Raw genomic sequence first — 55,670 nt, 5'->3', positions numbered from 1 at the left:
TGTAAACCTTCCTGAAGGTGTAGAAATGTGTATGCCTGGCGATAACGTAACAATGGAAATCGAATTGATTACTCCAATCGCTATCGAAGAAGGTCTTCGCTTCGCGATCCGCGAAGGTGGCCATACAGTAGGCGCTGGCGTAGTAACAGAAATCGAAGGTTAATTTAACCTTTTATGCTCATCGTAGAATGCGTTGAGCACAATACATGCAGCACTCAGAGCGGCAGATAATGCCGCTCTCGTGTTGTGTTTTTAAACTATGAAGTAGAAGGTTGCCTCTGCGGAGGAGAATTTCTATGGAGCAGCCCATTCACGAAATGGACGACAGGAGGAATTATTAATAATGGCTAAACAGCAAAAAATCCGTATTCGCCTTAAGGCATACGACCACAAAGCTCTCGATCAAAGCGCTGCTAAGATCGTAGACACTGCAAAAAGAAATGGCGCTATGGTATCTGGTCCGATTCCATTGCCAACAGAAAAGAATATCTTCACAATTCTTCGTTCTGTACACGTAAACAAAGATTCTCGTGAACAATTCGAAATGCGTACACATAAACGCTTAATCGATATTCTTGAACCAAATTCGAAAACAGTAGATGCTATCACTCGTTTAGATTTACCAGCTGGTGTATCTATTGAAATAAAACTATAAGGAGGTGCGATAATGTCTAAAGCTATTTTGGGTAAAAAATTAGGAATGACACAAGTCTTCACAGCTGAAGGCCAATTAGTTCCTGTAACAGTAGTGGAAACTACCCCAAGCGTTGTAGTGCGCGTAAAGACTGTAGAAACAGACGGCTACGAAGCAGTACAAATTGGTTACGGTTCCATTAAAGAAAAACATTTAACAAAACCTGTAAAAGGTCAGTTCGACAAAGCTGGCGTAGCTCCAGTGAAATATCTTCGCGAAGTTCGCGTAGCTAATGCAGCTGACTACACAGTAGGCCAAACTCTGGCAGCTGATATCTTCGCAGAAGGTGAATTGGTGGACGTAGTGGGTACAGGTAAAGGTAAGGGTTTTGCTGGCACAATTAAACGCCATAACTTCTCCCGTGGTCCTGAAACTCATGGTTCTAAATCTCACCGTGAACCTGGTTCCATCGGTCCTATGATCTCCGGTGGCGGCGGTAAGGTATACAAAGGTAAAAAACTCCCTGGACAAATGGGTGGTTACAGAGTTACCGTACAACGCTTATCCGTTGTGAAAGTTGATGCTGAACGTAACCTTTTATTGGTTAAAGGTGGTATCCCAGGCGCTAAAGGTAGCTTGGTTATGGTTCGCAACACGGTTAAACCTGTTAAATAATCATTTGTCGAAAGGAGGATTATGTAATGCCTACAGTAGCAACATATAATCAATCCGGCGTTAAAGTCGGTGAAATACAGTTAAACGATGCAGTATTCGGCGTTGAAGTTAACGAAGCCGTAATGCATCAAGCCGTAGTTCGTCAATTGTCTAACGAACGTCTCGGCACACATGCAACAAAAACTAGAGGTATGGTTCGTGGCGGTGGCCGCAAACCTTGGAAACAAAAAGGTACTGGCCGTGCTCGTGCAGGCTCCAGCCGTTCCCCAATCTGGATCGGTGGTGGTACTACATTTGGTCCACAACCTCGCAGCTATTACAAAGCTATGCCTCGTAAGGCTAGACGTTTAGCAGTTAAATCTGCTCTTAGCGATAAAGTGAATAATAGCGAATTATACGTTTTGGAAGAAATCACATTAGCAGCTCCTAAAACAAAAGAAGTGTTGAACATTATTAACAGCTTCAACGTTGGTGATGCAAAAGTATTGTTCATCACTGAAGGTGATGTAAATGTTGAACGTTCCGCTCGTAATATCCAAGGTGTTAAAGCTTTGGCTTGCGAAGGTATGAACATTTTCGATCTTCTTCATTACGATAAGCTCTTCATTACTAAAGGCGCTGTCGCAAAAATCGAGGAGGTGCTCGGATAATGCAATTACATGATGTACTAATCCGCCCGGTTATTACCGAAAAATCCACTATGCTTATGGAAGAAGGCAAATACACTTTTCGTGTGCCTTTGACTGCAAATAAAGTGCAAATCCGTCAAGCAGTTGAAAAAATCTTCAATGTAAAAGTAGAAAAAGTAGCTACTATTCGTGTTTTAGGTAAGACTAAACGCATGGGTCGTACACAAGGTAAACGTAGCGATTATAAAAAAGCTATCGTAACCTTAAAAGCTGGCGAATCCATTGAATTCTTTGAAGGTGTCTAAGAGTCTAGTTGTAAGGAGGCCCACTAATGGCAATTAAATCATTTAAACCGTACTCCGCTGGTCGCCGGTTTATGACAGTATCCGCCTTCGACGAAATCACAGCAAGCAAACCAGAAAAATCCTTGCTCGCTAAGATTTCTCAAAAAGGTGGTCGTAACAATACTGGTAAAATGACAGTTCGTCACCAAGGTGGCGGTCACAAACGTCAATACCGTATTATTGACTTCAAACGTACTAAAGATAATATTCCAGCTAAAGTAGCAACAATTGAGTATGATCCTAACCGTTCTTCTCGTATCGCTTTGCTTAACTACGCTGATGGTGAAAAACGCTACATTTTAGCTCCTAACGGTCTAAAAGTTGGTGACGTTGTATTCTCCGGTCCTGAGTCCGATATTAAACCTGGTAACTGCTTACCATTGGCTAATATTCCAGACGGTACACAAATCCACAATATCGAATTGAAAATCGGTAAAGGTGGTCAAATCGTTCGTTCCGCTGGTACATCTGCTCAATTGATGGGTAAAGATAATGGCTACGCTATTCTTCGTTTACCATCTGGTGAAATGCGTCGTGTTCGTCAAGAGTGCCGTGCAACAATTGGTGTTGTTGGTAACGCTGACCACAGCAACCTTGTAATTGGTAAAGCTGGTCGTCATCGTTGGATGGGTGTTCGCCCTGGCAACCGTGGTGTTGTAATGAACCCTTGTGACCATCCACATGGTGGTGGTGAAGGTAAATCTCCTGTTGGTCGTAAACATCCTGTTACACCTTGGGGCAAACCAGCACATGGTGTTAAAACTCGCGACAAGAAAAAAGCTTCTAACAGCTTAATTATTAAACGTCGTACAAAATAGGATAAAGGAAAGGAGATAAAATAGTGTCCAGATCTATTAAAAAAGGCCCTTTCGTAGCAGATCATTTGCTTAAGAAAGTTGAAGCTTTAAACGAAACTAACGAAAAGAAAGTTGTAAAAACCTGGTCCCGTGCCTCTACTATTATCCCAAGTTTTGTAGGCCACACAATTGCTGTGCATGATGGTCGCAAACATGTACCTGTATTCATTACAGAAGATATGGTAGGTCATAAATTAGGTGAGTTCGCTCCTACACGTACTTATAGAGGTCATGGTAAGGACGAAAAATCTACAGGCAAAAAATAGGAGGAAATAATACATGGAAGCAAAAGCAATCGCTAGACATATCCGAATCGCGCCTCGTAAAATCCGTATCGTTGCAGATTTAGTGCGCGGTAAAAACATCGGCGAAGCATTTGCCATCTTGAAGTTCACTCCGAAAGTTGGCGCTGATGTAGTAGAAAAAGTTATGCGTTCTGCAATCGCAAACGCTGAACATAATTTCGATATGAATGTTGACAATCTTTACGTATCCGAGATCTTCGTTGATCAAGGCCCTACATTAAAACGCATTCATCCTCGTTCCCGTGGTCAAGCTTTCAAAATTTTGAAACGTACTAGCCACGTAACAGTAGTAGTTAAAGAAAGAGCTTAAGAAGGAGGGAAACAGAGTGGGTCAAAAAGTTAATCCACACGGTTTGCGTGTCGGTATCGTAAAAGATTGGGACGCAAAATGGTATGCAGATAAAGATTTCGCTGCTAATCTTCATGAAGACGTAAAAATTCGTAACTTCTTGAAAGAAACCCTTTTCATTGCTGGTATTTCCCGCATTGAAATCGAGCGTACAAATAAACGTATTAAATTGACTATCCACACTGCGAAACCAGGTATGGTTATCGGTCGTGGTGGTGCTGGTATCGAAGATATCAAAAAAGCAATGACTCGTTTCACTGATAAACAAGTGGACGTTAACATTGCAGAAATTAAACAAGCAGACATGGATGCAACATTAGTTGCTGAAAACATTGCGGGCCAATTGGAACGTCGTATCGGCTTCCGCCGTGCAATGAAACAAGCTGTAGGTCGTACAATGCGCTTAGGTGCAAAAGGTATTAAAATCATGGTAAGCGGTCGTCTTGGCGGTGCTGAAATCGCTCGTAGCGAATCCTATCGTGAAGGTTCTATTCCTTTGCATACACTTCGTGCAGACATCGACTACGGTACTGCTGAAGCTCATACAACATATGGTTGTATCGGCATTAAAGTATGGATTTACAAAGGTGAAGTTTTGCCAGAAGCAAAACAAGCACCTGCTAAGAAGGAAGAAGGTGGCAAGTAATGCTTATTCCAAAGCGCGTAAAACATCGTAAGCAATTCCGCGGCCGTATGAAAGGTCGTGCTATGCGCGGTAATACAGTGTCTCATGGTGAGTTCGGCTTGGTAGCATGCGAACCATCTTGGATCACTAACCGTCAAATCGAAGCTGCCCGTATTGCTATGACTCGTTATATCAAACGTGGTGGTAAAGTATGGATTAAAATTTTCCCTGACAAACCAATCACAGCTAAACCAGCTGGTACTCGTATGGGTTCCGGTAAAGGTTCTCCTGAATACTGGGTAGCAGTGGTTAAACCAGGTCGTGTAATGTTTGAAATGGACGGTGTGCCAGAAGCTACAGCTCGTGAAGCTATGCGTCTTGCAAGCCATAAACTTCCAATCAAATGCAAATTTGTTGTTAAGGGTAAAGAATTGGGTGGTGACGTAAATGAAGGTTAATGACATTCGCAATATGAGCGCTGCCGAAATGGAACAAAAAGTTTCCGGTCTTAAGGAAGAGTTATTTAACCTCCGTTTTCAGCTTGCAACAGGTCAATTAGAAAATCCTATGCGCATTCGTGAAGTTAAGAAGACAATCGCTCGTATTAAAACTGTACAACGTGAAGTTGAACTTAAATCTGAAAACGCATAATAACAGATTTGTTAAAGTTTGAAAAGGAGGCTTAAAATCGTGGCAGAAGAAAGAAACGTACGTAAAGTCCGCGTAGGTAAAGTTGTTAGCGACAAAATGGACAAAACTGTTGTTGTTGCTGTTGAACGTAAAGTACCTCACGCATTATATAACAAGCCAATGGTTAGCACAAAACGCTTCAAAGCTCATGATGAAAATAATGAGTGTCAAATTGGCGATACAGTTAAAATTGTAGAAACTCGTCCACTTTCTAAAGATAAATGTTGGAGAGTTGTTGAAATTCTTGAAAGACAAAAATAAGAGTGATGTAAGGAGGAATAGACGATGATCCAGCAACAAACAATTTTGAATGTTGCCGACAACACTGGTGCTAAACGTATTATGTGCATCCAAGTCATGGGCGGTTCTTATCGCAAATTCGGCAATATCGGTGACGTAATCGTTGCTTCTGTAAAAGATGCATCACCCGGTGGCGTTGTCAAGAAAGGCGACGTAGTTAAAGCTGTTATTGTTCGTTCTAAAAAAGGTATCCGCCGTCAAGACGGTTCCTATATTCGTTTCGATGAAAACGCAGCAGTAGTTATTAAAGATGACAAGACCCCTCGTGGTACTCGTATCTTTGGATCTGTAGCTAGAGAACTTCGTGAAAAAGATTTCATGAAAATCGTTTCTTTGGCTCCAGAAGTATTATAAGAAGGAGGAACGCAGCATATGGCTAAGCTACAAATCAAAAAAGGCGATACAGTTGTTGTTATCTCCGGTAAAGATAAAGGTAAGCAAGGTACAGTTATCGCAACTGAACCTAAAAAAGAACGCGTATTTGTTGAAGGCGTTAACACTGTAAAACGTCACACAAAACCTTCCCAAGCTAACCCACAAGGCGGCATCGTTACTAAAGAAGCTGGCATTCATGTTTCTAACGTAATGGTTGTTGACCCAGAAACTAAAACAGCTACTCGTATCAAAAAGGTAGAAGGCAAGGACGGTAAATTCGTTCGCGCTACTGTTAAATCCGGTACAGTACTTAAATAATCAGGAAAGGAGGAGCTACATAAATGTCTCGTTTGTTTGAACAATACAACTCTGAAATCAAAAAGAGTATGCAAGAAAAATTCCAATACGGCAATGTAATGGAAATTCCTAAATTGGAAAAAATCGTTATCAACATCGGCGTAGGTGATGCAGTGGGCAATGCAAAAGCATTGGAAGCAGCAGTTAATGATTTGACTATCATTGCTGGTCAAAAACCTGTCATCACAAAAGCTAAAAAATCCATTGCGAACTTCAAAGTTCGTGAAGGCATGGCGTTGGGTACAAAAGTTACTCTTCGTGGCGAACGCATGTATGAATTCCTTGATAGATTGATCAATGCGGCATTACCTCGTGTACGTGACTTCCGCGGTATCAGCGCTACTGCATTCGATGGCCGTGGTAACTACGCTTTGGGTCTTAAAGAACAGCTCATCTTCCCTGAAATCGAATATGATCAGGTAGAACGTGTTACTGGTATGGACATCATTATCGTAACAAGTGCTAAGACAGATGAAGAAGCTCGTGAATTGTTGACTCAATTCGGTATGCCTTTTGAAAAATAATAGGAGGAACATATAGATGGCTAAAAAATCTATGATTGAACGCGAAAAGAAACGCGCTAAAATCGTTGAAAAATATGCAGCTAAACGTGAAGCGTTAAAAGCAGCAGGTGATTATGAAGGCTTATCCAAATTACCAGCAAATGCATCCCCAACACGCTTGCACAACCGTTGCAACTTAACTGGTCGTCCTCACGGCTATATGCGTAAATTCGGTATCAGCCGTATTGCGTTCCGTGAATTGGCGTACAAAGGACAAATTCCTGGTGTTAAAAAAGCCAGCTGGTAATATTAGACGAGAGGAGGTTTTTAGATTATGGTAATGACCGATCCTATCGCGGATATGCTTACGCGCATCCGTAATGCAAACGCTGCACTTCATGAAACGGTAAACATTCCTGCATCTAGAATGAAAGCAGCCGTTCTTGACATCCTTTTACAAGAAGGCTTTGTAAAGAACGTTGAAAAAGAAGAAAACACTTTAAAAGTAACTTTGAAATATGGTTCCAATAACGAGAAAGTTATTACAGGAATTAAACGTATTTCCAAACCAGGTTTACGTGTTTACGCGAAAAAGGAAGAACTTCCTCGTGTACTTGGTGGTTTGGGTATCGCAGTTATTTCTACGTCCAAAGGCGTTATGAGCGACAAACAAGCTCGTAAAGAAGGTCTTGGTGGCGAAGTAATCGCATACGTTTGGTAATAGTAGCAATAGGAGGTAGAAATAATGTCACGTATCGGTAGAATGCCTATCGAGATCCCTGCAGGCGTTACTGTTACATATGATAACCATCATATGAACGTAAAAGGCCCTAAAGGTGAATTATCTCGCGATTTGCATCCAGATATGAATATCACTGTAGAAGGTAACACAATCACAGTAACTCGTCCTTCCGACGATAAAAACCATCGTTCCCTTCACGGTTTGACTCGCGCTCTTGTTGCTAATATGGTAACAGGCGTATCTGAAGGATTTACAAAAACTCTTGAAATCAACGGTGTTGGTTACAGAGCGGCTAAACAAGGCAATAAATTAGCTCTTACACTTGGCTTCTCTCATCCAGTAGAAATGGAAGCTCCAGCTGGTATTACAATCGACGTTCCAGCTCCTAACAAAATCGTTGTGTCTGGTGCAGACAAAGAAGTTGTAGGTGCAGTAGCAGCTGATATCCGTAAATGGAGAAAACCTGAACCTTACAAAGGTAAAGGTATCCGCTATGAAGGCGAAGTTGTTCGTCGCAAAGCTGGTAAAGCTGGTGCAAAAGGTAAATAGTAATATCATCTATATGAATGAAAGGAGTGAATATCTTGCCTCGTAAATCTAGTAGAAATATCGCTCGAGCAAAACGTCATCTTCGTATTCGCCGTCACATCTCTGGTACGGCAACTTGCCCACGTTTGAACGTTTACCGTTCTTTGAGCAACATTTACGCACAAGTAATCGATGACGTAGCAGGTACAACTTTGGTTGCTGCTAGCTCTTTAGATAAAGATTTGAACTTATCCTATGGTGGTAACGTAGCTGCTGCTAAAGCTGTTGGTGAAGCAGTTGCTAAAAAAGCTATCGCTAAAGGCATTGACACTGTAGTGTTTGACCGTGGTGGTTACATTTACCACGGCCGCGTAGCAGCCCTTGCAGAAGGTGCTCGTGAAGCAGGCTTAAAATTCTAAGAAGGAGGAACTATAGACATGGCGAGAATTGACTACACCAGTCTTGATCTTAAAGAAAGAGTAGTATTCATCAACCGCGTAGCCAAAGTAGTTAAAGGCGGTCGTCGTTTTTCCTTCAGCGCTCTTGTAGTTGTTGGTGATGGCAACGGTTATGTAGGCGTTGGCTTAGGTAAAGCAGCGGAAGTACCAGAAGCAATTCGCAAAGGTATCGATGATGCTAAGAAAAATATTGTAAACGTAGCTATTAAAAATGGTACAATCCCTCACAGCGTAACAGGCGTATTCGGTGCAGGCCGCGTATTCTTGAAACCAGCTGCTGAAGGTACTGGCGTTATCGCTGGTGGCCCTGTTCGTGCCGTATTGGAATTAGTAGGTGTTCGTAACATCTTGACTAAATCTTTGGGCTCTTCTAACCCTAATAATATGGTTCGCGCTACAATCGAAGGTTTGAAAGATTTGAAACGCGCTAGCGAAGTTGCAGAGCTTCGTGGTAAAACCGTTGAAGAAATCTATAACGCGTAATAAGGAGACAAGAAATGGCACAAGTTAAAGTAACATTAACAAGAAGCTTAATCGGTCGTCCTGAAGATCAACGCGCGACAGTTAAAGCTTTGGGCTTGAAAAAAACTAATTCTCAAGTCGTAAAAGAAGTAACACCTCAAATCGAAGGTATGCTTCATAAAGTTAGACATTTAGTAAAAGTTGAAGAAGTTTAATACTGATAAGGAGGTGCACTGAATGAAACTTCATGAATTACAACCAGCAGCTGGTTCTAAAAAAACTCGTACTCGTGTAGGCCGTGGTTTAGGTTCTGGCTTGGGTAAAACATCTGGTCGTGGTCAAAAAGGTCAAAACTCCCGTTCTGGCGGTGGCGTTCGCTCCGGTTTTGAAGGCGGCCAAATGCCTCTTTATCGTCGTTTACCAAAACGCGGTTTCAACAACAGCGTTTTTGCTAAACAATATGCTGAAGTTAACGTAGCACAATTAAATCGCTTTGAAGATGGTGCAACAGTTGATCCAGTAGCTCTTATTGAAGCTGGCATTTTGAAAAATGTACGCGATGGTATTCGTATTTTAGGTAACGGTACATTGGAAACTAAAAACTTGACTGTTATCGCTAATGGCTTCACTAAAGCTGCTGAAGAAAAAATCACAGCAGCAGGCGGAAAAGTTGAGGTGATCTAGGGTGCTAGATAGCCTCTCGAACATCTTTAAGATTACTGAGTTACGTAACAAGATCTTGTACACATTGATGATGTTTGCTGTGTTTAGAGCCGGCATTCACATCCCAGTACCAGGTGTAGATGCATCTGTTATCGAATCCTTGTTTACATCCGGTAACCTATTTGGTCTATTAGACTTGTTTGCTGGTGGTGCGCTAAGTAAGTTCTCTATCTTTGCGATGAGTATTACCCCTTACATTAATGCTTCCATCATCATGCAACTGCTTCAGTCTGTAGTTCCTCAGTTTGAAGCATGGAGTAAAGATGGTGAAGACGGGCGTAAGAAAATAGCGAAGGTAACTCGTTATGGCACCGTAGTCCTTGGCTTTGTACAAGCCGCTGGTATGGCATTTGCTCTTAGAGCAAACAACGCTTTGGTAAATAATGATTTCCTTAGCGTATTCGTTGTGGCCATCATCCTCACAGCAGGCACATGTTTGTTGATGTGGATTGGTGAGCAAATCACAGCATATGGTATAGGTAATGGTATTTCCTTGATCATCTTTGCTGGTATCGTAGCTCGATTGCCAGATGGTCTCGAAACTATTTATCAATATATCCAAAACGGAACCATTAACATGTTCCAAGCATTCTTATTTGCTGTAATTGCACTTGCGATGATCGCTGTCGTAGTGGCAGTTACACAAGGCCAACGTCGCATTCCTATCCAATACGCAAAACGCGTAGTAGGGCGTAAAATGTACGGTGGTCACTCTACATTCTTGCCGTTGAAAGTCAATCAGGCAGGTGTAATCCCAATTATCTTTGCGTCATCTGTGTTGATGTTCCCTGTAACAATTGCACAATTTATTGACAATGAATTTGTTCATAAAGCTGCTGATTTATTTACATGGGGGACGCCGTTACAAACGGCATTGTATGCGATATTGATCTTTATCTTTACGTATTTCTATACTGCAATCTCTATCAACATTACAGATATGGCAGATAATATGAAAAAATACGGTGGTTTTATCCCAGGTATTCGTGCGGGTAAACCAACTGCTGATTATGTGGATAACGTGATGACCAAGATCACTTTGGCTGGCGCTGTATTCTTAGCTGTCGTTGCTATTATACCGAATTTCCTCGGTAGTATAACCGGCGTCCAAGGCGTATACTTTGGTGGTACGGCTCTTCTTATCGTTGTAGGTGTAGCACTTGATACAATGCAACAAATTGAGTCGCTCATGGTAACACGCCACTATAAAGGCTTTGTGAAATAGGAGGGAAACGATATGTATATTTTATTAATGGGACCTCCTGGTGCAGGTAAAGGCACTCAGGCAGCTCGACTTATTGAAAAATACGGTATTCCCCAAATTTCAACAGGTGATATGTTCCGCGCTGCGATTAAGAACGAAACACCTCTTGGAGTTGAGGCTAAGAAATACATCGATGCTGGTCAATTGGTACCAGACAGTGTAACTGTTGGTATCGTACGTGATCGCTTGGTGAAAGATGACTGCAAATCTGGATTTATTCTTGATGGATTTCCAAGAACTACAGCGCAAGCTGTATCCTTGGATGCAATCCTTAAAGAATTAGGAATTTCTTTGGACGCTGTACTTAACTTAAACGTTCCTTCCGAGGAATTGGTTAAACGTATTAGCGAACGAGCTGTTCTAGAAAATCGTGCTGATGATAACCCTGAAACAGTACAGAAACGTCTAGCTGTGTACGAAGAATCTACTAAACCGTTAATTGATTACTATCGCAATAGCGGATTATATCAAGAAATTAATGGTTTACAAGATGTAGACGCAGTATTTGCTGACATCATTAAGGCGTTGGAGAAATAATCTATGATTATTTTAAAATCGCCCCATGAGATTGAATGTATCCGCAAGGCAAGTAAGCTTACAGCAGACACGTTGTCCTTGTTAGTAAAAAAGGCTAAACCTGGCATCACGACGCTTGAGTTAGATACAATTGCCGAAGAATATATTCGCAGCCACGGTGGTATACCAAGTTGTAAAGGGTACTATGGATTCCCCGCTACAATCTGTGCTTCTATTAACGAAGAAGTCGTTCATGGTATTCCGAGCGCTAAGCGTAAGCTTAAAAACGGCGATGTCCTCAGTATTGATCTCGTATCATCTATTGATGGATATCACGGCGATTCGGCTGTGACGATTCCTATCGGTCACGTCAAACCCGATGTGATGAAATTGTTAAAAGTTACAGAGGAAAGTCTGTTCAAGGGAATTGAACAAGTGAAAGTCGGTAACCGTATTGGTGCTATCGGTCACGCTGTTCAAACGTATTGTGAGAAACATGGTTACGGTGTCGTACGCGACTTCGTAGGTCATGGTTTAGGCCGCGAAATGCATGAAGATCCGCAAATACCAAACTATGGTAGTCCTGATCAAGGACCTCTTATGAAACCAGGTATGGTATTGTGTATTGAACCGATGATTACATTAGGTACTCACCGTGTTCGTGTATTAGGGGATGACTGGACAGCAGTTACAGTAGATGGTAAACCTGCTGCTCATTTCGAACATACAGTGGTTGTTACAGAAAACGGCCCTGAAATATTAACTATGCGGGAAGAACCGCGGTTAATTAAATAAACAGGTAACCGGAGGAAAAGATATGTCAAAAGAAGACGTTATTGAGGTGGAAGGTACGGTCGTTGAGGCATTACCGAATGCCATGTTCCAAGTTGAATTGGAAAATGGTCATATCGTATTGGCTCATGTGTCAGGTAAAATGCGTATGAATTTTATCCGTATTCTTCCTGGTGATAAAGTTACTATGGAACTGACACCGTATGACTTAAATCGTGGTCGCATCACCTATCGCTTTAAATAAGCATAGGGTCCACAAAGGAGGTACTAATGAAGGTTCAACCATCAGTTAAAAAGATATGCGAAAAATGTAAAATCATTAAACGCAAAGGCCGTGTAATGGTTATTTGCGAAAATCCAAAACATAAACAAAAACAAGGATAATCTGATAGGAGGTGGATGATTAGATGGCACGTATCGCCGGTGTAGATTTACCTCGTGATAAACGAGTGGAAATTGGTTTAACTTATATTTATGGTATTGGTCCGACTTTAGCATCTGAAATTATTGCTAAAACTGGCATCAATCCTGACACACGCGTTCGCGATCTTTCTGAAGATGAAGTAGCGAAAATCCGTGAATTGTTAGATGCTGATTACAAAGTAGAAGGTGACCTTCGTCGTGAAGAAGCTCTTAACATTAAACGCTTAATTGAAATCAACTCCTATCGAGGCAAACGTCATCGTATGGGTTTACCACTTCGTGGTCAACGTACTAAAACGAATGCACGTACTCGCAAAGGTCCTAGAAAAGCAATTGCTGGTAAAAAGAAATAAGATAAAGGAGGGATAAAGCGTGGCTAAAAAAGTTGTTAGAACTAAAAGAAAAGAAAAGAAACATATTGAATCCGGTGCGGCTCATATTCGTTCTACATTCAATAACACTATCGTAACTTTGACAGATACAAACGGTAATGCGTTGTCTTGGGCTTCCGCTGGTGGCTTGGGCTTCCGTGGTTCTCGTAAATCCACTCCATTTGCTGCTCAAATGGCTGCTGAACAAGCTGCTAAAGCTGCAATGGAACATGGCCTTCGCACTGTTGAAGTATTCGTAAAAGGTCCTGGATCCGGCCGTGAAGCTGCAATCCGTGCTTTACAAGCTGCAGGTCTTGAAGTTACTTCCATTAAAGACGTAACTCCAATTCCTCACAATGGTTGTCGCCCTCCAAAACGCCGTCGTGTATAATTTATAGCGACCGATATGATACGGTGCTATAATTAACTATGAACGTGTGTTATATAGGAGGATGTTCCTGATGAGCGAAGAAAAGAAACTTAAAATCGAGAAAGTGGACATCGCCGATGGCGGTCGTTATGGTAAGTTCGTATGTGAACCATTAGATCGTGGTTATGGTATCACTCTCGGTAATAGCTTACGCAGAATTTTGCTTTCATCCTTGGATGGGGCAGCTATCACCTCTATCAAAATTGATGGAGTTCTTCATGAATTCTCTACTATTCCTGGTATTCGCGAAGACGTTACGGATATCATCCTTAACTTAAAGCAATTGTGCATCAAAGTTGAAGAAGAAGCACAATTACCTTTGGAAGTTCATTTTGACTTCCAAAAGGATGGAATATTGACAGCTGCTGATTTGGCTGAACAATTCCCACCAGAGGTAGAAGTATTGAATCCTGAACTCGTGATTGCGACAATGGATGAGACAGCTCATCTCGTAATGGACGTAGTAATCGAACGAGGTAAAGGCTATGTTCCTTCAACGAAGAATAAAAAAGATACTGATGTTATTGGTTGTATTCCAATCGATTCCATCTTCTCTCCAATTCTTCGTGCTAAATACGAAGTGAGTGATGTTCGTGTAGGCAATGAAATGGACTTCGACAAACTTACATTAGAAGTTTGGACTGATGGCTCCATTACTGCTGCTGATGCAGTGGCAAAATCTGCTGCCATTATGATTGGTTATTTAGGGAACTTCACTAAATTAGCGCATTCTGCAGATGTTGTAGATGTAAACACTGGTGAAGGCGGTATCGTTATAGATCCAGTAGGTTCCGATAATGAAGAACCAGCTGTAGATGACGGCCCAGCAAAGATTTCCATCGATGAGTTGGAACTCTCTGTTCGTGCGTATAACTGCTTGAAACGTGCTGGCATTAATACAATTGCAGACTTGCTAGACAAAACCATTGATGACTTAGGAAAAGTTCGCAACTTAGGTAAAAAATCTATCGATGAAATTGAGGAAAAACTCAATAATCATCCAGGTGGTTTTCAACTTAAACAAAAAGGCGAATAAGGAGGAAGACGAATGTACAGAAAATTAGGCCGCGACAGCTCCGCTCGTAAAGCGTTGTTCCGTAGCATGTTAACATCTTTCTTCCAATATGAGCGTATTGAAACGACTGAAGCTAAAGCGAAAGAACTTCGTTCTTTAGCTGATCAAATGGTAACTTTGGCTAAACGTGGTGATCTTCATGCACGTCGCCAAGTTCTTGCATACCTCATGGATGAAAGTGTAGTAAAAAAATTGTTTGATACAATTGCTCCAAAATATGCAGACCGTCAAGGTGGTTACACTCGTGTAATCAAAACTGGTCTTCGCAAAGGTGACGCTGCACCTTTGGCTATTATCGAGTTAGTTTAATCAAACTCATACGGTGTTGTAACTTATGTTGCAGCACCGTTTTTTTATTGTCAATTTTATGGTACAATCGACTAGTATAATATCGTAATATGTTAGCAGTTATCGTAAAGGATGAATATGTATTGTCAACCTTTTGCATAATATCTAAGACATTATTAAATTCAAGTTCTATTAAATAGGATAAATTGAAATATGGGGATTATGCACAACATGAGTATGATAGATGATGCAAATGGTTCTACTTTCATAGAAACGAAATTGACTAGAAAGATATGAGGTTATCCATGAATGAACAAGACATTATGATTGAGGTCAATCATATGAGTCATATTTATACTGATGAAAACGGCAATGATGTACGTGCCTTGGATGATGTGAATCTATCCATTAAGCGTGGTGAATTTGTTTGTATCATTGGCACTAATGGCAGTGGTAAAAGTACGCTTGCCAAGCATTTTAATGTGTTATTACAACCTAGTGAAGGTCATATCAATGTATGTGGCTTTGATACGCGGGATGAAGCGCATATTTGGAATATTCGCCAACATGTAGGAATGGTATTCCAAAATCCTGATAACCAAATCGTAGCGGCCGTTGTAGAGGAGGACGTTGCCTTTGGTCCAGAAAACTTAGGTATTCCTAGTGCAGAAATTAGACAACGTGTCGATGCAGCGTTAGCCGCTGTTAATATGACCGAATATAGAGAACATGGTCCCCATTTATTATCGGGCGGACAAAAACAACGTATTGCTATCGCAGGTGTATTAGCGATGAAGCCTGATTGTATCGTTCTTGATGAACCAACAGCGATGCTCGATCCAAAAGGTCGCCGCGAAGTGCTTGAAACGGTTCACAAGCTCAATAAGGAAGAGGGCATTACGATTGTATATATCACGCACTTCATGGAGGAAGCTGTTACGGCAGACCGAGTTGTGGTGATGAAAAATGGTGTGAAATTACATGATGGTACGCCTCGTGAAATTTTTAGCCATGTAGATACTTTAAAAGGGCTGGGCCTCGATGTACCGGTAGCCTCTGAGATTGCTTTCAAATTGAATGCTAAAGGTTATGAAGTGGGTAAGAGTATCATTAATAATGAAGAGTTAGCAAAGGGCCTTAAAGGCTCAAAGTTAGGCAAGCAATTATCCGCTATACACTCAACAGATGCTCCAAGAGGGGAGGGAACCCACTAATGGCGATCGTATTAGATAATATTACATATACTTACGGCATGGGTACTCCTTTTGAAAAGACTGCACTTCGTGGTGTATCTCTTACCATTGAAAATGGGGAGTTTTTAGGTGTTATCGGTCATACTGGCTCCGGTAAATCTACCTTTGTACAGCATCTAAATGGTCTATTACATCCTACAACTGGTACCGTTACGGTCAATGGTGTAGATATTAGCGCCTCCACAGAGGAAGCTAAAAAAATGCGCCATAAGGTTGGTATGGTATTCCAATACCCAGAGCACCAATTGTTTGAAGAAACCATTGCTCAGGATATCGCCTTTGGTCCTAAAAATTTAGGGCTTAGTGCTGATGACGTAGACGAGCGTGTGCGAGATGCGATGAAGTTCGTAGGGCTCGATTACGATATATATGCAGAACGATCTCCCTTTCATTTATCTGGTGGTCAAATGCGCCGCGTTGCTATTGCTGGTGTAGTGGCTATGAACCCAGACTTCCTGGTGCTTGATGAACCGTCTGCCGGACTTGATCCATTTGGTCGGGAAGAAATCTTTGAAGAAATCATTCGCCTTCATAAGGAAAAGGGTATAACTGTAATTCTTGTATCTCACAATATGGAAGATATTTCTCGCATGGCTTCCCGTCTTGTAGTACTCGATAAAGGTCGTGTCGTCCTCGATGGTGAACCGATGGACATCTTTAATAATCATCGTGATGAGTTACAGGCTGTCGGTGTAGATGTTCCACCAGTGTCTGTTACCATGGAATATTTGCGTGAACAAGGCCTTGATGTGTCTAATCGCGTACTGTCTGTAGATGATGCGGTACAAGCAATTCTAGAGGGAGGTAGCCATGTTAAATAACATTACTATTGGTCAATACTTCCCAGGGAATTCCTTCTTGCATCGCATGGATCCGCGAGCAAAGATTATTGCTACTACCATCTTCGTAGTGGCTATCTTCTTGGCAAATTCTCCACTAGCCTATGGCATAGTAGGTGGTTTCACCATCTTTGCAATGCTATTATCGCGTTTGCCATTACGCCTGATGTGGTCTGCCATTAAACCGCTTTGGATTATCATCGTATTTACCATGGGTATTCATATTTTTACGACGCCAGGTAATCCAATTTTCCAATGGGGAATTATTAATATTACAGATCATGGCGTGGCAATGGGCCTTCAAATGGCGGCACGATTAATCTTCTTAATCTTGTTCTCTTCATTGTTGACCTATACCACATCACCGATTCGCTTAACTGATGGCATCGAGCACTTGCTCAATCCGTTCCGTCGCATAGGTGTTCCTGCTCATGAACTAGCCATGATGATGACTATTGCGTTGCGTTTCATTCCTACCTTATTGGATGAGACAGATCGTATTATGAAAGCACAATCTGCTCGTGGTGCAGACTTTGTGACAGGCTCTATTATTCAACGAGCGAAAAACATGGTGCCACTTTTAGTGCCATTATTTATCAGTGCGTTTCGACGGGCCGATGAATTAGCTATCGCTATGGAAGCGCGTTGCTATAGAGGTGGTGTCAACCGTACGCGTATGAAGGAATTACAAGTTACTTATGTCGATTATATTGGTGTTGGCGCTGTTGTTTTGGTAACTATTGTACTTGTCGCATTGTGGTGGTTAGATTTATGAGAAATATACGGATCATAGTGGCTTATGATGGTACAGATTTAGCAGGTTATCAAAAGCAACCTAATGATAAGGGGTTAACGGTACAAGGTTGTTTGGAATATGGTTTATCACGTATTTGTAATGAACCCATTCAAATTTATGGTGCCTCTCGTACTGATGCGGGGGTGCATGCTAAATTTCAAGTTTGTACATTTCAAACGTCGGGCACTATACCAGTAGAAAATATTCCTCGTGCTATGATAGCTCATATTCCTAAGGATATAGTCGTTCTAGAAGCGGAAGAAATTCCGCTAGATTGGAAGCCACGGTGGAATATATACGGTAAAGAGTATGTATATACGATTCATAATCAGCTCATTGCAGATCCTTTGACGCAGCGGTATCATTGGAATGTGAAAAAGCCCTTAGATATTGATCGGATGCAGGCTGCAGGTAATGAACTAGTAGGTACGCATGACTTTACAACCCTAAAGGGAACGAATTCAACCCATGCGGATCCTGTAAAAACAATCCTGGGAATCCATGTTGAGGCAAAGGGGGCTCACGTAACGATTTCTGTGGTCGGTGATGGGTTCTTATACCATATGGTGCGTAATATTGCGGGATTACTCGTAGATGTCGGACTTGGTCGCCGTAAGGTGGAGGACATTAAAGGGTACTTAGTAGCTAAGGACCGCCGTGTTATAGGGAAAACTGCACCTGCTCAGGGTTTATGTTTAGAAGAAATATTCTTCACTGAGGAGCGACAACAAGAGGTGTTACGAAATAAATATTTTAGATGATTCGAGAATAAATATTCTATATAATTTTATATAGACTCTTTTTTGCCGTCTGAATATAAAACGATAAGCATAAATACTAAAAGGATACTACTTAAAAAGTGGTATCCTTTTTCTCTTATAATTTTTAGTTATAATACCTTAATTTATACCTATTATTATGTGAAATGATACATTGTAAACCTAAAATATACATGATACAATGACGATATAAGACAGGTTCGTACTATAAAACATTAACATAGTAAGGTAGACTCTTGTCAGCAGTGTAATTTTTATCCTAAGGAGGGTGAATCTCTTGCAAAAACGTAAAGATTTTATCTGGAAAATGGGCGGCCAACAAGGTGAAGGTATCGAGAGTTGCGGCGAAATTATGGCCACAATCCTTGCTAAAGAAGGCTACTCTTTGTATAGCCAACGTTTATTTGCATCTCGCATCAAAGGTGGTCATACTACATTCGCATTGCGCGTAGCATTGGAACAAATTATGTCCATTGGTGAAGGGGTAGACTTCTTGCTTTCCCTTGATCAAGAAACCGTTGATATGCACGGTTCCGAAGTACGTGATGGTGGATATATCATCTGTGATAGTAAAGTTAATCCAGACTTTTCTAAATTTGAAGGTACAAAGATTAATTGCTTATCTTTGCCTATCTCTGAAACAGCAATGAAACAAGGATCCTTGTTGATGCGTAATATCGTAGCACTTGGAATGTCCGTAGCGCTTCTTGGCTTTGATACTAAGATGTTTAAAGATGCTATTACTGAGAAATTTGCAAAGAAATCCCAAGAGATTATAGATAAAAACTTGGCTGCTTTCGATGATGGTCATAGCCTTGTAATGGAAAAGTTAGGCGATGTTGAGATCGATACATTGCCAGCGCCTGGTAAGAAAGATCAAATGTTCTTATTAGGTAACGAAGCATGTGCTCTTGGTGCTATTGCAGCAGGCTCCCGTTTCATGGCATCATATCCTATTACGCCAGCATCCGAAGTTATGGAATACATGATTAAAACTATGGATAAGTTGGGCTCAACTGTTGTTCAAACAGAAGACGAAATCGCAGCATGTATGACAGCTATGGGTGGTGTATACGCAGGTGTTCGTGGCTTTACATGTACTTCTGGTCCAGGCCTTTCCTTGATGGCAGAATCCTTGTCTATGGCTTCCATGGCTGAATTGCCAATGGTTGTTATCGACGTTCAACGTTCTGGCCCATCCACTGGTATGGCTACAAAAGTTGAACAATCCGATATTGATGCAGCTTGCTACAATGCACATGGCGACTACTCTGGTATCGTAATTTCTCCAACATCTATTGAAGAATGTTTCTATGAAATTCAAAAAGCTTTCAACTTGGCAGAAATGTACCAATGTCCAGTTATCTTTATGCCTGACTTACAACAAGGTTTGAATAAACAATCCGTTCCTTCTTTCGATTTGAACCGCGTACCTATTAATCGCGGTAAAATGATGAAAGAAGCTGAGCTTCCTGAATTGGTACAACCTAACTACTTCAAACGCTTTGAATTGACTGAAGATGGCATTTCTCCGCGTACAATTCCAGGCATGAAAAATGGTCTATTCCTTTCCACAGGTTTAGAGCATAATGAAGAAGGTAAACCAGCAGAAGCGCCTACAATGCACGTAGCGCAAACTGATAAACGTTTCCGCAAATTGGAAACTGTAGCTGATAACTATGAACCATTCTTGAATAATGCTAAATACGACGAAGCAGATGTACTCGTTGTAGGTATGGCTTCTAGCCGTGGTGCTATTGAAGAAGCTGTTGCTGAATTTGATCAAGAAGGCGTTAAAGTTAATCACTTACAATTGCGCTTAATTAAACCATTCCCAGCAAAGCAATTACAACCGTTCTTTGATGCGGCGAAAAAAGTAGTTATTGTAGAACACAATAAAACTGGTCAATTGGCTAACTTATTTAAAATCAACATGCATAAGAAACATAAGATTTCTAGCTGCTTGAAATACGATGGTAATCCATTCACAAAAAGTTATGTGAAAAATGCGATTAAGGAGGTCCTATAATATGACAACAGCTAAAGATTACAGAAATGATATTCGTCCTAACTGGTGTCCAGGCTGTGGCCATTATGGGGTTCAAGCGGCGATTACTGATGCTGTAGTAGCGAAAAATATTCCACCAGAAAAATTAGCCGTAATTTCCGGTATTGGTTGTTCTAGCCGTATCGGTGGCTATTTCTATGCTTATGGTGCGCATACAACTCATGGCCGTGCGCTTCCTTATGCGCAAGGCGTTAAGCTTGCTAACCAAGACTTAGAAGTTATTGCATTTTCCGGTGACGGTGATGCCTTTGCTATCGGTATGGGTCACACCATTCATGCTTTTAAACGTAATGTAAACATGACATATGTAGTAATGGATAACCATGTATATGGTTTGACTAAAGGTCAAGCATCCCCTCGTTCTGACATCGGTTTTGTTACAAAAACAACTCCTCATGGTGCGTTTGAGTCTCCATTGTCCGTTTGTGAAACTGCGATTGCAGCAGGTGCTACATTTGTAGCGCAAAGCTATATGGTGAATCGTAAAGAGCTCGTTGATTTGATTCAACAAGCTATGGATCATGAGGGCTTCTCCTTCATCAATGTATTTAGCCCATGTGTTACATACAACAAACGCAATAGCTATGATTGGTTCAAAGAACATTTAGTAGCATTGCCTGAAGGTTATGACCCAACAGATCGTGCAACAGCGCTTAAAACTTTGGGTGATACTGATGGTTTGGTTACAGGCCTTATCTATCAAAATACATCTAAACCTTCCTTTGAAAAAGCAATGGCTGCAGCAAATGGCGGACCACATCCTCGTCCATTGACTGAAGATGTTGTAAAACCTGACCAAGCATTATTTGATAGTCTTTGCAATCAATTTAAATAATATTAGTATCGTACCCATTAGGTAGGATGCTGATTAAAGAAACGTGTCACTTTCGGGTGGCACGTTTTTTGTATGTACTATTTTATGAAAAACTATTTAGTATATTGCTTTCTGCGATTTGTCCCATGTGGTTATATAACGTGATATAATAAGGACATTGTATGATATTCATTGCAATTGTATCGTATTCATTGCAGAGGTTTTTATGAAAGCATACGAAAAGGGGATTAGTCTATCTATCTGGACTTTGAGCTGGCCTATATTTATTGAAGTGTTCCTACAGATGCTAGTAGGTAATATAGACCAATTGATGATGAGTCACTACTCGCCTCAAGCGGTAGCAGCGGTAGCTAATGCCAATCAAATTTTAAATATCTTTATTATGCTCATCATCGTCATGAGTACAGCTACGACGATTTTGATTGCCCAATATTTAGGAGCGAGAAACCAGTCCAAGCTATCAGAGGTATGTACGGTCAGCTTAATGATGAATTTTCTCTTTTCATCTATAGCGGCAGTATTCTTTATTACTTGCCATGAATGGATCTTTACATGGCTAGGTATACCACCAGAAACGATGAGTGATACGTCGATATATACTACTATCGTTGCTGCAGGGCTACCGATACAAGCGATGTATTATGCGTTAGTAGCCGTATTTAGAGGTCACTCATTAACACGCGTTACCATGTACATTGCCCTTGTGATGAATATCATTCATATTCTAACAAACTATGTATTAATCTTTGGACATGGTCCAATACCAAGCCTTGGTGTATTAGGTGTTTCTATTTCAACATGGCTATCTAAAGTCGTAGGGCTCGTGATTATTGGATATACTTTTAAGAAATTATTAACCTTAGAGGTAAACTTTAAATTCTTAAAACCATTTCCGTGGCATACGGTTAAATCTTTATTGCATATTAGTGTTCCTTCTGGTGGAGAAACATTGAGCTATCAATTATCTCAAACTACGATCATGAAAATGGTCAACATGTTAGGCTTAGCAGTTATTAATACTAAAGTTTATGTATCTGTTATCGCCATGCTTTGTTATGTATACACCATAGCGCTATCCAATGCTTCACAAGTTATCGTAGGTTTCCTAATGGGCGCTAAACGCCAAGAGGAGGTTACTAGTCGTGTATGGAAGTCCATGTATTTAGCGATTGCTATTAACGTAGGTCTTGCTACATTCTTCTATGTGACTAGTGATTTTGTTGTATCTGTGTTTACTTCGGCTCCGGAAATCCTAGAGTTAGCACATAATGTATTACTAGTTGAGATCTTTCTTGAGTTAGGACGTGCAATAAATATCGTTATGGTTGGTTGCTTGCAGGCTGCCGGTGATATTCGTACGCCTATGCTAGTGGGAATCTTTGGCATGTGGTTATGCGCCGTGCCATTATCGTATCTATTTGGTATTTACTGGGGGTGGGGCCTTGTTGGTATATGGATTGCCATGGCCGCTGATGAAATCTTGCGAGGTTTATTGTTTATATATCGTTGGTATAGCGGTAAATGGAGAAACAAGCATCTTATCGAAGCTTAATTTCATTCTCCCTAATTTTGATTTACAATTAGCTAAATAATAATGTAATATAACTAGCATTATATTGGAGAATAGACATTGCTAGTTTTACTTGAAAGTAGGTTTATATGAGTAAGACCGTAGGCATTATTGGCTTAGGCCTATTAGGTGGATCCTTGGCAAAGGCCTTAAAGGAATATACAGATTATGAGGTAGTAGGCTATGCACGTCGTCAAGAGGTCTGTGATGCGGCCATTCAAGATGGTGTGGTAAAAGCTGCGTGGACTGAAGTTGAGCCATTGATTAAGAACTCAGATATCGTTGTGTTCTCCTTGCCACCTGATACAAATGCACGACTTTTTACTGAAACGGCTCATCTATTTAGACCGGGACAAGTCGTAACCGATGTATCTAGTGCGAAGGAAAATTTTGTACGAGCCGTTTATGAATCGATTCCTAAGGGGACCGTTTTCGTATCTGTCCATCCTATGGCAGGATCCGAAAAGGGTGGGTATGAAGTATCTCATAAAAACCTATTCAAAGGTATGGGCTGGATCGTGTTAGAAGATAAGGCATCTGATGTATATAGTGAAGAAGTAGCTCAAGAATTAGCTGACATGGGTCGTGCCTTAGGGTCTCGTATCGAGTTTGTCGATATTTATGCTCACGATGCATATCTGGCTATGGTTAGTCATATGCCTCACTTATTGGCCTCTATTTTAACACAAGTTTCGGGAGGCGATGAATTGGGCGAATTGCGTATGAAATTGTCCGCAGGGGGCTTTAGAGACTGTACACGTGTGGCTGGTGGCTTACCATCTATGTGGCGTGAAATTATCTATGGAAATCGTCGTAATGTCATCGAAGGTCTCACACAAGTTGAAGCAGAAATTCAACGCGTAAAAGAGATACTTTTACAAGAGGATGACGGTCAAGAATTAGAAATCTATCTTGAACGAAGTCGCGAGATTCGAGGAAAGTTACCGTATTTAACTGGTCAAATCAAGGATAATTAAAATTACGTAGTTTTGTATCCTATAAGAGAGTAAATGTAACTGAAAAAACATGACATATATCTAGAATCGTGTATACTATATATCGTTATGAGTATGTAAATAGTATTATGTTAAGGGAGCTTTTATGAGTTTGTTACAAGAAACTTGTGGCGCTATTACAGGTCGCAGCTTAAAGATTGAACAACATATATTTAATAGCTGGAATGCAGAATCGCCGGTGGAACTATATGGTCGTCTTGTAGATGTTGTGGCTCAATATGGGGCGGCTACGAATCAAGAGCAGGTAACCGTGCCAAAACCATGTATGATTATTGCTTCTGCGGATCATGGCGTAGCTGATATGGGTGTCAGTGCGTATCCCAAGGAAACAACTGTTGGAATGACACAAAATTATCTAATCCCTAAAGGGGCGGGTGCTAATTCTCTAGCTAATTATTGTGGTGCTCAAATGGAAGTTATCGATATGGGCATTGATGCGGATATGAGTTGGGTTCCAGGCCTTCGTAGTCATAAACTTGGGATGGGAACGAAAAACTTTGTAGAAGAGCCCGCCATGACGCGTGATCAAGCGATTGAAGGTATCGAAACGGGCATTCGACTTGTAAAAGAAAAAATCGACGAAGGCTTTAATGTGTTTCTTGTAGGCGAAATGGGCATATCGAATACGACAGCTAGTGCTCTTATGACGGCTAAGTTTGCAGGACTTACCGCGGAAGAGGCGACAGGACGAGGAACGAATATTTCCGATGAACGACTCAAACTAAAACAGCGGATCGTTCATGATGTGCTAGAAAAATATAAGGATATTAGTAAGGATGATGCTCTTGGTATTTTATCGTCTGTAGGCGGTTTTGAATTTGCTTGTATTGTGGGTGTTATCTTAGGCGCTGCAGCAAATCATGGGTTAGTTATTATCGATGGATTTAATACATCGGCTTGTGCATTGGTGGCTAAAACATTGGCTCCAAAAGCGATGGATTATGTGATGGCTTCACATTTATCTGCTGAAAAAGCGGCCAAATCTTCCTTAGAAAATTTAGGCCTTGAAGCCTATGTAGATTTAGGCCTTTGTTTAGGTGAGGCTTCTGGTGGATCCATACAAATGGGGATGCTAGATCTTGCGGTGCATATGTATATGGCCATTACAGGAGGTAATAAATGAGAACTTTCAAAGTTGAGCCGTTAGATACACAAGCAATGGAAACATGTCGATTCCGTATTGATAATTTGACAAAGCCTATCTATAGCCTGGCTACGTTAGAAACTATAGCGGAGCGTTTTGCAGGAATTTTAGGAGACCCTAAACCAAATCATTTGCGTCAAGGTGTGCTCGTTGTGGCAGCTGATCACTTGGTAGATGGACCGCAAAATGATCAACATGGTAGTGAAAGTTATGCTGCTATAAAACGCTTTAATGAGGGAAGAACAGCTACACAAGGGGCTGCAGCTAAATTAAATGCTACGGTACATGTGGTGAATGTAGGTCTAGAACAAGACACTTCTGATTTAGCAAATATTGAGCAACAGGTGATTCGAAAAGGGTCTCATTTCTTTGGTGTAGAACCTGTTATTTCTCGAGATGACTTAGAGCGTGCTCTTGAGCTAGGTTTTACCTATGCAGACAAATTACATGCAGATGGACTACAAGTGGTGGCGATTGGTAACGTAGGGGAGAGAGCTTTCTTAGATTCTCTCGTAACGACGGCGACGATCACAGGTTGTGCATATGAGGATATTCTCGTTCATAATGAATATGGACCTACGGTAGAGCAACGTGCTGCTCATATTCATTCTTTTGTAGATCGATTTAATATTTCTGTGGAGGATTGGTCTACTTTGAGTGAAAGCGAGCGCCGTGATGCGGTATTGCACTTGCTTCACGTAGCAGGTGGTTTAGATATTGTATTTTTAACGGCCTTTATCTTAGGAGCTGCTAGCCATCGCATGGCTGTAGTTTTTGATAATATAGTAACTGGTGCAGCTGTTTTAGCGGCGGTTACCATTGAACCGCTAGTTAAGGACTATGTGTTTCCGTCGGCTGCCTATGATGAGCCTATACATGATGAGCCCATACATAAGGAACAATGTCGCTTCTTAGGGGTAAAGCCTTATTTAGACTATAAACTGCTAATCGATGAAGCCTTAGGTTCAACTATGGGACTATCCATTATCGATGCATCGATGCATATGCTGAATGACATGAAAACGTTCATCGAAGCCGAAGTTAGCGTAGCTGAAGATGGAGCAGGTAAAGGTAGACAAAAGGATAAAGAATAACCCGTTTTAAAGGGGGATTGTACCATCTCCCTTTTTCTTGTGTGGACGATGGTCTTTAAACCAATATTTACTAGCATTTTATGGAAAAACCATTGACACTATATGTGTAAATTGATATTATTATATGGCAGCCAGGACGGACTTAATTCATCCTTGACGACAGATTGATAATTATGTTATAGTAATTATCGGTTCTGTATGCGGGAATAGCTCAGCGGTAGAGCACCGCCTTGCCAAGGCGGGGGTCGCGAGTTCGAATCTCGTTTCCCGCTCCATACATTCCTCGATAGCTCAGTCGGTAGAGCAATCGGCTGTTAACCGATCGGTCGTAGGTTCGAGTCCTACTCGAGGAGCCATTTGACTCACTAGCTCAGTTGGCAGAGCACCTGACTTTTAATCAGGGTGTCCCGCGTTCGAGTCGCGGGTGAGTCACCATTTCTGGCCCGTTGGTCAAGCGGTTAAGACACCGCCCTTTCACGGCGGTATCCCGGGTTCGATTCCCGGACGGGTCACCACATATGGACGATTAGCTCAGCTGGGAGAGCGCCTGCCTTACAAGCAGGATGTCGGCAGTTCGATCCTGTCATCGTCCACCATTTGCGGGAATAGCTCAGCGGTAGAGCACCGCCTTGCCAAGGCGGGGGTCGCGAGTTCGAATCTCGTTTCCCGCTCCATACACATTCCTCGATAGCTCAGTCGGTAGAGCAATCGGCTGTTAACCGATCGGTCGTAGGTTCGAGTCCTACTCGAGGAGCCATTTTTATTGGCCCGTTGGTCAAGCGGTTAAGAGATTCCCGGACGGGTCACCACATGGACGATTAGCTCAGCTGGGAGAGCGCCTGCCTTACAAGCAGGATGTCGGCAGTTCGATCCTGTCATCGTCCACCAAAGCAAACGGTTATCTTCGGATGACCGTTTTTTAGTATGTAAAAAGTACATATGGGTATAAAAAATACATATGGTCATGTAGATAAATAAAGGAGTACAACTGTTATAGTTGTACTCCTTTTGTTGTAATGCTTATATAGTTTTATGTAAAAAAATATATAGTTGCTATGGTTGTACTTTCAAAAATATATAGTTAGTTATTGTTATATCTAAAAATATAAATTTTATTATAGTCACATCTGGAAACTACATATTTAACGTGGCGCATACATGATGATATATACACCTACGAGACATACAAGGCCGCCGATGATATCGTACATATCTGGTCGCAAGCCGTCCACAAGCCAGCCCCATAGAATAGAGAGGGCAATGAATACGCCGCCGTATGCTGCATATACCTTACCAAAGCTAGCTTCTGGCTGGAAGGTAGGGATGATGCCATATAAGAATAAAATAAAAGCACCTGCGATTAGGTAAATAGGTCCTTTGTCGTCACGCATATAGAGCCATACGAGATAGCCGCCACCGATTTCCGCAAGTCCTGCTAATATAAAGAATAGAATAGATAAGAGCATAGTAACCTCACTGTATTCTTACTGTATTAATTGAAATCTATTCTCTATTCTACAACTTAGGATAAAAGAGAGCAATTGTTTTGTATAGATAGGTCATTTGTTGTTTATAGTAAAACCCCGTACACCAAAAGGTATACGGGGTTCTATTCGTTATTATAAACGTGGTGGTGATTCGCTTTGTACATAATCCATGAAGGTATGCATAGTTTCTGTTTTAGAATTATTCTTCTTAAATGCGAAGCACACTTGTAGTTTGAATGGTTTTTCTAAAGGTACAAAGCCATCATTGATGTTTAAAGAACTTAAAATTTGGCGTGCTACGATGCAACCAGATTTATTCTTTTGACAGTAGTCGATCATTGTATATGGATTGGATAGACGGCTACCGCGGATATGTAGGTTTTGTTGACCGTTCCCAACATAGTTTTTTAATGTGCGATACATAAAGTATTTAGGTGGATACATGAGCAGTGGTTGTTGCTGGATGGCTTTTAAACTCGCTGTTTCCATACCGTTCACTAAGTTTGGTGCATAGTATACAAATTCGTCTTCTCTAAGAGCGGTGGATTCGTATGCGGACATATCCTTATTATTTGGTAAATAGAGTAATGCAATGTCGATGCGGTTTTCGCGCAAGTCGAGCATCAATTCTTCTTCTTCCATATCGTAAATGCTGACAGAGAATTCAGGATGATTTTGGAAGAAGTGGGAAACGTAACCGTTTAGACGGATATCCCCAAGACTACGTAATACGCCAATGTTTAGAATTGGGCGTTCAACCTTGCTAGCCAAACGAATGGATTGGATAGCTCGTTCCAATGTGTCGAGAACTTGTTCTGCTTCTGGTAGGAATAACTCACCTTCTGGTGTTAAACGGCTACCTCTTGTGGAACGGGAGATTAATTTCACACCAACTAAACGCTCTAATTTTTTCATTTGAGCGCTGAAAGCTGATTGTGTAATATTCATAGATTGTGCAGCTAATGTAAAGCTTCCTGTTTTATTATAGGTAATAAAACTTTGTAGCTCTTGCATTGTAGGTAACTCTTTCATGTTATTCCCCCAACTTAGACATAAGACTCCAATGATACCTATTACCTTACTTATTCATATTGTAGCATACTATAATTGATTTTTCATCTAAATCTATAAAATATGATGAAACATGCACAATCGATATAGTGCGTCGTATTATCGTAAAAAAGTGTAATTTAAAATTGTGATTATGCACTTATTTCAATGACTTTCACAAGTATCGATAATTGACATAACTAGATGAAAATGATATTATACTTGGGTACCATTATGTGTAGGTACAGGTTTATTTTAATCTTATGAGGTGATAATCACATGGCAACGAGAAGAGAGGCTCGATTCAAACTTTGTCGTCGCTTTGGTGTGAACGTATTCGGTCACGCAAAAGCCTTGAATCGCGTCAAAAAAGACCAACGTCAGAAGAAAATGTCTGAGTATGGCACACAATTATTAGAAAAACAAAAAGTTAAAGCTTACTACAACTTGCTAGAACGCCAGTTCGTACGCTATTATGATAAAGCGAAAAAAATGCAAGGTGTTACAGGTCAAAACATGTTGATCCTTTTGGAACAACGCCTTGATAACCTTGTATATCGCATCGGTTTCGGTAACTCCATTCGTCAAGCTCGTCAAATGGTAAACCATGGCCACATCTTGGTAAACGGTCGTCGCGTAGACATTCCTTCCTTCTCCTGCAAACCAGGCGATGTAATCGAATTGCGCGAAGCATCTCGTGATAACGAAATGTTCAAAACTAACTTCCAAGAACTTCGTTCTTTCGAACTTCCTTACATTGAAAAAGACTTGGAAGGCTTCAAAGCTACTTTCACTCGTCTTCCTCAACGTGAAGAACTTCCTATCGAAGTTAATGAAACACTTATCGTCGAATTGTACTCCAAATAATTTGGCGCAAGAATCCGCAGTGCAACGCACTGCGGATTTTTTATATATTATGTGTGTATTATTTATAAAAGGGTAAATCAAATAATTATCATAAAATCTATCTTTCTTGGTTTAATCGAGTATAGCCTATTATAATAACTGTGCTTATAATTATCCCCAGTCCACATATAAAAAATATATCATGTAGCGGTAATATATTTGCTAAGTTTGTAAATATAGTTATTGATAATATTGATCCAATAGAGAAGCCTGTACTTACAGAACCGCTAGCTAATGTTAACTCTTCCTGTGAAAAAATAGATTGTATATATGCATGAACTAAAACAACGGCTGTAAATAATAATATTTCAGATATACTATATAGAATATAAAGTTGTTCTATTGTTTCTATATAGCCTATGCAAAAAATACTTCCTCCATATAGTATAAAAAGAGGGAACAAAACTTTTTTAAAACTCGTTGCTAAGTTAATAGTAAAATATTTAGCAAGAAGTCCAAAAATAATGAATGATGCCAATCTAGAGATTGTTTGTGTATATCCATACTGACTATCAGTTAAATGTAAGATATCTTTAATAAATATTAATAGTAGAATTGGAATACACATATAAAATATTCTAGCTAATATACCCAAATAAACTATAAAATTAATTTTTTTATTTAGGAATAATAATTTATATCCTTTTATTAAAAGTTGAATGCGGTCATATATGCTTTGTCTAATAGTTTTTTGGGAGATAGTTGAGTGTGATTGTATTCTCACATTTCTATTTAATCGATAAAGTAGGTAGGCTGAAATAATATAAGTAATTGCATCAATAACAAACACCATCGTTAAAGAGTAATTAATTATAACGCTAAATAATAAGGAACCACTTATCAATGCAAAACGATTAATAGACCGGAGCAGTGCATTAAATTTGACTAGATCATTTGTTATATTAGGTATAAAAGAAAGTCTAGCGATTCCTAAAATTTTATTATTAAAACCTATAAGAAAAGCTATGATATATACTAAATAAAGGTTATCTATGAAAACAAAAATTAATAATATAAAACCCGAAACTATTTCAGGAACTACCATAGACCACATTAAGCCTTTTTCTTTTACCAGTATCCCTAAAAATGGGCCTAATAACATTCCAACTAATAATGTTGCTATCGTAACTGCCCCTGTATTAAAGGGACTGTGGGTGGTATTAAATATATATGTTATAAAGCCTAGTGTTGTTGCTGTGCTTCCCATTGTCGAAAAAAATAGAGCACTATTTAAGAAAAATGAGTTCTTATTTTCTAGATTCATATTATCATCTCCTAGATTATAGAAGTACAGATATAATATGTATTGTTTTACAAAATCTAAACTAAACTTTTATCAATTTCTAATATTATATATTCATAATTCTATATAAATATATAAATTTCCTGCACAATATAAAGTAATATGTAATATAAGTAGGTTTCTGCTAATGAAAGATAATAAAGGGAACTATTCATTTTTATTATTTAGAGGAGATACTAATGGATTTTATACGTGTTGAGTTAGAAGAAAAATATTTTGCAGATGTTGAGCCTTGGGAAGAGTATATAGCTTTTAGTGTATATATCAAAAGTGGAGACTTTTCTGGTTGAGGTACATTTGTTTATACTGTAAATGAATTTAGAGAATTAATCAGTCAACTCAAATTAATATATATAACATTAGATGGAGACATTCGTATTGCTTATGATGATTCGGATGATTATGTCCATATTATATGTAAATCATATGGACAGATAAAAGTAGAAGCTCAATTAGGAGGCAGTTGGCGTGATAATTGGGTTAAACTTCTTCTTAATACTGATCAGACCGTATTGAATAAGGTAATACAGCAATGTAATTCTATATTAAAAAATTAATTTGATGACAGCATATAACCACTAAATTTTAATTGACACAAACCCATAAAATCTGTATACTATTTTGAGTAAGCTTTAGTCGTGTTTCCATTAGCCCCGGAAGCAAAGGACAAGCTGATTTTGGTAGAATTATGACGTTATTAGGAGGATATGCAGCATGAAAACTACATATATGGCCAATCCGAACACAATCGAACGGAAATGGTATGTTGTTGACGCTGAAGGTAAAACTTTAGGACGCCTTGCTGCCGAAGTTGCAAAAGTTCTTCGGGGCAAAAATAAACCAACTTTCACACCACACGTAGACACTGGTGACCATGTGATCGTTGTAAACGCTGAAAAAATTCGCGTAACTGGTAAAAAATTGGAACAAAAGGAATACTTCCGTCACTCTGGTTACCCAGGTGGTTCCCGTTTCACTAAATTGTCCATGATGCTTGAAAAACAACCTGAACGTGTTGTTGAAATGGCAGTTCGTGGTATGCTTCCAAAAAATAAATTGGGTGCACAACAATACCGCAAATTAAACGTATACGCTGGTCCTGAGCATCCACATGCAGCTCAAAAACCAGAAGTGTTAGAAATTTCCGTACGATAATCTAGAGGGAGGAATATATAATGGCAGTAGCACAATATTACGGCACTGGTCGTAGAAAATCTTCCGTTGCTAGAGTTCGTCTGGTACCGGGAACAGGTAAAATCACTGTTAATAAACGTGAACTTAATGATTATTTCGGTCGCCAAACTTTGGAATTGATCGTAAAACAACCTTTGAATTTGACTAACACAGTTGAACAATATGATGTTATCGCAACTGTAGCTGGTGGCGGTCCTTCCGGTCAAGCTGGTGCAATTCGTCACGGTATTTCCCGTGCGTTATTGGACGTAGATGGTGAACTTCGTCAATCTTTGAAAAAAGCTGGCTTCTTGACTCGTGACCCACGTATGAAAGAACGTAAAAAATACGGTCTTAAAAAAGCCCGCAAAGCAAGCCAATTCTCCAAACGTTAATATTTGGAATACAGGGTATTACACCTGCAGACAATGTCTGCAGGTGTTTTTGCATTATTAGATAATTTTTAATACTCAAGTCAGTTTAATTTTCATTCTTTCATTTACATCTATATTTAATTCTCCTATAATAGATATATAATAATCGAATTTTTTCGAAAATAGATTTTTATATAGGAGAAATCATATGATTTATAATACAATTCAGTACGTAGTGGACAACGGCATTGGTACGTTGACCTTTAATCGTCCAACCGTAGCCAATGGTTTTAATATCGAGATGTGCAAGGAGATCCTTGAGGTCTTAGATAAGGCTCATAATGATGAAAGCGTTCGTGCGTTGCTCATCAATGCAGAGGGAAAGGTGTTCTCTGCGGGTGGCGATTTAACAGAAATGGAGCGCGCTGTAAACGAAGGGGATACTGAGTCTTTATTTGAAATCGTTGAGTTGGTAGCTGAGATTTCTATGGCCATGAAGAAGTTACCAAAACCTGTTATCATGAGCCTTCAAGGGGCTGCAGCAGGTGCGGCATTTAATATGGCTTTGGCTGCCGATTTTGTTGTAGCAGCTAATAATGTACGCTTTATTCAAGCCTTCGTAAACGTAGGTCTTGCTCCTGATGCGGGCGGTTTATTCTTATTGACTCGCTCCATTGGTATGAACCGTGCTATGCATATTGTTATGACCGGTGAAGCCGTATCTGCTGAAAAGGGTAAGGAACTTGGCTTTGTGTATAAGGTTTGTGAATTAGAAGATTTAGAGACCGCTACAAGACGCCTTGTTGAAAAATTGGCAAAAGGACCTGCACAATCTTACCGCGTTATGAAGGAAATGATGTGGAATAGCTTCTTAGCAGGTTGGGAAGAGTACAAGAAGTTTGAAGTAGAAAACCAATGTGCATTAGGCCTTTCAGAGGACTTTAAAGAAGGTGTACGTGCTTTCACAGAGCGTCGCCGTCCTAAATTTGGTCAACAATAATATTGATTTATGAATATACGGAATGGAATTTTCTGTAATTCATAGGTAAATATAAATATAATTAGAACCGATGTGGCTCCAACTATCGAGTTACATCGGTTTTGCTTTCATTACACAGAAAAAGTGTATATAATAGAACTATTGAAATAGTTTTAGGAGGTCATTATTACATGGCTCAAGATACAATTAAATGTTATGACAGCCCTAGCGATGTAGTTCAAGCATTGGCAGAGGATTTTATTGCTTTCACCAACGAGGAAATCAATCGCACTGAAACGTGTGTTGTTGGTATTACGGGCGGGACTGTTATTAATGGTTTATTAGAATTGCTTAATTCCCCAGAATATATTGAACGCCTCAATTGGGAACGCATATTTTTTGTGTGGACTGATGAGCGATTCTTGCCGCAATCTCATGAGGATAATTACTTCAATCGCGTGAAACAGTACTTGTTGTGCAAGGCGAAAGGGGCGGCTCATTTCTTGCCAATCAATACAGATTCTAAAACTGTAATAGAAGCGGCAGCGGAATACGAGAAAGAGGTTAAGAATGTTCTCAAGGCTTGTAAAAAAAGTGGACTAGATTTGGCATTACTCGATCTTGGTGAAGATGGTCATACAGCCGGTCTATTTGCAGGCTCTCATGCATTGCGTGTCACAGATCAAGACGTGGTAGCCGTTGAGGATGGAAAGGTGTGGGAACGTATTTCTATGACCTTTTCGTTCTTAGCAAAATCTGATGCGGTTTGGTTTACCGTAACTGGTGAAAGTAAGCGAACTGCTTTGACAAAGGTATTGTATCAACGCGAAGATTACGAGGATTTACCTTGGGAAAAACGCATTGGTCGTGTATTGCCTGGAGCGGTGCTTTCACAAGAAGCTATGACCTGGTATGTGGACAAGGCAGCCTATGATGATGTACACTAAAGAGTATAAGTAGTAGTAAAAATAAAGGAGATACATATGGGGTCTATAGGAACACCTGAATTAATAGTTATATTAGTGATTGCTCTAGTTATCTTCGGACCTGGTAAATTGCCTGAAGTCGGTAAAGCTATTGGTAAAGGCATCAATGAGTTTAAAGATGCTATTTCGGGGCCTAAAAAGGCTGTTGATGAAACGAAAGAAGCCGTTAAGAAAGCGACTACTATCGATGTGACAGCAGGGGCTAAGAACGATGATAAACATAAAGAAGCTAACGATTAATAGGAGGTAACACTATGTGCAAAGATTGTGGTTGTGGCGAAGATAATGGCGTTGTAACAAAGGTATTTACTGTACCGGGGATGATGTGCAACAACTGTAAAGAAACAGTTGAAGGGGCATCTCTAGGTTTGCCTGGCGTATTAAGTGCAGAAGTAGATTTGCCAGAAAAGACTGCTACTGTTTCTTTTGATCCAACAAAAGCATCTGTAGAAGTTATTACAAAAGCCATTGAACGAACTGGCTTTGAAGTGGCAGGCGTTGCAGACGGTGTACAAAAACATAGTCATGGATTACTAGGCACTTTGAAACGTCTCTTCAAATAATCGAACCGATGGAGCTGTATTGAAACCTTGTTTCGATGCAGCCCTTTTTTGTTTAAAGAGGTAATACGATGATACGTAAGTTTGATGCTAAAAATTTTAAGTGGGATGGTATCGAAACCTTGGTATATAAGCAAGATGGTAGTCCTTTTAAAGATGTAACACGTCAAGTATTATACGATGGTGCTTATGATATTCCATGTCAATTCCGCTATTTTGAATGTTTGCCAGGAGGGTATTCTACCTTAGAGTATCACGATCATACGCATATGGTTATGATATTCCGCGGTAAGGGGCAGGTCTTATTAGGTGATGAAATCCACGATGTAGAAGCTGGTGACTTTATCGAAATTCCAGGCAAAACAATTCATCAATTCCGTGCTAATAAGGGCGATTATATTGGTTTTCTTTGCTTGGTAAATCAAGATCGGGATAAGGTAAAATTATTATCCCCTGAAGAGATGGAAATGTTACGAGCAAATCCTAAGATCAAAGAATTTTTGGAAAGTTGTTAAGCCTGATGGAGGTTCTATGAATACTTTTACACGAGCGGCCCTTACCGTTTTAGTGGGTCTCGTCATTTGGTTTTTACCTCATACAGAGGCAATCAAGCCGGAAGGTTGGCATTTATTAGCTATCTTTACGGCTACTATTGTGGGCTTTATATTGCGACCTTGGCCAACGGGCATTATGGCCCTCTTTGGTATTGTTGTAGCCGTAGCCACTAACTCCATCACTATGGTACAGGCACTAGGTGGCTATGCAGAAGCGAATGTGTGGCTTATCGTAGCAGCCGTATTCTTTTCTCGCGGTATTATTAATTCTGGCCTTGGCAAGCGCATTGCGTACACCTTGATTCGCTCCTTTGGCACAAGCTCATTAAAGCTTGCCTATGCTTTGGCTTGTACAGATTTGATTATTTCTCCAGCTACACCATCTAATACGGCGCGTGGTGGTGGTATAGTATTCCCCATCGTACAAAATATTTCCTTAGCATTTGACTCTGAACCATATGGTAATACGGCTCGCCGCATTGGGGCGTACTTGATGACGACGGCACATACTATTAACACCATTACAGTAACGATCTTCTTGACTGCATGTAGTGGTAACTTGCTTATTACGTCCTTAGGTGCTAAACTGTTTGGCTATGATATATCTTGGTGGGAATGGTTCCAAGCCGGTGTGATTCCTGGTGTGATTTGTATGATTTTGATGCCTTGGTTTATCTATAAAATCTATCCACCAGAAATCAAGGAAACACCAGAGGCTGCAGCAATGGCTCAAAAAGAACTAGATGCTCTTGGACCTATTACGAAGGCCGAAATTTCTGTTGCCATTATTTTTGTTCTTTGTATCTTACTTTGGGCTACAGCAATTTGGACTAAGCTTCATCCTACAGTAGTAGCGATGATGGGGGTTCTGGCGTGTGTTGTGACTGGCTCTCTTACTTGGGAGGATATTTTAGGTGAACGCACCGGTTGGGATATCCTCATCTGGATGGGTACGCTTGTAGGCATGGCTGGACTGCTTGGCAAACTCGGTGTAGTAGCTGTCTTTGCAGATTTTGTAAGTCAACATTTAGCTGGCTTTGACTGGTTCTGGGCGTCCTTTATCATTTCTGCTACCTTTGTGTACTCTCAGTATTTCTTTGCCAGTGGTACGGCGCGTATTACGGCTTTGTTCTCCGCCTTTGCAGCCATTTTAGTGGCGATGGGGGCTCCTATTCCGTTTACGATATTGCTCTTTGGTTTGATGAACAGTCCTGGCTGTACATTGACTCACTATAGTTCGGGTGTAACACCGATTTTCTTCGGTGCTGGCTATGTGCCACAAGGTACGTGGTGGCGCGTAGGCCTTGCTATCTCTGTGGTGAGCTTCCTCATTCATTTCTGGGGCGGCACCTTTGGCATGTGGCTCTTTGGTATTTTATAATAAAATTAATCCCTCACTTCGGTGAGGGATTTTTCTTGTTATACCTATACTTTTTATACCTTACTAGGTTTGCTATAGTTTTTGGGTATGGTAAACTTCATAAAAAAACTATGATGAATCTATAGAATTTATTGTGAATTATCTTGCGCGGGATAATATAACGTGTTATTATTATTCCGTGATTAATATTACAGAATATTTTAGGAGGAAACATGTTAGGTTTAGTCATTAGCTTATTGATTATTGCGCTAGTCGTGATTATTAATGACATTCGAATTATGAACAACAACTTAACACGTTTTTGTCTTAGAAGTTCCGCGAATGGTTTAATATACAATCAATAAGATTTGACTATATGGTTTGTTTCTTATGTGTATATTTTCCAAGGGGTACATAGGATTATTTATGTATATAGGAATTCTGTAAACAAAAGGAATATCATTTGTAAACTTTTAAGACGATTCATTGGAATCGTCTTTTTTTATGCGTCGTGAAAGCTGTCCAAGTGGATGCTTTCAAAAGTGAGGAGATTAACATGAGTTGTAGAAGTGACAATTTGAAAACAGGCGTAGCACGTGCACCACACAGATCTTTACTAAAAGCTCTAGGTTTTGTTGATGAAGAAATGGGTAGACCCGTCATCGGTATTGCCAATTCTTTCAATGAAATCATCCCTGGTCACGTAGGCCTGAAAAATATTGTACAAGCCGTAAAAGACGGTATCCGCAACGCAGGTGGTGTGCCAATCGAGTTCAATACTATCGGTATTTGTGATGGTTTGGCAATGAACCATATCGGCATGAAATACTCCTTAGTTACACGTAATATCATTGCAGATTCCATCGAAGCTACTGCTATGGCTACACCATTCGATGCGATGGTATTCATTCCAAACTGTGATAAGGTAGTGCCAGGCATGTTGATTGCAGCTGCGCGCCTTAATATCCCATCTGTATTCGTGTCTGGTGGGGCTATGCTCGCTGGTGTACATAAAGGTAAAAAGATTGGTTTGTCCGACGTATTCGAGGCCGTAGGTAAACATCAAACTGGTGAAATGGATGATGCTGAGCTAGCCGATATCGAAAATACGGCATGTCCTACATGTGGCTCTTGCTCTGGTATGTATACGGCAAATACAATGAACTGTTTAACAGAAGCTCTCGGTATGGGCCTTCCTGGCAATGGTACAATCCCAGCGGTATATTCTGAACGTTTGCGCTTAGCAAAATTAGCGGGTATGCAAGCGGTAGAGGTATTAGAAGCAAACCTTCGACCTAAAGATATTATGACTCGTGAAGCCTTTGAAAATGCGGTAGCTCTTGATATGGCTTTGGGTGGCTCCTCTAATACGGCGCTTCATTTACCGGCTATTGCTCACGAAGCAGGTGTGCCATTATCCTTAGACGATTTTGATCGCATCGCTCAAAATACACCTCAATTATCTAAATTATCTCCATCTGGCGTATACTTCATTGAAGACTTGTACGCTGCAGGTGGTGTATCTGCCGTGTTGAAACGTTTAGCAGAAAATGGTCGCCTTCATACAGATTGCAAAACTGTTGCTCTTAAAACACAAGGTGAAATTGCAGCGGCAGCTCATGTTGTGGATGAAGATGTTATTCACCCATGGGATAATCCAGTACATGAAACTGGTGGTATCGCGGTTCTTAAAGGTAACCTTGCTGTAGATGGTTCCGTTGTAAAAGCCGGTGCCGTAGATGCAGATATGCTTGTTCACTCTGGTCCAGCAAAGGTATTCAACAGTGAAGAAGAAGCGGTTGAAGCTATTACAGGCGGTAAAATCGTGAAAGGTGATGTTGTAGTTATCCGTTACGAAGGCCCTAAAGGCGGTCCTGGTATGCGTGAAATGTTGACTCCAACATCTATGATTGCCGGTATGGGTCTAGATAAAGATGTAGCATTGTTGACAGATGGACGCTTCTCCGGTGCTACTCGTGGTGCATCCATCGGACATGTATCTCCAGAAGCAGCTGCAGGCGGTACCATTGCCATCGTTGAAGATGGTGATATTATCAACATCGATATTCCAAACGGTAAATTGGAATTAGCTGTATCTGATGATGAAATCGCTCGTCGTAAAGCTGCATTGAAACCATTCAAATCCAATGTAACTGGATATCTTAAAAAATACGCTCTTCACGTATCCTCTGCTGCACAAGGTGCTATCGAAGTATTTGAAGACTAATACTCGACTTTCATTTAATACTAACTAGAGGAGACCGTGTATATGTATAAGTTATATGATTTTATGGAGGCTCGTGAGCGCTTGAGCACAATCACTGTGAAAACGAAGTTACTTCATAGTGATGTGTTTTCTGACGAGTGTGGCAATGATGTATATATCAAGCCAGAAAACTTGCAAATAACAGGCTCATTTAAGGTTCGTGGAGCTTATAATAAAATTGCAAAACTAACAGAAGAGGAAAAGGCGCGCGGTGTTATCGCTGCATCTGCCGGTAATCATGCACAAGGCGTGGCCCTTGCTGCGAAACGTCTTGGCATTAAAGCGACTATTGTCATGCCGAAACATACACCTCTTATTAAGGTGAATGCTACAAAACAATACGGTGCAGATGTTGTACTATTTGGCGAGATTTATGACGAAGCCTATCAAAAGGCGATGGAGTTGCAAAAAGAACACGGTTATGTGTTCGTTCATCCGTTTAATGATGAAGATGTAATAGAAGGGCAAGGTACGATTGCCCTTGAGGTGCTTGATGAATTGCCTGATGCGGATATTTTGCTCGTTCCTGTTGGGGGCGGTGGTATCGTATCTGGTATTGCGGCTGCGGCGAAATTAAAAAATCCGCGTGTTAAGATTATCGGTGTAGAACCAGAAGGTGCAGCGAGTGCCCTAGCTGCCTTAAAGGCTGATCATCCTGTACCTCTCGATGAAGTGGCGACGATTGCAGATGGTACGGCAGTACGTCAAATTGGAGAAACTACATTAGAATATATCAAGCAATATGTAGATGAAATTATTACCGTTTCTGATTATGAATTGATGGAAGCATTTTTATTGCTTGTTGAAAAACATAAGTTAGTAGCAGAAAACTCTGGTATTTTGCCACTCGCTGGTCTCAAGAAATTAGAGTGCCGCGGTAAAAAGGTGGTAGCTATCGTCAGTGGTGGTAATATCGACGTACTAACTATTTCGTCAATGATTAATAAAGGCCTCGTATTGCGCGGTCGTATCTTTACCTTCTCCGTTAACCTTCCTGATAAACCTGGCCAGTTAGTGGCTGTATCTCAAATGTTAGCAGATGCAGATGCAAATGTTATTAAACTCGACCATAATCAGTTCAAAAACCTTGACCGTTTCCATGAAGTGGAATTGCAAGTAACGGTAGAAACAAATGGTGAAGAGCACATCCAACACATTATTGATACTTTCAAACATAATGGCTACATTATTAAACGTTTAAATTCCAGCGAGATTTTATCTGAATAGCTGGTTGAAAGGGTTCCTATGAGCGCAGAAACAATCAATGGGGCACGCATTGTCCTTGAAACATTGCATCGCTTAGGCGTAACCGATATGTTCGGCTATCCAGGTGGCGCGGTAATTCCAATTTATGATGAAATATATAGCTTCCCTGAAATTAAACATTACTTTGTTCGTCATGAACAAGGTGCTGCACATGCAGCGGATGGTTATGCACGTGTGTCCGGCAAAGTTGGCGTATGTCTTGCTACGTCTGGTCCTGGTGCAACGAATCTTGTAACAGGTATTATGACTGCGTACATGGATTCCGTACCTATGGTGGCCATTACAGGTCAGGTTGGCCGGCCCTTTATCGGTAAGGACTCCTTTCAAGAGGCGGATATCCAAGGTATTACGATGCCTATAACCAAGCATAACTATCTTGTTCAAGATATTCATGATTTGCCTCGCATCATTAAAGAGGCGTATTTTATTGCTGGTACAGGTCGCCCAGGCCCTGTACTTATCGATATTCCGAAGGATATTCAAACCGAAAAAATATCCATGGCGGAATACAACAAATTGTACGAAGTACCTATTCATCTTGAAGGCTATGATCCAACCTATAAAGGTCATCAAGGTCAAATCAAAAAAGCAGCTACTCTCATCAAAAATGCAAAGCGCCCACTTATCATTGCTGGGGCAGGCGTATTGAAGTCTGGTGCTATGGATGAGCTTAAAGAATTAGCTGAAAAGGCTCAAATTCCGGTGACGAATACATTAGTTGGTCTTGGTGGCTTCCCAGGAGATCACGAATTGGCTCTTGGCATGGTTGGTATGCATGGTTCTGTAGCCGCTAATAATAGTACAGATGAGGCAGATCTCGTGATTGCTGCAGGGATTCGTTTCCATGACCGCATTACAGGCCATCCAGATTTCTTCTGTAAAAAAGCTAAAATCATCCATATTGATATCGATCCAGCTGAAATTGATAAGAATGTTACAATCAACGTGCCTATCGTAGGGGATTTAAAACAGGTATTAACGGAGCTTAATGCTCTTGTAGAACCTACAACTCATGAAGCGTGGCTTGAGCAAATCCGAGAATGGCAAGCGGAATACCCTATGGTAATCCCTGAGTCTAAAAATGGTGTATTGCATGCACAATATGTGTTATCTGAGCTTAATAAGATTGCCAAGGAAGATGCCATAATCGTAAGTGACGTCGGTCAACATCAAATGTGGGCGGCTCAATTCTTAACTCATAAAAAACCTCATACTATCGTTACCTCTGGCGGTGCGGGTACCATGGGGTATGGTTTGCCGGCGGCTATTGGGGCTCAAGTAGGGGCGCCTAAGAAGCAAGTTATCCTTGTTGTCGGTGATGGCGGGTTCCAAATGACTTGTGAAGAGCTCATGATGGTTCGCCAATATAATTTGCCAATCAAGATTGTTATTATTAACAACGGCTATCTTGGTATGGTTCGTCAATGGCAAGAAATCTTCAATGATAGACGCTACTCCTATGTAGATTTGGAAGTGAGTCCGAACTTCGTGAAACTCGCAGATGCATTTGACTTGAAAGCAGCGCGTCTAGATAATGTTGAAACTTTCAACAAAGAATTTAAATCATACATTACATCGGATGAAAGCATTGTCTTGGACTGTCGCGTTGAACGAGAGGATAATGTATTGCCAATGATCCCAGCAGGCGGCACGATAAGCGGTATGATGGGTAAGAAAGGGGTGCTATAATGGCGAAAGAACATCAAGTCTTAATCATTGCAAAAAATGCACCAGGTATTGGTACACGTATTTTGGCACTCTTTAACCGTCGTGGCTTTAACGTTACAAAAATGACATCTGGCATTACAAATCAGCCAGGTTATGCACGTATTACTATTACTGTAGAGGCCGATGATCGAATTCTCGATCAAGTACAAAAACAAATCTACAAGCTCATCGATGTTGTTAAGGTTAAAGTGTTTGAAGATCATGATGTGGTATGCCGTGAGTTAATGCTTATTAAGGTAAAAGCATCTGCTTCTACAAGATCACAAATTGTACAGATTGCCGATGTATATCGTGGTAATGTGTTAGATATTTCTCCTACATCTATGATCATTGAAGTCATTGGCAGTGTAGAAAAATTACGTGGCTTCATTCAAATTATGGAAACCTATGGTATTCTTGAAATTGCCAAAACAGGTATCACCGCTATGAGTCGCGGAGAAAAAATGTAGGAGCTGATAACGTGGGGCGTGAATTACTCCATTATGAAAATGTCTGCTTTCGCCGTGATGGTAGACCTATTTTAGATAATGTAAATTGGCATATAGAGAACGGTGAACATTGGGCCTTATTAGGGCTTAATGGGGCTGGTAAATCAACGCTACTCAGCATGATACCTGCTTATCAAATTCCCACAACGGGTACTTTGCGTGTGTTTGGTAAGGAATTTGGTAAATATGCGTGGCCCAAAATCAAGGCTAGACTAGGATTTGTTAGCTCTGCGCTTGGACAATTTCAGTCAACCTTGGATAAACAAGTCGTTGAAGATATCGTTATTTCTGGTGCATTTAGTAGCATTGGTATATACCAAGAGGTAGCACCTGAGGTGCGCCAACGAGGTATGCAATTATTATCTGAATTTGGACTAGACTATTTGGAAGGTCATCGTTTTCGCACCTTATCTGCTGGCGAACAGCGCCGGGTATTGTTAGCGAGGTCTATTATGGCAAATCCAGAATTATTGATTTTGGATGAGCCTTGCTCTGGTTTGGACTTACCAGCGAGGGAGCAGTTTTTACGCACCGTATCCACTTTGGTAGCTGAGCAGCAGACACCGATTATCTATGTGTCACATCAAATTGAAGAGATACTATCGTTTATTACTCATGTAGCTATCTTGCGAGAGGGTAAGATGATTCATGCAGGTCCTAAACACAAGGTACTAACTGATGATATTTTATCTGATGTCTTTGGACTTTCCGTACAAGTTGTATGGAAAGATGATCGTCCATGGGTGATGGTTCGGTAGTTATCAAATTTTTTTATCAGAGGCTTAAAACTTGGCTTACTGATACTAAATTAATGTACGCCACATCTTGCAAAAATTTGTTAGATTGTGTACAGTATATATAATCTATATTCTATTGAATATGTTTGGAGGTTGTCTAATATGGCAGGTAAAATTTTAGGTACTACAGTTTATTATGATGCAGATTGTAATTTAAGCAAATTGGAAGGCAAAAAAATTACAGTGTTAGGTTACGGTTCCCAAGGTCATGCTCATGCATTGAACTTGAAAGAAAATGGTATGGACGTAACAATTGGGCTTCGCGGTGGTTCTTCTAGCTGGAAAGCTGCTGAAGAAGCAGGTCTTACAGTAAAAGAAACTGCAGAAGCCGTTAAAGGCGCTGATATCGTTATGGTATTGATTCCAGACGAATTGCAAGCAGACGTATATGCACAAGATATTGCTCCAAACTTGAAACAAGGTGCGTACTTGGCATTCGCTCATGGCTTTAACATTCACTTTGGTAAAATCGTACCTCGTGAAGACATCAATGTATTCATGGTAGCTCCTAAAGGTCCTGGTCATTTAGTTCGTCGTACATACCAAGAAGGTTCCGGCGTTCCTTGTTTGTACGCTGTAGAAAAAGACCCATCTGGCGATACTGAAGAAGTGGCATTAGCATGGGCTTCTGGTATCGGTGGTGGCCGTTCTGGTATTTTGGAAACTAACTTCAAATCCGAAACTGAAACTGACCTCTTTGGTGAACAAGCTGTATTGTGCGGTGGTGTTACTGAGTTGATTAAAACTGGCTTTGAAGTATTAACTGAAGCTGGTTATGAACCTGTTAACGCTTACTTCGAATGCTTGCATGAAATGAAATTAATCGTAGATCTTATCTACGAAGGTGGCTTCCAAAAAATGCGCCACTCCATCTCCAACACTGCTGAATACGGCGATTACCATGCAGGTCCTCGCGTAATCACTGCAGATACTAAAAAAGCTATGGAACAAATCTTGGCGGATATTCAATCTGGTAAATTTGCTGATGAATTCTTAGCAGATTCCAAAAATGGTCAAAAATTCCTTAAAGAACATCGCGAAGCAGCTGCTAATCATCCAATTGAACCAGTTGGCGCAGAACTTCGCAACTTGATGAGCTGGTTAAAATAAGAGTATTATTTAGGTAATCTTTTGTGAGATTATATGCTTATTAAAAGCGACCCCGTAAGGGGTCGCTATTTTTTATCTTTTCTTACATTATTTTGGGCCATCTTGACGATTACATCGAAAATATTGGAATCAAATATGGTATAATAAAAAGTAATATTTGAAAGGAGTGTAGCATGGATTTTTACACATTAGCCTATGTTGAAAGTCAGGCTGTAATAGGTCAAACTTGGGGCTTTATTATAATTGTAGCTGTTCTGTTAGCATTACTCATTTTGGGAGTACAAGTATTGCGAAATGGTTTTACTAGTCGCTATCGTGACCTGATGATTATATTGTCTTTAATCGTAGTGTTCTTCTTAGGGCTTGAATACCAAGAGTATAATCGGATGAAAACCTATTCTGAGGACTCCTCTCGTATGGCTCAATTTTTACATTCTTTTAGTTCAGATCGTTCCGTACCGAGCGACCAATTGGCGGTTAACTCCTTAAAGATTCGTAATGGTATGATTTTAAAAGTAAGTGATGCTTACTATGAGGTTCAATTTAATCCAGAATTTTCAACCTATACTATTACACGTGTTTATAAGGTAAGTCCTATAGATCGAATTCATGATAAAGCGGACACATTACCATAAGGAGGACCACATATGACAGAAGCTATGGCCGTCTATGGGATGGTCTTTGCAAAACTCGCCATCGGTCTCTTGGCGATTATTCTACAAATCAATTTAATGGGTAAGGGCAATTTAGCCCCAACCTCTGCTTTAGACCAATTGCAAAACTACGTACTTGGTGGTATTATCGGTGCCATTATTTACAATGATCAAATTGGCATTTTACAGTTTATGTTAGTTCTTATTTTATGGACTATCCTCGTAATGACTCTTAAGTTTTTAAAAGGGAATCTTCGTATTTTTAAAGCAATTCTTGATGGTCATCCAGTTATAGTAATCGAAAAAGGTCATATTCTAACAGAAGAATGTATGCGTTATGGTATACAAGCGGCTGAACTTAAATTAAAACTTCGTGCTGCCGGTGTTCAATATGTTACGGATGTTAAGCGTGCCGTATTGGAGCAAAACGGTCAGCTCAACGTGGTTCAATTCGGTGAAGATAATATTCGATTTGACCTTATCGATGATGGTCAAATTAATCAGTTTACCCTCGATGTAATTGAAAAAGATAGAGATTGGCTTGAACAAGAAATCCAAGCTCAAGGATACTCTGTTAAGGACATATATATTGCAGAATATAAAGATGAAAAAGTTGTTGTATATCCTTATGAAAGAAAACATCGCCCACAAATTGTAAGCACTCTTAAAAGTAAGACCGCTCATACTAAGGATAAATTGAAATCTAAATTGTAATATCTATTGGTTTTTTATTATAGGCGAAATTAGTATTATGTAATTTTATAGATGTACAAATGATATGTAAAGTGTTATTAAGCCCACTATTCGTAGTGGGCTTATATAGAAAGGAAATTAGTGAATCGTAAAGATTTAATAGATCGATTACAAGAATTATATAAAGATGAAGACAGTCGGGTAACAGTAAATCCTCATGCAGGGCAAAAAGTAGCTATCGTTTATCCGAATACATACTTTGTGGGCATGAGTAATCTTGGACTTCATATCATTTATGAGGAAATCAATTTACGAAATGATAGCGTCTGCGAACGAATCTTCTTGCCTGAGAAAAAGGAATTAGAAGCTTACGATAAGACTAAGACTCCGCTTATGAGCGTTGAAACACAAAGGCCTATGCATCAATTTGATGTAGTTGCTTTTGATGTCACCTTCGAAATGGATTATTTCCATATTCCTTTGATGTTGCGCCATGGCCGTGTACCTATCATGGGAAAAGACCGTACCGAATTTGACCCTATCGTTATTGCAGGGGGCCCTTGTGCGACCTTTAACCCTGAGCCTTTTGCCGACTTTATCGATGCTTTTATCATCGGTGAAGGGGAAGGTATCGTCAGTCGCGTACTAGATATCATTCGAGATGGAAAAATGGAAGGCTTGGATCGTCACGCTATTTTACGTCAATTAGCGGATGTATCGGGTGTTTACGTACCATCCCTGTATGTGCCGATTTACAATGAAGATGGTGAATTTAAAGGCTATGATATTGCTGAGGGCGTGCCTAAAACGATCAAACGTCACTTTGAAATGCTCACTAGCGGTGGTGAAACGGTAGTAGCTACGAACTATACTGAATTTGGTGCTATGTATATCATCGAAGTAGCCCGTGGTTGTGGTCGGCACTGTCGCTTCTGTATGGCTGGATATTGCTTCCGCGTACCGCGTGTACGTCCTTTGGACATTTTGAAAGAAGGCGTAGAGCGCGCAGAAAAGCTAGGTAAAAAGGTAGGCCTCATGGGCGCTGCTATCTCGGATTATCCTGAGGTAGACGAACTCGTTAATTATATTCGCTCTAAAGATATGCGCTACTCTTGTGCATCCTTGCGGGCTGACTCATTAACGCAAGCCGTGGTGGATGGACTGGCGGATAGTGGACAAAAGACGATTACAATTGCCCCAGAAACGGGTAGTGAACGGTTGCGTCGCGTCATTAATAAGGGTATCAGTGAAGAGCATTTACAAAATGCAGCCACCTTATCTGCAAAGTCAGGTATTCAGCATATGCGCTTATATATTATGATTGGGCTGCCAACGGAAACCAATGAAGACATTGAGGCTATTGTAGGTCTTGCGGAGAGAACGCAGGCTCATATGGAAAAAGTAGGCTGTAAAGGTCGTTTAACGCTCAGTATCAATCCCTTTATTCCGAAACCTTTTACACCGTTCCAATGGATGGCCATGGATAACCAAAAAGCAGTGGAGAAAAAGCTGCAATATATAAAGAAAGCATTGCAAAAGAATCGCCGTATTGAGGTTCTCGTAGAGTCGCCTAAAGAGGCGTATATACAAGGGGTTCTCGCTCGTGGGGATCGTCGCTTAGGCGCTGTTATTGCAGCATGTGCAGCCGATCGGGGCAGTAAATCTTTTAAGTCCGAAATGAAGGCTGCTGGCCTGGATATGGATAATATGAATTATCGCGAACGCAGTTTTGATGAATTCTTGCCGTGGAGCCATTTAGATATGGGCATGGACGAGGGTTATCTCGAAATGGAATGGAAACGATCCATCGATGAAGCCTATACACCGCCATGCACACAAGGGTGTAAACGATGCGGTGTTTGTAAATAGGAGGAATTGATGAATCAATCGGTAAAGTGTATAGATGTGAAAGGTCCCCATGGAACGTGGTCTTATGAGACGCCAAGCTGGAGTGAGCGATTTCCTATTGTTATGGGCGATACCTATCGTCATGGTGGCGTATCTAAAGCCCCTTATGAATCATTAAATCTAGCTTTTCATGTAGGCGATGAAGCTCAGAGTGTACGAGAAAATCGAGCTATTATTGCGAAATATTTAGGTGTTGAACCAAACCGTATTTCTTGTGGCAATCAAGTCCATGGTTTAAAGGCTGTAGAAATCACAGAAGACCTTATTGGGGCCGGTGCTTTTGGAGAAGATACGGCCATCGATGATTGTGATGCGGTATTTACAAATCTACCTCATGTGCCATTATTTCTGTTCACTGCAGATTGCGTTGGCGTAGGCATTTACGATGCCAAACATCATGCGATTGCAACGGCACATGCAGGTTGGCGTGGTGCCATTGGCCGCTTACCAGTACTTACTATTGAGGCCATGAAAGAGGCTTATGGGACCGAGTTCAAAGATTGCTATATATATCTTGGGCCTAGTATTGGACCAGAGTCCTTTGAAGTAGATGTAGAACTAGGTAAACGCTTTGAATTAGCCTGGAGAGATATGACAGACCGAGATGCATCTGATGTTGTCAATTATCCTGGCGATAAATTAGACAAGGCTTATATCAATTTATGGAACTTTATTGGTGAGGATCTCCTTGTAAATGGCGTTCCTCCAGAGAACATTACAATTGGTGGTACCGATAGTGTAAGTGAAATAGACTGTTATTCTTATCGTCGAGAGGCAGGCCTAACAGGTCGGATGGCCTTATTTGCGATGTTACAAGACCGATAAAATTCGACTTTCACAGGAATCATAATAAAGTATGATATTTTAAGTATATACATGCTTTGATTTGTGGAGGGAATAAGCCCTAAATCATGTACATTTGACCCTAAATACTATATAATAGAATAGTCTATACAAATATATTTGATGATTATGATATATAGATTGAAGGGGGCATTCACGTGATTGAAGAATCCCTACACGCTATACAGCAGCGCATGGCCAATGCTATGGCGCGTGTTGGTCGCGTAGATACAGCATTATTAGTGGCGGTTACAAAGAACCACCCTGTGTCGGCTGTGGAAGAGGTCGCACGGCTCGGTGTCACTCATGTAGGGGAAAATCGAGTACAAGAGGCCAAAGAAAAACAGCTAACCTATAAGGGGCCACAATTAACATGGCATTTGATTGGTCATTTACAGGTCAATAAGGTGCGCCAAGCGGTTCCTATGTTTGATTTAATTCATTCTGTGGATAGCCGTAAATTATTAGATGAAATCGAAAAGGTTGCTGCAAAGCACGATAAAATACAAGATGTATTGCTGCAAGTCAATGTGGCCCGCGAAGCTTCTAAAACGGGAATGACCGTCGAAGAGTTTCCAGAAATACGAGATTATGCAAAAACATTGCCTCATGTACGCGTAAGGGGCTTGATGTGTATGGCGCCATTTTTCGATGATCCACAGGAAGCTCGTCCAATCTTTCGCGTAGCGAATGCCTTGTTTGAGGATATGAAACGCTACTTTGAAGAAGGGCAGATTCAATATTTATCTATGGGGATGACTCATGACTTTGAGGTCGCTTTGGAAGAAGGGGCTAACATCGTTCGTGTAGGCACAGCAATTTTTGGGGAACGTGTATATTATTAAGGTTCGGGTTACCTGATAATCGGAAGCGTTAATTGTATTAGGAGGAAATCCAAATGGCATTGGGAGATTATTTAGACAAAGCAAAAAACTTATTCTTAGGCAGAACTGATGATGACTATGAATATGATGATTACGAATACGAAGATGAAGAGGAATACGAAGCTGAACCTACCCCAGTAGCAACAGCGGCTCCCGTGTCCGGCGCATCTGAATTTCATCCACGCAAGGTAGGAGGCCAATCTACGATGACACAACGTCCAACAGCTATGAAAGTAGTTGTAATTGAACCAAAAGTATTTGAAGATTCTGAAAATATTACACATCAATTGCGCGACATGCGTCCTGTATTGATTAATTTTGAAAATACAGACCCTCATGAAGCAGCTCGTATTGTAGATTTCGTATCTGGTGCGACCTATGCATTGGATGGCAAATTGGAAAAAGTAGGTAAAGACATTTTCATGTGTGTACCTGTAAATATTTCCATTGATTATAATGACAATGAAAGCAACACAACTGAGCAAAACGAATATTCTTGGGAAAACAAATAATCTCTCTATAAATGGTGGTGATAACTATGTTAGGTAAAACCCTATGTATAGGCGTTGGCTCAATGGGGGGCGCTCTATTGCGCGGTGCATTACAGCATGGTGTATTGAAAGCCTGTGATACACACATTCTAGTGCGTCGCGAAGAACAATGTAAGGCTCTTGCAGAGGAGCTTGGTGTAGTAGGTTTTACTATATTGCCTAATGTAAACGAGTACAACACTATTCTATTGGCTGTGAAACCACAAGTGTTACCATCTGTGTTAGAGACTTTAAAAGAAGTACCTTATGGGACTGTTATGATTTCTGTTGCCGCAGGCGTCACATTAGATACTCTTGATGCGGCGATTCCACAAGCTAACTGGTTTAGAGCTATGCCAAATACACCGGCTTCTATCGGTGCAGGTATGACGGCACTTGCCGGGGATGATGTGAATACTGACCTAGGTCGTGCTGTACAAGCCTTATTTGAGGCTGTAGGCGAGGTAGCAGTGGTGAGCGAAGCCGATTTGGACCGCTTAGGCGCACTATCTGGTGCGGGACCTGGCTATATGTTTGTCATCCTCGATGCATTGGCTGATGCGGGTGTTCGCATTGGTTTGCCACGTCAGCTAGCCATAAAGGCAGCTGCTCAAACAATGTACGGTGCAGGTAAGATGGCTCTTGAAAGTGGCAATCATCCAGCAGTACTACGAGATCAAGTGACCAGCCCCGGTGGCACCACCATTGCTGGTATTGGTGCCATGGAAAAAGGTGGACTTCGCAGTGCTCTCCAAGATGGCGTAGTAGCATGTCTTGCTCGGTCGAATGAGTTGGGGAAATAATTTTGGCAGATACTAGTAAATTAATACGATATTTCGAGGCCAGTGGCAGTGGCGAGGAAGCTCGTCGCATGCTAGATTTGGCTGAGCAGGTCGTAAAAGGTCGCCCATACCGTGTGGCGGATTTTACGAGTCCTGCAGGCCTTGTTATTGCAGATGCTATCAAGGCTAATTACCCACAGTTAACAGTTAAAACTGACGGTGGCTATGAAGGGGCGGAACGTATTCGTATCGCTTTTGTAGACAGCGATTTTAACGGTACTGTGGATATGGGCATTCGCGCTCTTAAGGTGAATTGGGACCCTCGGTTCCGATTGCTCACTCACCGCGATGTGCTAGGCTCTTTGATGGGCCTTGGCATTGATCGCTCCAAATTTGGGGACGTTATCGTCCAGCAAGGGGGCGCTCAGATTATGGTGGATGAAAGCGTGGCTGATTTCGTAATTCAAAACTTTACGAAAATTGCTATGGTTTCTGTATCTGTAGAGGCTATTGAGTTATCAGATATTGCACCAAAAGAAGAAAAAATTAAAGAAGTTCGCACTACAGTCGCTTCCTTGCGCTTAGATGCGGTAGCAAGTTCTGGATTTAGTGTATCTCGCACTAAATTGGTGAGTGCTATCAATGCGGGCTTATTACAAGTAAACTGGCAACCAGCTAAGGGGGCATCCCAAGAGGTTAAAGAAGGAGATGTCATTTCCATGCGTGGTCGTGGCCGAATGAAGGTAGAAGCTATTACAGGTACCTCTCGTAAAGGGCGTATCGGCGTATATCTGAAACGATTTATGTAGGCAGTTGAAAATCGGCTTGACCATCAAGCCGATTTTTTTGTATATAGTAGGACAGCCATGGTATCCATAACATTTCAACCTACAACTGAAGATATAATCCTATTCGTAGGCGGCGGAGAAGTAGCGGAACGACGGATGCAGCTTTTTATTGAGGAGCCTTGCCAAATTGTCGTTATCGCTCCTGCTGTAACGGATACGATTAGCCAATGGGCAAAGGAAAATCGCATCACTTGGTGTGATCGGGCTTTCACAATGGACGACGAAGAGCATATTATTTCGAGTAGTTTGCTGTTTATCTGCACAGATAATCATGAACTAAACGATACCTTGTATGAGCTAGGAAAAAAACATCGTGTGTGGACCAACCGCAGTGATGATCCGAGCGCGTGTAGATTTACTGTGCCGTCATCCCTTGAACTCGGCGATCTTCATATTGCTATTAGTGCCAATAATGTAGGACCTCGTATCAATCGTCTCGTACGACAAGATATGATGAATCGTTATGGTCAGTTGCAAAAGGCTATGCCTAGACTTAAAATATTTAGAGAAGAAGTAAAGTTACTACTTCCTACTCCAGAGGCTCGACAGAAATTTTGGCGAGACAATCTGACGGTAGAAACATTTGAAGCCATTCTCAAGGGAGAGTGGATGATTATAGAGGAGAAACTAAACTATGCAATTAGTGGTATTAGGTCTAAATCATAGAAGTGCCGCTGTAGAGGTGCGTGAACGTTTCTCGTTTGATAAAGACGAGGTAGTTGCCGCACTAAATCGCCTCTATGAATTTGACTGTATCTCAGAATGCGTTATATTATCCACCTGTAATAGAACGGAAATTTATGCTGCTTTAGAAGGTGTAGAATTCCCGAAGGATTACATGTTGGCAGTGTTAAAAGATTTAAAAGGAGCAGATCATATCGATGCAGATGCATTCTTCTTCTACGAAGAACGAGATTGTATTGAGCATCTATTCCGCGTTTCTGCTAGTCTTGATTCCCTTGTGTTAGGGGAAGGCCAAATCTTGAGCCAATTAAAAGGGGCCTATATTCAGGCTTATAGCGCAGGCTGTACGGGCACAATATTTAATATTTTATTCCAACGTGCTATTGGGGTTGGTAAAAAGGTGCGTACCAATACGGGCATTGCAAATACGCCTGTATCCGTTAGTTACACCGCTGTTAACCTAGCTGAGGATAGCTTAGATAAGCCATTATCTGAAGCTACGGTACTCATTTTAGGGGCAGGTACTATGAGCGAGTTGACGGCTACACATTTACAAGCGAAGGGTGTAAAAACGATTTTCGTATCTAATAGAACCTTTGCTAAGGCTGAAATGTTAGCGCAACGCTTTAATGGTAAAGCTGTTAAGCTCGATAACTTTGTAGACTATGCTAAAGATGCGGATATTCTTATCACATCTACAGGGGCGCCACATTATATTATTACGGAACGAGAAGCCAAGAAAATTACGACTCTTCGTAAAGGTGAACCTATCGTTATGATCGACATAGCGGTGCCTCGCGATATCGATCCTGCGGTGGCAGACTTGGACGGTATTTACCTATTTAATATTGATTCTCTTGAAAGTGTAGTAGAAGAAAATAAGGCGCAGCGCGAAGAGGAAGCTCGTCGGGCAGAACCTATTATTCATGATGCTATTGAAGATTTGTTGGATAAATTGAGCTATTTAACAGTGCGTCCTATGATGGCATTGCTCACAGAAAAGGCAGAGCGGATTCGCCGTCGTGAGTTACATCGCGCATTAGCTAAATTGCCAGATATTTCCGATAAAGAGCGCCGTGTTATGGACTCGATGAGTCGCATGATTATTCGCAAAATGTTGCGTGAACCGATGATTCACTTCAACGAAATTGCTGGTACAGAGGAAGAAGGCTTGTACTGGGACTTATTCAAAGATATGTTTAATCTTGAGAAAGAAGGCTAATGCCATGAGAGATTATATTCGAATCGGCACGCGAAAAAGTGCCCTTGCCCTATGGCAGGCTGAACATATTAGTGCAGAATTACAACGTCTGTACCCCAATATTACGGTAGAGCTAGTTCACTTTAATACAAAGGGTGACCGTATCCTAGAGAAACCACTGGCTCAAGTTGGTGGTAAAGGTTTATTTACTGCTGAGCTAGAAGAGGCTATGCATAAAGGCGATATTGATATCGCCGTACATAGCTTAAAGGATATGCCTACAGAGTTGCCAGAAGGCCTCACTCTTGGGGCTATTTCTGCTCGTGAAGTGCCTTATGATGCACTGGTGAGCCCTGTGTATAAAACACTAGACAAATTGCCACAAGGGGCTCGTGTTGGTACCAGTAGCTTGCGCCGTCAAGCTCAATTGCTACACGTTCGCCCTGACCTAAAGGTAGAGGTTATTCGCGGCAATGTACAAACTCGTTTGAGCAAGATCGAAACGGAAAAGCTAGATGGTGTTATCTTGGCTCAAGCAGGGCTTAAACGATTGGGTTTAGAAGACCAAATTACACAAGTCTTCAAGGCTGATGAAATGATTCCTGCCGTTGGACAAGGGGCGCTCGCTATTGAGTGTCGCGCCGACGATACGGAAATGCTTGATATGTTGGCTCCTATCAACGATGAAGCAACGCGCTATGCCGTTGAAGGGGAACGCAGTTTCTTGCGTCAACTAAACGGTGGTTGCCAAGTGCCAATGGGCGTGCATGGTACTATCAATAAAGGACAATTAACCTTGAAAGCCATGATTGCATCCCTCGATGGAAAAACTGTGTACGAAGGGGAAATCTCTGGCCCTGCTAAAAAGGGAGAAATCCTTGGAAAAAACCTTGCAAAAGCTTTATACGAAGAAGGGGGCAAACGCATTGTGGATGCTCTCATAGAGGAAGGAATTATAAAATGACAGGTATGGTATATCTAATTGGTGCGGGCCCTGGAGATGTTAAACTTATCACTGTAAAAGGTCGTGAATGCATCGAAAAGGCAGATGTAATTGTATATGATTATTTAGCGGATGCTCATCTGTTAGAATGGGCACGTCCAGATGCTGAATTGATTTACGCTGGTAAGCAATGTAAAGATCACACAATGCATCAATGGGAAATCAATGAGCTTTTAGTTCAAAAGGGTAAAGAAGGCAAAATTGTAGCGCGATTAAAAGGCGGTGATCCGCTCGTATTTGGTCGCGGTGGTGAAGAAGCGATGGCTCTTGGCGAAGCAGGTGTACCTTTTGAATTCGTGCCAGGCGTAACATCTCCAATCGCAGCGCCTGCTTATGCGGGTATTCCTGTAACGCAACGAGCTATGGCCACATCCTTTGCGGTGGTAACAGGTCATGAGGATCCTACAAAAGCAGTATCTGGCATTCATTGGGAAGGCCTTGCTACGGCGGTAGATACACTTTGCTTTGTAATGGGTGTCGGCAACTTGCCTGTCATTGCCGAAAAGCTGATGGCCCATGGCCGGGCAGCCTCTACACCAGTAGCACTTGTTCGGTGGGGAACAAAACCAGTACAAGAGGTATTGGTTTCTACCCTTGAACATGTCGTTGAAGATGTAGCAAAGGCTAAATTGAAAGCACCAGCTATCATCGTAGTAGGTGATGTAGTCAACCTTCGTGAAAAATTACAATGGTTCGATAATAAACCTTTATTTGGCAAAACGGTTGTAGTCACACGCGCTCGCTCCCAAGCAAGTGCATTCCGCGAAAAATTAGCGGCTCAAGGTGCTAATGTAGTGGAAGCAGCAGCAATTAAAACATCTCCATTGGAATTGTTTGAGGAAGATAAACGCATCATTAACAATACAAAAGAATACCAATGCATCGTATTCACATCTGGTGAAGGGGTTCGCTACTTCTTCGATGCTCTATATAAAGAAGGCAAAGATACACGTGCGTTAGGCAACTCTAAAGTGGCGGCTATCGGCTGTGCTACGGCTCGTGAACTTCAAAAATATGGCATCGTACCGGATATCATTCCTGTAGACTACAAGGCTGAATCTGCTGTAGAGGCTCTTGAAGAAGAACTCAGTGCAGGAGATTCTGTATTGTTGATTCAACCAAAGGTAGCACGCGATGTGATTCCA

At 40.9% G+C, this 55,670-nt stretch carries 71 protein-coding genes, 8 tRNA genes and 1 pseudogene (1 of these 80 only partly in view); 77 read left to right on the top strand and 3 right to left on the bottom strand.

The annotated features are described in order from the left end of the window. The 49 genes from E6X37_RS09645 to E6X37_RS09405 all read left to right on the top strand — a co-directional run. Positions 1-163, top strand: a 163-nt coding sequence (locus E6X37_RS09645) for an EF-Tu C-terminal domain-related protein (RefSeq protein ID WP_449190929.1), incomplete at its 5' end; no start/stop codon positions are given. Positions 164-343: 180 nt separating this feature from the next. Then, positions 344-655, top strand: coding sequence for a 30S ribosomal protein S10 (gene rpsJ, locus E6X37_RS09640; RefSeq protein ID WP_004695100.1), 312 nt, complete (start codon positions 344-346; stop codon positions 653-655). 12 nt (positions 656-667) lie between these two features. Beyond that, positions 668-1,309: a 50S ribosomal protein L3 gene (rplC, locus tag E6X37_RS09635; RefSeq protein ID WP_004695102.1), complete on the top strand. Its 642-nt coding sequence runs from the start codon at positions 668-670 to the stop codon at positions 1,307-1,309. Between the two features lie 26 nt (positions 1,310-1,335). Continuing rightward, positions 1,336-1,959, top strand: a complete 624-nt coding sequence (gene rplD, locus E6X37_RS09630) for a 50S ribosomal protein L4 (RefSeq protein WP_004695105.1) — start codon at positions 1,336-1,338, stop codon at positions 1,957-1,959. Next, positions 1,959-2,243: a 50S ribosomal protein L23 gene (gene rplW / locus E6X37_RS09625; protein ID WP_004695108.1), complete on the top strand. Its 285-nt coding sequence runs from the start codon at positions 1,959-1,961 to the stop codon at positions 2,241-2,243. The genes rplD and rplW overlap by 1 nt, the downstream gene beginning before the upstream one ends. Before the next feature lie 26 nt (positions 2,244-2,269). After that, positions 2,270-3,100: a 50S ribosomal protein L2 gene (gene rplB, locus E6X37_RS09620; protein WP_004695109.1), complete on the top strand. Its 831-nt coding sequence runs from the start codon at positions 2,270-2,272 to the stop codon at positions 3,098-3,100. A 23-nt stretch (positions 3,101-3,123) separates the two neighbouring features. Beyond that, positions 3,124-3,405, top strand: coding sequence for a 30S ribosomal protein S19 (gene rpsS / locus E6X37_RS09615; RefSeq protein WP_004695110.1), 282 nt, complete (start codon positions 3,124-3,126; stop codon positions 3,403-3,405). A gap of 13 nt (positions 3,406-3,418) precedes the next feature. Continuing rightward, positions 3,419-3,754, top strand: coding sequence for a 50S ribosomal protein L22 (rplV, locus tag E6X37_RS09610; RefSeq protein ID WP_004695112.1), 336 nt, complete (start codon positions 3,419-3,421; stop codon positions 3,752-3,754). 16 nt (positions 3,755-3,770) lie between these two features. Continuing rightward, positions 3,771-4,439: a 30S ribosomal protein S3 gene (gene rpsC / locus E6X37_RS09605; protein WP_004695113.1), complete on the top strand. Its 669-nt coding sequence runs from the start codon at positions 3,771-3,773 to the stop codon at positions 4,437-4,439. Then, on the top strand, positions 4,439-4,876 hold the full coding sequence (rplP, locus tag E6X37_RS09600) for a 50S ribosomal protein L16 (RefSeq protein WP_004695114.1): 438 nt from the start codon (positions 4,439-4,441) through the stop codon (positions 4,874-4,876). Before rpsC ends, rplP begins: the two co-directional genes overlap by 1 nt. Continuing rightward, complete coding sequence (gene rpmC / locus E6X37_RS09595) at positions 4,866-5,069, top strand: 50S ribosomal protein L29 (RefSeq protein WP_004695115.1); 204 nt, start codon at positions 4,866-4,868, stop codon at positions 5,067-5,069. Before rplP ends, rpmC begins: the two co-directional genes overlap by 11 nt. Before the next feature lie 39 nt (positions 5,070-5,108). Beyond that, positions 5,109-5,369, top strand: a complete 261-nt coding sequence (rpsQ, locus tag E6X37_RS09590; protein ID WP_004695116.1) for a 30S ribosomal protein S17 — start codon at positions 5,109-5,111, stop codon at positions 5,367-5,369. A gap of 24 nt (positions 5,370-5,393) precedes the next feature. Beyond that, positions 5,394-5,762 (top strand): 50S ribosomal protein L14, encoded by a 369-nt coding sequence (gene rplN / locus E6X37_RS09585; protein ID WP_316689761.1) that lies wholly within the window; start codon positions 5,394-5,396, stop codon positions 5,760-5,762. Between the two features lie 18 nt (positions 5,763-5,780). Continuing rightward, complete coding sequence (gene rplX / locus E6X37_RS09580; RefSeq protein WP_004695118.1) at positions 5,781-6,101, top strand: 50S ribosomal protein L24; 321 nt, start codon at positions 5,781-5,783, stop codon at positions 6,099-6,101. Between the two features lie 23 nt (positions 6,102-6,124). Beyond that, positions 6,125-6,664, top strand: a complete 540-nt coding sequence (gene rplE, locus E6X37_RS09575) for a 50S ribosomal protein L5 (protein WP_004695119.1) — start codon at positions 6,125-6,127, stop codon at positions 6,662-6,664. 16 nt (positions 6,665-6,680) lie between these two features. Further along, complete coding sequence (gene rpsN, locus E6X37_RS09570) at positions 6,681-6,950, top strand: 30S ribosomal protein S14 (RefSeq protein ID WP_004695122.1); 270 nt, start codon at positions 6,681-6,683, stop codon at positions 6,948-6,950. A gap of 27 nt (positions 6,951-6,977) precedes the next feature. Beyond that, a complete protein-coding gene (gene rpsH, locus E6X37_RS09565) occupies positions 6,978-7,364 on the top strand; it encodes a 30S ribosomal protein S8 (protein WP_004695128.1) in 387 nt (128 codons plus the stop codon). Between the two features lie 24 nt (positions 7,365-7,388). Then, positions 7,389-7,934: a 50S ribosomal protein L6 gene (rplF, locus tag E6X37_RS09560; RefSeq protein ID WP_004695131.1), complete on the top strand. Its 546-nt coding sequence runs from the start codon at positions 7,389-7,391 to the stop codon at positions 7,932-7,934. A gap of 17 nt (positions 7,935-7,951) precedes the next feature. Further along, positions 7,952-8,332 carry a 50S ribosomal protein L18 gene (rplR, locus tag E6X37_RS09555; RefSeq protein WP_005385510.1) on the top strand — a complete coding sequence of 127 codons (381 nt, stop codon included), beginning with the start codon at positions 7,952-7,954 and terminating at the stop codon, positions 8,330-8,332. A gap of 18 nt (positions 8,333-8,350) precedes the next feature. After that, entirely contained in the window at positions 8,351-8,854 is a 504-nt protein-coding gene (gene rpsE, locus E6X37_RS09550; RefSeq protein WP_004695136.1) for a 30S ribosomal protein S5, read from the top strand. Between the two features lie 14 nt (positions 8,855-8,868). Continuing rightward, positions 8,869-9,048: a 50S ribosomal protein L30 gene (rpmD, locus tag E6X37_RS09545; protein ID WP_004695138.1), complete on the top strand. Its 180-nt coding sequence runs from the start codon at positions 8,869-8,871 to the stop codon at positions 9,046-9,048. Between the two features lie 22 nt (positions 9,049-9,070). After that, positions 9,071-9,517 (top strand): 50S ribosomal protein L15, encoded by a 447-nt coding sequence (gene rplO, locus E6X37_RS09540; protein ID WP_004695141.1) that lies wholly within the window; start codon positions 9,071-9,073, stop codon positions 9,515-9,517. A 1-nt stretch (position 9,518) separates the two neighbouring features. Beyond that, complete coding sequence (gene secY, locus E6X37_RS09535) at positions 9,519-10,781, top strand: preprotein translocase subunit SecY (RefSeq protein WP_004695143.1); 1,263 nt, start codon at positions 9,519-9,521, stop codon at positions 10,779-10,781. A 12-nt stretch (positions 10,782-10,793) separates the two neighbouring features. After that, the gene (locus E6X37_RS09530; RefSeq protein ID WP_004695145.1) at positions 10,794-11,357 is read left to right on the top strand and encodes an adenylate kinase; all 564 of its coding nucleotides are present in this window, start codon (positions 10,794-10,796) and stop codon (positions 11,355-11,357) included. Positions 11,358-11,360: 3 nt separating this feature from the next. Further along, complete coding sequence (gene map, locus E6X37_RS09525) at positions 11,361-12,131, top strand: type I methionyl aminopeptidase (RefSeq protein WP_004695146.1); 771 nt, start codon at positions 11,361-11,363, stop codon at positions 12,129-12,131. Positions 12,132-12,153: 22 nt separating this feature from the next. Further along, a complete protein-coding gene (gene infA / locus E6X37_RS09520; protein ID WP_004695147.1) occupies positions 12,154-12,372 on the top strand; it encodes a translation initiation factor IF-1 in 219 nt (72 codons plus the stop codon). Positions 12,373-12,398: 26 nt separating this feature from the next. After that, positions 12,399-12,512: a 50S ribosomal protein L36 gene (rpmJ, locus tag E6X37_RS09515; protein WP_004695148.1), complete on the top strand. Its 114-nt coding sequence runs from the start codon at positions 12,399-12,401 to the stop codon at positions 12,510-12,512. Positions 12,513-12,535: 23 nt separating this feature from the next. Next, a complete protein-coding gene (gene rpsM, locus E6X37_RS09510; RefSeq protein WP_004695149.1) occupies positions 12,536-12,904 on the top strand; it encodes a 30S ribosomal protein S13 in 369 nt (122 codons plus the stop codon). A 19-nt stretch (positions 12,905-12,923) separates the two neighbouring features. Next, on the top strand, positions 12,924-13,313 hold the full coding sequence (gene rpsK / locus E6X37_RS09505; protein WP_004695151.1) for a 30S ribosomal protein S11: 390 nt from the start codon (positions 12,924-12,926) through the stop codon (positions 13,311-13,313). A 70-nt stretch (positions 13,314-13,383) separates the two neighbouring features. After that, the gene (locus E6X37_RS09500) at positions 13,384-14,388 is read left to right on the top strand and encodes a DNA-directed RNA polymerase subunit alpha (protein WP_004695153.1); all 1,005 of its coding nucleotides are present in this window, start codon (positions 13,384-13,386) and stop codon (positions 14,386-14,388) included. Positions 14,389-14,400: 12 nt separating this feature from the next. Beyond that, positions 14,401-14,736 carry a 50S ribosomal protein L17 gene (rplQ, locus tag E6X37_RS09495; RefSeq protein ID WP_004695155.1) on the top strand — a complete coding sequence of 112 codons (336 nt, stop codon included), beginning with the start codon at positions 14,401-14,403 and terminating at the stop codon, positions 14,734-14,736. A gap of 284 nt (positions 14,737-15,020) precedes the next feature. Next, positions 15,021-15,929, top strand: a complete 909-nt coding sequence (locus tag E6X37_RS09490) for an energy-coupling factor transporter ATPase (RefSeq protein ID WP_004695158.1) — start codon at positions 15,021-15,023, stop codon at positions 15,927-15,929. Next, positions 15,929-16,789: an energy-coupling factor transporter ATPase gene (locus tag E6X37_RS09485; protein WP_215676337.1), complete on the top strand. Its 861-nt coding sequence runs from the start codon at positions 15,929-15,931 to the stop codon at positions 16,787-16,789. Before E6X37_RS09490 ends, E6X37_RS09485 begins: the two co-directional genes overlap by 1 nt. Beyond that, the gene (locus tag E6X37_RS09480) at positions 16,779-17,582 is read left to right on the top strand and encodes an energy-coupling factor transporter transmembrane component T family protein (protein WP_008602525.1); all 804 of its coding nucleotides are present in this window, start codon (positions 16,779-16,781) and stop codon (positions 17,580-17,582) included. The genes E6X37_RS09485 and E6X37_RS09480 overlap by 11 nt, the downstream gene beginning before the upstream one ends. Beyond that, entirely contained in the window at positions 17,579-18,364 is a 786-nt protein-coding gene (gene truA / locus E6X37_RS09475; protein ID WP_316689760.1) for a tRNA pseudouridine(38-40) synthase TruA, read from the top strand. Before E6X37_RS09480 ends, truA begins: the two co-directional genes overlap by 4 nt. 295 nt (positions 18,365-18,659) lie before the next feature. After that, positions 18,660-20,411 carry a 2-oxoacid:acceptor oxidoreductase subunit alpha gene (locus E6X37_RS09470; RefSeq protein ID WP_004698101.1) on the top strand — a complete coding sequence of 584 codons (1,752 nt, stop codon included), beginning with the start codon at positions 18,660-18,662 and terminating at the stop codon, positions 20,409-20,411. Position 20,412: 1 nt separating this feature from the next. Then, a complete protein-coding gene (locus E6X37_RS09465; protein WP_008602530.1) occupies positions 20,413-21,285 on the top strand; it encodes a 2-oxoacid:ferredoxin oxidoreductase subunit beta in 873 nt (290 codons plus the stop codon). Positions 21,286-21,490: 205 nt separating this feature from the next. Beyond that, positions 21,491-22,837, top strand: coding sequence for an MATE family efflux transporter (locus tag E6X37_RS09460; protein WP_058948081.1), 1,347 nt, complete (start codon positions 21,491-21,493; stop codon positions 22,835-22,837). Positions 22,838-22,944: 107 nt separating this feature from the next. Continuing rightward, entirely contained in the window at positions 22,945-23,832 is an 888-nt protein-coding gene (locus E6X37_RS09455; RefSeq protein ID WP_008714958.1) for a prephenate dehydrogenase, read from the top strand. A 124-nt stretch (positions 23,833-23,956) separates the two neighbouring features. Further along, entirely contained in the window at positions 23,957-24,994 is a 1,038-nt protein-coding gene (locus tag E6X37_RS09450) for a nicotinate-nucleotide--dimethylbenzimidazole phosphoribosyltransferase (protein ID WP_215676339.1), read from the top strand. Beyond that, positions 24,991-26,109 (top strand): nicotinate-nucleotide--dimethylbenzimidazole phosphoribosyltransferase, encoded by a 1,119-nt coding sequence (locus E6X37_RS09445; RefSeq protein ID WP_215676340.1) that lies wholly within the window; start codon positions 24,991-24,993, stop codon positions 26,107-26,109. Before E6X37_RS09450 ends, E6X37_RS09445 begins: the two co-directional genes overlap by 4 nt. A gap of 200 nt (positions 26,110-26,309) precedes the next feature. Then, positions 26,310-26,384, top strand: a tRNA-Gly gene (locus E6X37_RS09440). Positions 26,385-26,389: 5 nt separating this feature from the next. After that, a tRNA-Asn gene (locus tag E6X37_RS09435) sits at positions 26,390-26,465 on the top strand. A gap of 3 nt (positions 26,466-26,468) precedes the next feature. Beyond that, positions 26,469-26,544: transfer RNA gene (locus E6X37_RS09430), tRNA-Lys, on the top strand. Between the two features lie 5 nt (positions 26,545-26,549). After that, positions 26,550-26,624, top strand: a tRNA-Glu gene (locus E6X37_RS09425). Between the two features lie 5 nt (positions 26,625-26,629). Further along, positions 26,630-26,705, top strand: a tRNA-Val gene (locus E6X37_RS09420). 3 nt (positions 26,706-26,708) lie between these two features. Further along, positions 26,709-26,783, top strand: a tRNA-Gly gene (locus tag E6X37_RS09415). Between the two features lie 7 nt (positions 26,784-26,790). Beyond that, a tRNA-Asn gene (locus E6X37_RS09410) sits at positions 26,791-26,866 on the top strand. Positions 26,867-26,921: 55 nt separating this feature from the next. Then, positions 26,922-26,997, top strand: a tRNA-Val gene (locus E6X37_RS09405). A gap of 254 nt (positions 26,998-27,251) precedes the next feature. Here E6X37_RS09405 and E6X37_RS09400 read toward each other — a convergent pair. Both E6X37_RS09400 and E6X37_RS09395 read right to left on the bottom strand, forming a co-directional pair. Continuing rightward, the gene (locus tag E6X37_RS09400) at positions 27,252-27,575 is read right to left on the bottom strand and encodes a YnfA family protein (protein ID WP_004695177.1); all 324 of its coding nucleotides are present in this window, start codon (positions 27,573-27,575) and stop codon (positions 27,252-27,254) included. A 153-nt stretch (positions 27,576-27,728) separates the two neighbouring features. Beyond that, the gene (locus E6X37_RS09395) at positions 27,729-28,628 is read right to left on the bottom strand and encodes a LysR family transcriptional regulator (protein ID WP_004695178.1); all 900 of its coding nucleotides are present in this window, start codon (positions 28,626-28,628) and stop codon (positions 27,729-27,731) included. Positions 28,629-28,925: 297 nt separating this feature from the next. Between E6X37_RS09395 and rpsD the strand changes: the two genes are divergently transcribed. Beyond that, entirely contained in the window at positions 28,926-29,513 is a 588-nt protein-coding gene (gene rpsD / locus E6X37_RS09390; protein ID WP_004695181.1) for a 30S ribosomal protein S4, read from the top strand. A gap of 97 nt (positions 29,514-29,610) precedes the next feature. Here rpsD and E6X37_RS09385 read toward each other — a convergent pair whose 3' ends face one another. Next, positions 29,611-30,816: an MFS transporter gene (locus tag E6X37_RS09385; protein WP_024061821.1), complete on the bottom strand. Its 1,206-nt coding sequence runs from the start codon at positions 30,814-30,816 to the stop codon at positions 29,611-29,613. Positions 30,817-31,034: 218 nt separating this feature from the next. Here E6X37_RS09385 and E6X37_RS10420 point away from each other — a divergent pair. From E6X37_RS10420 to cobA, 27 genes and pseudogenes are all read left to right on the top strand, one after another. Further along, positions 31,035-31,412, top strand: a pseudogene (locus E6X37_RS10420) (WapI family immunity protein). Positions 31,413-31,569: 157 nt separating this feature from the next. Then, complete coding sequence (rplM, locus tag E6X37_RS09380; RefSeq protein WP_004695186.1) at positions 31,570-32,010, top strand: 50S ribosomal protein L13; 441 nt, start codon at positions 31,570-31,572, stop codon at positions 32,008-32,010. Positions 32,011-32,030: 20 nt separating this feature from the next. Then, on the top strand, positions 32,031-32,423 hold the full coding sequence (gene rpsI / locus E6X37_RS09375; RefSeq protein WP_004695188.1) for a 30S ribosomal protein S9: 393 nt from the start codon (positions 32,031-32,033) through the stop codon (positions 32,421-32,423). A 187-nt stretch (positions 32,424-32,610) separates the two neighbouring features. Then, a complete protein-coding gene (gene fabM / locus E6X37_RS09370; protein WP_004695189.1) occupies positions 32,611-33,402 on the top strand; it encodes a trans-2-decenoyl-ACP isomerase in 792 nt (263 codons plus the stop codon). A gap of 170 nt (positions 33,403-33,572) precedes the next feature. Beyond that, positions 33,573-34,328, top strand: coding sequence for a 6-phosphogluconolactonase (pgl, locus tag E6X37_RS09365; RefSeq protein ID WP_195394863.1), 756 nt, complete (start codon positions 33,573-33,575; stop codon positions 34,326-34,328). Between the two features lie 36 nt (positions 34,329-34,364). After that, positions 34,365-34,607, top strand: coding sequence for a Sec-independent protein translocase subunit TatA/TatB (locus E6X37_RS09360; protein ID WP_004695192.1), 243 nt, complete (start codon positions 34,365-34,367; stop codon positions 34,605-34,607). Positions 34,608-34,621: 14 nt separating this feature from the next. Then, the gene (locus E6X37_RS09355) at positions 34,622-34,930 is read left to right on the top strand and encodes a heavy-metal-associated domain-containing protein (RefSeq protein ID WP_021148497.1); all 309 of its coding nucleotides are present in this window, start codon (positions 34,622-34,624) and stop codon (positions 34,928-34,930) included. A gap of 68 nt (positions 34,931-34,998) precedes the next feature. Further along, on the top strand, positions 34,999-35,442 hold the full coding sequence (locus tag E6X37_RS09350; RefSeq protein WP_004696849.1) for a cupin domain-containing protein: 444 nt from the start codon (positions 34,999-35,001) through the stop codon (positions 35,440-35,442). A gap of 16 nt (positions 35,443-35,458) precedes the next feature. Then, positions 35,459-36,862, top strand: coding sequence for a DASS family sodium-coupled anion symporter (locus E6X37_RS09345; protein ID WP_058948072.1), 1,404 nt, complete (start codon positions 35,459-35,461; stop codon positions 36,860-36,862). Between the two features lie 535 nt (positions 36,863-37,397). After that, positions 37,398-39,068, top strand: a complete 1,671-nt coding sequence (gene ilvD, locus E6X37_RS09340) for a dihydroxy-acid dehydratase (RefSeq protein ID WP_118091556.1) — start codon at positions 37,398-37,400, stop codon at positions 39,066-39,068. Positions 39,069-39,110: 42 nt separating this feature from the next. After that, positions 39,111-40,334 (top strand): threonine ammonia-lyase, encoded by a 1,224-nt coding sequence (gene ilvA / locus E6X37_RS09335; RefSeq protein ID WP_024061815.1) that lies wholly within the window; start codon positions 39,111-39,113, stop codon positions 40,332-40,334. 18 nt (positions 40,335-40,352) lie between these two features. Then, positions 40,353-42,062, top strand: coding sequence for a biosynthetic-type acetolactate synthase large subunit (gene ilvB, locus E6X37_RS09330; RefSeq protein WP_215676344.1), 1,710 nt, complete (start codon positions 40,353-40,355; stop codon positions 42,060-42,062). Next, positions 42,062-42,550 (top strand): acetolactate synthase small subunit, encoded by a 489-nt coding sequence (gene ilvN / locus E6X37_RS09325; RefSeq protein ID WP_004695208.1) that lies wholly within the window; start codon positions 42,062-42,064, stop codon positions 42,548-42,550. The genes ilvB and ilvN overlap by 1 nt, the downstream gene beginning before the upstream one ends. Positions 42,551-42,561: 11 nt before the next feature. Continuing rightward, positions 42,562-43,347 (top strand): ABC transporter ATP-binding protein, encoded by a 786-nt coding sequence (locus tag E6X37_RS09320; protein WP_021148490.1) that lies wholly within the window; start codon positions 42,562-42,564, stop codon positions 43,345-43,347. 141 nt (positions 43,348-43,488) lie between these two features. Then, the gene (gene ilvC, locus E6X37_RS09315; RefSeq protein ID WP_004695212.1) at positions 43,489-44,496 is read left to right on the top strand and encodes a ketol-acid reductoisomerase; all 1,008 of its coding nucleotides are present in this window, start codon (positions 43,489-43,491) and stop codon (positions 44,494-44,496) included. Positions 44,497-44,669: 173 nt separating this feature from the next. After that, positions 44,670-45,131, top strand: coding sequence for a DUF3290 family protein (locus E6X37_RS09310; protein WP_021148487.1), 462 nt, complete (start codon positions 44,670-44,672; stop codon positions 45,129-45,131). Between the two features lie 12 nt (positions 45,132-45,143). Further along, the gene (locus E6X37_RS09305) at positions 45,144-45,863 is read left to right on the top strand and encodes a DUF421 domain-containing protein (RefSeq protein WP_021148486.1); all 720 of its coding nucleotides are present in this window, start codon (positions 45,144-45,146) and stop codon (positions 45,861-45,863) included. 120 nt (positions 45,864-45,983) lie between these two features. Next, complete coding sequence (locus E6X37_RS09300; RefSeq protein ID WP_021148485.1) at positions 45,984-47,711, top strand: TIGR03960 family B12-binding radical SAM protein; 1,728 nt, start codon at positions 45,984-45,986, stop codon at positions 47,709-47,711. A gap of 9 nt (positions 47,712-47,720) precedes the next feature. Then, the gene (locus E6X37_RS09295) at positions 47,721-48,575 is read left to right on the top strand and encodes a purine nucleoside phosphorylase YfiH/LACC1 family protein (protein ID WP_021148484.1); all 855 of its coding nucleotides are present in this window, start codon (positions 47,721-47,723) and stop codon (positions 48,573-48,575) included. Between the two features lie 176 nt (positions 48,576-48,751). Then, positions 48,752-49,438, top strand: coding sequence for a YggS family pyridoxal phosphate-dependent enzyme (locus E6X37_RS09290; RefSeq protein WP_021148483.1), 687 nt, complete (start codon positions 48,752-48,754; stop codon positions 49,436-49,438). A 53-nt stretch (positions 49,439-49,491) separates the two neighbouring features. After that, on the top strand, positions 49,492-49,989 hold the full coding sequence (locus E6X37_RS09285; RefSeq protein ID WP_004695224.1) for a cell division protein SepF: 498 nt from the start codon (positions 49,492-49,494) through the stop codon (positions 49,987-49,989). Between the two features lie 26 nt (positions 49,990-50,015). Next, positions 50,016-50,810, top strand: coding sequence for a pyrroline-5-carboxylate reductase (gene proC / locus E6X37_RS09280; RefSeq protein WP_021148481.1), 795 nt, complete (start codon positions 50,016-50,018; stop codon positions 50,808-50,810). A 2-nt stretch (positions 50,811-50,812) separates the two neighbouring features. Beyond that, entirely contained in the window at positions 50,813-51,598 is a 786-nt protein-coding gene (locus E6X37_RS09275; RefSeq protein WP_004695229.1) for a YlmH family RNA-binding protein, read from the top strand. A gap of 57 nt (positions 51,599-51,655) precedes the next feature. Further along, a complete protein-coding gene (locus E6X37_RS09270) occupies positions 51,656-52,303 on the top strand; it encodes a precorrin-2 dehydrogenase/sirohydrochlorin ferrochelatase family protein (protein ID WP_021148480.1) in 648 nt (215 codons plus the stop codon). Beyond that, positions 52,272-53,543, top strand: a complete 1,272-nt coding sequence (gene hemA, locus E6X37_RS09265) for a glutamyl-tRNA reductase (RefSeq protein WP_021148479.1) — start codon at positions 52,272-52,274, stop codon at positions 53,541-53,543. The genes E6X37_RS09270 and hemA overlap by 32 nt, the downstream gene beginning before the upstream one ends. 4 nt (positions 53,544-53,547) lie before the next feature. Beyond that, positions 53,548-54,486, top strand: coding sequence for a hydroxymethylbilane synthase (gene hemC / locus E6X37_RS09260; protein WP_287511357.1), 939 nt, complete (start codon positions 53,548-53,550; stop codon positions 54,484-54,486). After that, positions 54,483-55,670, top strand: partial view of a uroporphyrinogen-III C-methyltransferase gene (gene cobA / locus E6X37_RS09255; RefSeq protein WP_287511358.1) — the 5' portion only. The gene runs 321 nt beyond the window's last position; only the first 1,188 of its 1,509 coding nucleotides appear in the window; the start codon lies at positions 54,483-54,485; its stop codon lies off the right edge, out of view. Before hemC ends, cobA begins: the two co-directional genes overlap by 4 nt.

Source organism: Veillonella parvula (genome assembly GCF_032550495.1).
Taxonomy (GTDB): domain Bacteria; phylum Bacillota; class Negativicutes; order Veillonellales; family Veillonellaceae; genus Veillonella; species Veillonella parvula_G.
Note: the sequence above shows the minus strand (reverse complement) of the source record. Positions and strands in the feature narration are given on the sequence as shown.

Excerpts from the sequence above, each read along its gene's own strand:
- rpsJ (WP_004695100.1), top strand. The coding sequence starts at position 344 with ATGGCTAAACAGCAAAAAATCCGTATTCGCCTTAAGGCATACGACCAC.
- rplC (WP_004695102.1), top strand. The coding sequence starts at position 668 with ATGTCTAAAGCTATTTTGGGTAAAAAATTAGGAATGACACAAGTCTTC.
- rplD (WP_004695105.1), top strand. The coding sequence starts at position 1,336 with ATGCCTACAGTAGCAACATATAATCAATCCGGCGTTAAAGTCGGTGAA.
- rplW (WP_004695108.1), top strand. The coding sequence starts at position 1,959 with ATGCAATTACATGATGTACTAATCCGCCCGGTTATTACCGAAAAATCC.
- rplB (WP_004695109.1), top strand. The coding sequence starts at position 2,270 with ATGGCAATTAAATCATTTAAACCGTACTCCGCTGGTCGCCGGTTTATG.
- rplV (WP_004695112.1), top strand. The coding sequence starts at position 3,419 with ATGGAAGCAAAAGCAATCGCTAGACATATCCGAATCGCGCCTCGTAAA.
- rplP (WP_004695114.1), top strand. The coding sequence starts at position 4,439 with ATGCTTATTCCAAAGCGCGTAAAACATCGTAAGCAATTCCGCGGCCGT.
- rpmC (WP_004695115.1), top strand. The coding sequence starts at position 4,866 with ATGAAGGTTAATGACATTCGCAATATGAGCGCTGCCGAAATGGAACAA.
- rplN (WP_316689761.1), top strand. The coding sequence starts at position 5,394 with ATGATCCAGCAACAAACAATTTTGAATGTTGCCGACAACACTGGTGCT.
- rplX (WP_004695118.1), top strand. The coding sequence starts at position 5,781 with ATGGCTAAGCTACAAATCAAAAAAGGCGATACAGTTGTTGTTATCTCC.
- rplE (WP_004695119.1), top strand. The coding sequence starts at position 6,125 with ATGTCTCGTTTGTTTGAACAATACAACTCTGAAATCAAAAAGAGTATG.
- rpsN (WP_004695122.1), top strand. The coding sequence starts at position 6,681 with ATGGCTAAAAAATCTATGATTGAACGCGAAAAGAAACGCGCTAAAATC.
- rpsH (WP_004695128.1), top strand. The coding sequence starts at position 6,978 with ATGGTAATGACCGATCCTATCGCGGATATGCTTACGCGCATCCGTAAT.
- rplF (WP_004695131.1), top strand. The coding sequence starts at position 7,389 with ATGTCACGTATCGGTAGAATGCCTATCGAGATCCCTGCAGGCGTTACT.
- rplR (WP_005385510.1), top strand. The coding sequence starts at position 7,952 with ATGAAAGGAGTGAATATCTTGCCTCGTAAATCTAGTAGAAATATCGCT.
- rpsE (WP_004695136.1), top strand. The coding sequence starts at position 8,351 with ATGGCGAGAATTGACTACACCAGTCTTGATCTTAAAGAAAGAGTAGTA.
- rpmD (WP_004695138.1), top strand. The coding sequence starts at position 8,869 with ATGGCACAAGTTAAAGTAACATTAACAAGAAGCTTAATCGGTCGTCCT.
- rplO (WP_004695141.1), top strand. The coding sequence starts at position 9,071 with ATGAAACTTCATGAATTACAACCAGCAGCTGGTTCTAAAAAAACTCGT.
- E6X37_RS09530 (WP_004695145.1), top strand. The coding sequence starts at position 10,794 with ATGTATATTTTATTAATGGGACCTCCTGGTGCAGGTAAAGGCACTCAG.
- map (WP_004695146.1), top strand. The coding sequence starts at position 11,361 with ATGATTATTTTAAAATCGCCCCATGAGATTGAATGTATCCGCAAGGCA.
- infA (WP_004695147.1), top strand. The coding sequence starts at position 12,154 with ATGTCAAAAGAAGACGTTATTGAGGTGGAAGGTACGGTCGTTGAGGCA.
- rpmJ (WP_004695148.1), top strand. The coding sequence starts at position 12,399 with ATGAAGGTTCAACCATCAGTTAAAAAGATATGCGAAAAATGTAAAATC.
- rpsM (WP_004695149.1), top strand. The coding sequence starts at position 12,536 with ATGGCACGTATCGCCGGTGTAGATTTACCTCGTGATAAACGAGTGGAA.
- E6X37_RS09500 (WP_004695153.1), top strand. The coding sequence starts at position 13,384 with ATGAGCGAAGAAAAGAAACTTAAAATCGAGAAAGTGGACATCGCCGAT.
- rplQ (WP_004695155.1), top strand. The coding sequence starts at position 14,401 with ATGTACAGAAAATTAGGCCGCGACAGCTCCGCTCGTAAAGCGTTGTTC.
- E6X37_RS09490 (WP_004695158.1), top strand. The coding sequence starts at position 15,021 with ATGAATGAACAAGACATTATGATTGAGGTCAATCATATGAGTCATATT.
- E6X37_RS09485 (WP_215676337.1), top strand. The coding sequence starts at position 15,929 with ATGGCGATCGTATTAGATAATATTACATATACTTACGGCATGGGTACT.
- E6X37_RS09480 (WP_008602525.1), top strand. The coding sequence starts at position 16,779 with ATGTTAAATAACATTACTATTGGTCAATACTTCCCAGGGAATTCCTTC.
- truA (WP_316689760.1), top strand. The coding sequence starts at position 17,579 with ATGAGAAATATACGGATCATAGTGGCTTATGATGGTACAGATTTAGCA.
- E6X37_RS09465 (WP_008602530.1), top strand. The coding sequence starts at position 20,413 with ATGACAACAGCTAAAGATTACAGAAATGATATTCGTCCTAACTGGTGT.
- E6X37_RS09460 (WP_058948081.1), top strand. The coding sequence starts at position 21,491 with ATGAAAGCATACGAAAAGGGGATTAGTCTATCTATCTGGACTTTGAGC.
- E6X37_RS09455 (WP_008714958.1), top strand. The coding sequence starts at position 22,945 with ATGAGTAAGACCGTAGGCATTATTGGCTTAGGCCTATTAGGTGGATCC.
- E6X37_RS09450 (WP_215676339.1), top strand. The coding sequence starts at position 23,957 with ATGAGTTTGTTACAAGAAACTTGTGGCGCTATTACAGGTCGCAGCTTA.
- E6X37_RS09445 (WP_215676340.1), top strand. The coding sequence starts at position 24,991 with ATGAGAACTTTCAAAGTTGAGCCGTTAGATACACAAGCAATGGAAACA.
- E6X37_RS09400 (WP_004695177.1), bottom strand. The coding sequence starts at position 27,575 with ATGCTCTTATCTATTCTATTCTTTATATTAGCAGGACTTGCGGAAATC.
- E6X37_RS09395 (WP_004695178.1), bottom strand. The coding sequence starts at position 28,628 with ATGAAAGAGTTACCTACAATGCAAGAGCTACAAAGTTTTATTACCTAT.
- rpsD (WP_004695181.1), top strand. The coding sequence starts at position 28,926 with ATGGCAACGAGAAGAGAGGCTCGATTCAAACTTTGTCGTCGCTTTGGT.
- E6X37_RS09385 (WP_024061821.1), bottom strand. The coding sequence starts at position 30,816 with ATGAATCTAGAAAATAAGAACTCATTTTTCTTAAATAGTGCTCTATTT.
- rplM (WP_004695186.1), top strand. The coding sequence starts at position 31,570 with ATGAAAACTACATATATGGCCAATCCGAACACAATCGAACGGAAATGG.
- rpsI (WP_004695188.1), top strand. The coding sequence starts at position 32,031 with ATGGCAGTAGCACAATATTACGGCACTGGTCGTAGAAAATCTTCCGTT.
- fabM (WP_004695189.1), top strand. The coding sequence starts at position 32,611 with ATGATTTATAATACAATTCAGTACGTAGTGGACAACGGCATTGGTACG.
- pgl (WP_195394863.1), top strand. The coding sequence starts at position 33,573 with ATGGCTCAAGATACAATTAAATGTTATGACAGCCCTAGCGATGTAGTT.
- E6X37_RS09360 (WP_004695192.1), top strand. The coding sequence starts at position 34,365 with ATGGGGTCTATAGGAACACCTGAATTAATAGTTATATTAGTGATTGCT.
- E6X37_RS09355 (WP_021148497.1), top strand. The coding sequence starts at position 34,622 with ATGTGCAAAGATTGTGGTTGTGGCGAAGATAATGGCGTTGTAACAAAG.
- E6X37_RS09350 (WP_004696849.1), top strand. The coding sequence starts at position 34,999 with ATGATACGTAAGTTTGATGCTAAAAATTTTAAGTGGGATGGTATCGAA.
- E6X37_RS09345 (WP_058948072.1), top strand. The coding sequence starts at position 35,459 with ATGAATACTTTTACACGAGCGGCCCTTACCGTTTTAGTGGGTCTCGTC.
- ilvD (WP_118091556.1), top strand. The coding sequence starts at position 37,398 with ATGAGTTGTAGAAGTGACAATTTGAAAACAGGCGTAGCACGTGCACCA.
- ilvA (WP_024061815.1), top strand. The coding sequence starts at position 39,111 with ATGTATAAGTTATATGATTTTATGGAGGCTCGTGAGCGCTTGAGCACA.
- ilvB (WP_215676344.1), top strand. The coding sequence starts at position 40,353 with ATGAGCGCAGAAACAATCAATGGGGCACGCATTGTCCTTGAAACATTG.
- ilvN (WP_004695208.1), top strand. The coding sequence starts at position 42,062 with ATGGCGAAAGAACATCAAGTCTTAATCATTGCAAAAAATGCACCAGGT.
- ilvC (WP_004695212.1), top strand. The coding sequence starts at position 43,489 with ATGGCAGGTAAAATTTTAGGTACTACAGTTTATTATGATGCAGATTGT.
- E6X37_RS09310 (WP_021148487.1), top strand. The coding sequence starts at position 44,670 with ATGGATTTTTACACATTAGCCTATGTTGAAAGTCAGGCTGTAATAGGT.
- E6X37_RS09305 (WP_021148486.1), top strand. The coding sequence starts at position 45,144 with ATGACAGAAGCTATGGCCGTCTATGGGATGGTCTTTGCAAAACTCGCC.
- E6X37_RS09295 (WP_021148484.1), top strand. The coding sequence starts at position 47,721 with ATGAATCAATCGGTAAAGTGTATAGATGTGAAAGGTCCCCATGGAACG.
- E6X37_RS09285 (WP_004695224.1), top strand. The coding sequence starts at position 49,492 with ATGGCATTGGGAGATTATTTAGACAAAGCAAAAAACTTATTCTTAGGC.
- proC (WP_021148481.1), top strand. The coding sequence starts at position 50,016 with ATGTTAGGTAAAACCCTATGTATAGGCGTTGGCTCAATGGGGGGCGCT.
- E6X37_RS09270 (WP_021148480.1), top strand. The coding sequence starts at position 51,656 with ATGGTATCCATAACATTTCAACCTACAACTGAAGATATAATCCTATTC.
- hemA (WP_021148479.1), top strand. The coding sequence starts at position 52,272 with ATGCAATTAGTGGTATTAGGTCTAAATCATAGAAGTGCCGCTGTAGAG.
- hemC (WP_287511357.1), top strand. The coding sequence starts at position 53,548 with ATGAGAGATTATATTCGAATCGGCACGCGAAAAAGTGCCCTTGCCCTA.